68 protein-coding genes (1 of these 68 running past the window's edge) are annotated in these 57671 nt (G+C 34.4%); 57 read left to right on the top strand and 11 right to left on the bottom strand.

Features of this window, described 5'->3' with window-relative positions; translation table 11 throughout:
- The 8 genes in view from ACXJIE_RS01565 to ACXJIE_RS01530 are tightly spaced (at most 13 nt apart) and all read right to left on the bottom strand, a layout consistent with a single transcriptional unit that may run on beyond the window.
- Positions 1–1640 carry the 5' portion of a hypothetical protein gene (locus ACXJIE_RS01565; RefSeq protein WP_456479222.1) on the bottom strand. The gene continues 31 nt to the left of window position 1, outside the view, so 1640 of the gene's 1671 nt are visible here — the first part of the coding sequence; it begins with the start codon at positions 1638–1640; the stop codon falls past the left edge of the window.
- Entirely contained in the window at positions 1637–2560 is a 924-nt protein-coding gene (locus tag ACXJIE_RS01560) for an McrB family protein (RefSeq protein ID WP_456479221.1), read from the bottom strand. The genes ACXJIE_RS01565 and ACXJIE_RS01560 overlap by 4 nt, the downstream gene beginning before the upstream one ends.
- Before the next feature lie 13 nt (positions 2561–2573).
- Positions 2574–3209: a hypothetical protein gene (locus ACXJIE_RS01555; RefSeq protein ID WP_456479220.1), complete on the bottom strand. Its 636-nt coding sequence runs from the start codon at positions 3207–3209 to the stop codon at positions 2574–2576.
- Complete coding sequence (locus tag ACXJIE_RS01550) at positions 3210–4316, bottom strand: DNA methyltransferase (protein ID WP_456479219.1); 1107 nt, start codon at positions 4314–4316, stop codon at positions 3210–3212.
- A gap of 10 nt (positions 4317–4326) precedes the next feature.
- Positions 4327–5550, bottom strand: a complete 1224-nt coding sequence (locus ACXJIE_RS01545; protein WP_456479218.1) for a TniQ family protein — start codon at positions 5548–5550, stop codon at positions 4327–4329.
- A complete protein-coding gene (locus tag ACXJIE_RS01540) occupies positions 5540–6451 on the bottom strand; it encodes a TniB family NTP-binding protein (RefSeq protein ID WP_456479217.1) in 912 nt (303 codons plus the stop codon). Before ACXJIE_RS01540 ends, ACXJIE_RS01545 begins: the two co-directional genes overlap by 11 nt.
- Positions 6452–6461: 10 nt before the next feature.
- Positions 6462–8291 carry a TnsB C-terminal domain-containing protein gene (locus tag ACXJIE_RS01535; RefSeq protein WP_456479216.1) on the bottom strand — a complete coding sequence of 610 codons (1830 nt, stop codon included), beginning with the start codon at positions 8289–8291 and terminating at the stop codon, positions 6462–6464.
- Positions 8284–8883 (bottom strand): TnsA endonuclease N-terminal domain-containing protein, encoded by a 600-nt coding sequence (locus ACXJIE_RS01530; RefSeq protein WP_456479215.1) that lies wholly within the window; start codon positions 8881–8883, stop codon positions 8284–8286. The genes ACXJIE_RS01535 and ACXJIE_RS01530 overlap by 8 nt, the downstream gene beginning before the upstream one ends.
- 169 nt (positions 8884–9052) lie before the next feature.
- On the opposite strand from ACXJIE_RS01530, the gene ACXJIE_RS01525 reads away from it, so the two are divergent.
- Together ACXJIE_RS01525 and ACXJIE_RS01520 are read left to right on the top strand one after the other, a co-directional pair.
- Positions 9053–9709 (top strand): ATP-binding protein, encoded by a 657-nt coding sequence (locus tag ACXJIE_RS01525; protein WP_456479225.1) that lies wholly within the window; start codon positions 9053–9055, stop codon positions 9707–9709.
- Positions 9710–9748: 39 nt separating this feature from the next.
- The gene (locus tag ACXJIE_RS01520) at positions 9749–11128 is read left to right on the top strand and encodes an NAD(P)H-hydrate dehydratase (RefSeq protein WP_456479214.1); all 1380 of its coding nucleotides are present in this window, start codon (positions 9749–9751) and stop codon (positions 11126–11128) included.
- A 16-nt stretch (positions 11129–11144) separates the two neighbouring features.
- Here ACXJIE_RS01520 and ACXJIE_RS01515 read toward each other — a convergent pair whose 3' ends face one another.
- The gene (locus tag ACXJIE_RS01515; RefSeq protein ID WP_456479213.1) at positions 11145–12842 is read right to left on the bottom strand and encodes an ABC transporter ATP-binding protein; all 1698 of its coding nucleotides are present in this window, start codon (positions 12840–12842) and stop codon (positions 11145–11147) included.
- A 54-nt stretch (positions 12843–12896) separates the two neighbouring features.
- Between ACXJIE_RS01515 and ACXJIE_RS01510 the strand changes: the two genes are divergently transcribed.
- Genes ACXJIE_RS01510 through gmhA form a run of 11 tightly spaced genes read left to right on the top strand, consistent with a single transcriptional unit; the run spans position 12897 to position 22734 of the window.
- Positions 12897–13751 (top strand): lysophospholipid acyltransferase family protein, encoded by an 855-nt coding sequence (locus tag ACXJIE_RS01510; RefSeq protein WP_456479212.1) that lies wholly within the window; start codon positions 12897–12899, stop codon positions 13749–13751.
- Positions 13748–14737 carry a lipopolysaccharide heptosyltransferase I gene (gene waaC / locus ACXJIE_RS01505; protein ID WP_456479211.1) on the top strand — a complete coding sequence of 330 codons (990 nt, stop codon included), beginning with the start codon at positions 13748–13750 and terminating at the stop codon, positions 14735–14737. Before ACXJIE_RS01510 ends, waaC (ACXJIE_RS01505) begins: the two co-directional genes overlap by 4 nt.
- A complete protein-coding gene (gene waaC, locus ACXJIE_RS01500) occupies positions 14734–15681 on the top strand; it encodes a lipopolysaccharide heptosyltransferase I (RefSeq protein ID WP_456479210.1) in 948 nt (315 codons plus the stop codon). The genes waaC (ACXJIE_RS01505) and waaC (ACXJIE_RS01500) overlap by 4 nt, the downstream gene beginning before the upstream one ends.
- On the top strand, positions 15656–16876 hold the full coding sequence (locus tag ACXJIE_RS01495) for an O-antigen ligase family protein (RefSeq protein ID WP_456479209.1): 1221 nt from the start codon (positions 15656–15658) through the stop codon (positions 16874–16876). Before waaC (ACXJIE_RS01500) ends, ACXJIE_RS01495 begins: the two co-directional genes overlap by 26 nt.
- Positions 16839–17546, top strand: coding sequence for a glycosyltransferase family 2 protein (locus ACXJIE_RS01490; RefSeq protein WP_456479208.1), 708 nt, complete (start codon positions 16839–16841; stop codon positions 17544–17546). The genes ACXJIE_RS01495 and ACXJIE_RS01490 overlap by 38 nt, the downstream gene beginning before the upstream one ends.
- Positions 17536–18396, top strand: coding sequence for a glycosyltransferase (locus ACXJIE_RS01485; RefSeq protein WP_456479207.1), 861 nt, complete (start codon positions 17536–17538; stop codon positions 18394–18396). Before ACXJIE_RS01490 ends, ACXJIE_RS01485 begins: the two co-directional genes overlap by 11 nt.
- Complete coding sequence (waaF, locus tag ACXJIE_RS01480; RefSeq protein ID WP_456479206.1) at positions 18393–19298, top strand: lipopolysaccharide heptosyltransferase II; 906 nt, start codon at positions 18393–18395, stop codon at positions 19296–19298. The genes ACXJIE_RS01485 and waaF overlap by 4 nt, the downstream gene beginning before the upstream one ends.
- On the top strand, positions 19295–19783 hold the full coding sequence (gmhB, locus tag ACXJIE_RS01475; RefSeq protein WP_456479205.1) for a D-glycero-beta-D-manno-heptose 1,7-bisphosphate 7-phosphatase: 489 nt from the start codon (positions 19295–19297) through the stop codon (positions 19781–19783). The genes waaF and gmhB overlap by 4 nt, the downstream gene beginning before the upstream one ends.
- Positions 19780–20775, top strand: a complete 996-nt coding sequence (gene rfaD, locus ACXJIE_RS01470) for an ADP-glyceromanno-heptose 6-epimerase (protein WP_456479204.1) — start codon at positions 19780–19782, stop codon at positions 20773–20775. The genes gmhB and rfaD overlap by 4 nt, the downstream gene beginning before the upstream one ends.
- On the top strand, positions 20772–22160 hold the full coding sequence (gene rfaE1 / locus ACXJIE_RS01465) for a D-glycero-beta-D-manno-heptose-7-phosphate kinase (protein ID WP_456479203.1): 1389 nt from the start codon (positions 20772–20774) through the stop codon (positions 22158–22160). The genes rfaD and rfaE1 overlap by 4 nt, the downstream gene beginning before the upstream one ends.
- 16 nt (positions 22161–22176) lie before the next feature.
- The gene (gene gmhA / locus ACXJIE_RS01460; RefSeq protein ID WP_456479202.1) at positions 22177–22734 is read left to right on the top strand and encodes a D-sedoheptulose 7-phosphate isomerase; all 558 of its coding nucleotides are present in this window, start codon (positions 22177–22179) and stop codon (positions 22732–22734) included.
- On the opposite strand, the gene murG is transcribed toward gmhA, so the two are convergent.
- Together murG and ACXJIE_RS01450 are read right to left on the bottom strand one after the other, a co-directional pair.
- Positions 22714–23745: an undecaprenyldiphospho-muramoylpentapeptide beta-N-acetylglucosaminyltransferase gene (gene murG, locus ACXJIE_RS01455; RefSeq protein ID WP_456479201.1), complete on the bottom strand. Its 1032-nt coding sequence runs from the start codon at positions 23743–23745 to the stop codon at positions 22714–22716. The genes gmhA and murG overlap by 21 nt on opposite strands.
- A gap of 24 nt (positions 23746–23769) precedes the next feature.
- On the bottom strand, positions 23770–24909 hold the full coding sequence (locus ACXJIE_RS01450; protein ID WP_456479200.1) for an FtsW/RodA/SpoVE family cell cycle protein: 1140 nt from the start codon (positions 24907–24909) through the stop codon (positions 23770–23772).
- A gap of 119 nt (positions 24910–25028) precedes the next feature.
- Between ACXJIE_RS01450 and flgB the strand changes: the two genes are divergently transcribed.
- The 44 genes from flgB to ACXJIE_RS01230 all read left to right on the top strand — a co-directional run bounded on the left by flgB (position 25029) and on the right by ACXJIE_RS01230 (position 57645).
- A complete protein-coding gene (flgB, locus tag ACXJIE_RS01445; protein WP_456479199.1) occupies positions 25029–25463 on the top strand; it encodes a flagellar basal body rod protein FlgB in 435 nt (144 codons plus the stop codon).
- A 9-nt stretch (positions 25464–25472) separates the two neighbouring features.
- Positions 25473–25970, top strand: coding sequence for a flagellar basal body rod protein FlgC (gene flgC / locus ACXJIE_RS01440; protein WP_456479198.1), 498 nt, complete (start codon positions 25473–25475; stop codon positions 25968–25970).
- Positions 25971–25979: 9 nt separating this feature from the next.
- Positions 25980–26270, top strand: coding sequence for a flagellar hook-basal body complex protein FliE (gene fliE, locus ACXJIE_RS01435; RefSeq protein WP_456479197.1), 291 nt, complete (start codon positions 25980–25982; stop codon positions 26268–26270).
- Positions 26270–27976: a peptidoglycan D,D-transpeptidase FtsI family protein gene (locus tag ACXJIE_RS01430; protein ID WP_456479196.1), complete on the top strand. Its 1707-nt coding sequence runs from the start codon at positions 26270–26272 to the stop codon at positions 27974–27976. Before fliE ends, ACXJIE_RS01430 begins: the two co-directional genes overlap by 1 nt.
- A 1-nt stretch (position 27977) precedes the next feature.
- Entirely contained in the window at positions 27978–29069 is a 1092-nt protein-coding gene (locus tag ACXJIE_RS01425) for a mechanosensitive ion channel family protein (RefSeq protein ID WP_456479195.1), read from the top strand.
- On the top strand, positions 29062–30399 hold the full coding sequence (locus ACXJIE_RS01420; protein ID WP_456479194.1) for a hypothetical protein: 1338 nt from the start codon (positions 29062–29064) through the stop codon (positions 30397–30399). The genes ACXJIE_RS01425 and ACXJIE_RS01420 overlap by 8 nt, the downstream gene beginning before the upstream one ends.
- Before the next feature lie 77 nt (positions 30400–30476).
- Positions 30477–30902 (top strand): Hsp20/alpha crystallin family protein, encoded by a 426-nt coding sequence (locus tag ACXJIE_RS01415; protein WP_456479193.1) that lies wholly within the window; start codon positions 30477–30479, stop codon positions 30900–30902.
- A gap of 117 nt (positions 30903–31019) precedes the next feature.
- Complete coding sequence (locus ACXJIE_RS01410; protein WP_456479192.1) at positions 31020–32306, top strand: NCS2 family permease; 1287 nt, start codon at positions 31020–31022, stop codon at positions 32304–32306.
- A gap of 288 nt (positions 32307–32594) precedes the next feature.
- Positions 32595–32708 carry a 50S ribosomal protein L36 gene (gene rpmJ / locus ACXJIE_RS01405; RefSeq protein ID WP_041361679.1) on the top strand — a complete coding sequence of 38 codons (114 nt, stop codon included), beginning with the start codon at positions 32595–32597 and terminating at the stop codon, positions 32706–32708.
- A gap of 3 nt (positions 32709–32711) precedes the next feature.
- Positions 32712–33080 carry a 30S ribosomal protein S13 gene (gene rpsM, locus ACXJIE_RS01400; RefSeq protein WP_456479191.1) on the top strand — a complete coding sequence of 123 codons (369 nt, stop codon included), beginning with the start codon at positions 32712–32714 and terminating at the stop codon, positions 33078–33080.
- Positions 33081–33090: 10 nt separating this feature from the next.
- Positions 33091–33483 carry a 30S ribosomal protein S11 gene (gene rpsK / locus ACXJIE_RS01395; protein ID WP_012663886.1) on the top strand — a complete coding sequence of 131 codons (393 nt, stop codon included), beginning with the start codon at positions 33091–33093 and terminating at the stop codon, positions 33481–33483.
- A 2-nt stretch (positions 33484–33485) separates the two neighbouring features.
- Entirely contained in the window at positions 33486–34112 is a 627-nt protein-coding gene (rpsD, locus tag ACXJIE_RS01390) for a 30S ribosomal protein S4 (protein ID WP_456479190.1), read from the top strand.
- 13 nt (positions 34113–34125) lie between these two features.
- Positions 34126–35118, top strand: coding sequence for a DNA-directed RNA polymerase subunit alpha (locus ACXJIE_RS01385; RefSeq protein WP_456479189.1), 993 nt, complete (start codon positions 34126–34128; stop codon positions 35116–35118).
- A complete protein-coding gene (gene rplQ / locus ACXJIE_RS01380; RefSeq protein ID WP_456479188.1) occupies positions 35118–35486 on the top strand; it encodes a 50S ribosomal protein L17 in 369 nt (122 codons plus the stop codon). Before ACXJIE_RS01385 ends, rplQ begins: the two co-directional genes overlap by 1 nt.
- Before the next feature lies 1 nt (position 35487).
- Entirely contained in the window at positions 35488–35784 is a 297-nt protein-coding gene (locus tag ACXJIE_RS01375; protein WP_456479187.1) for a NifU family protein, read from the top strand.
- Between the two features lie 52 nt (positions 35785–35836).
- Positions 35837–36124, top strand: a complete 288-nt coding sequence (locus tag ACXJIE_RS01370) for a hypothetical protein (protein WP_456479186.1) — start codon at positions 35837–35839, stop codon at positions 36122–36124.
- A 16-nt stretch (positions 36125–36140) separates the two neighbouring features.
- Complete coding sequence (locus tag ACXJIE_RS01365; RefSeq protein WP_456479185.1) at positions 36141–37367, top strand: UDP-N-acetylmuramoyl-L-alanyl-D-glutamate--2,6-diaminopimelate ligase; 1227 nt, start codon at positions 36141–36143, stop codon at positions 37365–37367.
- A gap of 47 nt (positions 37368–37414) precedes the next feature.
- The gene (locus tag ACXJIE_RS01360; RefSeq protein ID WP_456479184.1) at positions 37415–37750 is read left to right on the top strand and encodes a (2Fe-2S) ferredoxin domain-containing protein; all 336 of its coding nucleotides are present in this window, start codon (positions 37415–37417) and stop codon (positions 37748–37750) included.
- A 9-nt stretch (positions 37751–37759) separates the two neighbouring features.
- Positions 37760–38134: an aspartate 1-decarboxylase gene (gene panD, locus ACXJIE_RS01355; RefSeq protein WP_456479183.1), complete on the top strand. Its 375-nt coding sequence runs from the start codon at positions 37760–37762 to the stop codon at positions 38132–38134.
- A complete protein-coding gene (locus tag ACXJIE_RS01350) occupies positions 38134–38421 on the top strand; it encodes a YbaB/EbfC family nucleoid-associated protein (RefSeq protein WP_456479182.1) in 288 nt (95 codons plus the stop codon). The genes panD and ACXJIE_RS01350 overlap by 1 nt, the downstream gene beginning before the upstream one ends.
- Positions 38418–39314, top strand: a complete 897-nt coding sequence (locus ACXJIE_RS01345; protein WP_456479181.1) for a DUF7488 domain-containing protein — start codon at positions 38418–38420, stop codon at positions 39312–39314. Before ACXJIE_RS01350 ends, ACXJIE_RS01345 begins: the two co-directional genes overlap by 4 nt.
- Before the next feature lie 3 nt (positions 39315–39317).
- A complete protein-coding gene (locus tag ACXJIE_RS01340) occupies positions 39318–40163 on the top strand; it encodes a polyprenyl synthetase family protein (protein ID WP_456479180.1) in 846 nt (281 codons plus the stop codon).
- Positions 40163–42019, top strand: a complete 1857-nt coding sequence (tkt, locus tag ACXJIE_RS01335) for a transketolase (protein ID WP_456479179.1) — start codon at positions 40163–40165, stop codon at positions 42017–42019. Before ACXJIE_RS01340 ends, tkt begins: the two co-directional genes overlap by 1 nt.
- Positions 42016–43119 carry a pyridoxal-phosphate-dependent aminotransferase family protein gene (locus tag ACXJIE_RS01330; RefSeq protein WP_456479178.1) on the top strand — a complete coding sequence of 368 codons (1104 nt, stop codon included), beginning with the start codon at positions 42016–42018 and terminating at the stop codon, positions 43117–43119. The genes tkt and ACXJIE_RS01330 overlap by 4 nt, the downstream gene beginning before the upstream one ends.
- Before the next feature lies 1 nt (position 43120).
- Entirely contained in the window at positions 43121–43360 is a 240-nt protein-coding gene (locus ACXJIE_RS01325; RefSeq protein ID WP_456479177.1) for a hypothetical protein, read from the top strand.
- A 92-nt stretch (positions 43361–43452) separates the two neighbouring features.
- Entirely contained in the window at positions 43453–44268 is an 816-nt protein-coding gene (locus tag ACXJIE_RS01320) for an ATP phosphoribosyltransferase regulatory subunit (RefSeq protein ID WP_456479176.1), read from the top strand.
- A complete protein-coding gene (locus ACXJIE_RS01315) occupies positions 44261–45505 on the top strand; it encodes an adenylosuccinate synthase (protein ID WP_456479175.1) in 1245 nt (414 codons plus the stop codon). The genes ACXJIE_RS01320 and ACXJIE_RS01315 overlap by 8 nt, the downstream gene beginning before the upstream one ends.
- A gap of 18 nt (positions 45506–45523) precedes the next feature.
- Entirely contained in the window at positions 45524–45883 is a 360-nt protein-coding gene (locus ACXJIE_RS01310; protein WP_456479174.1) for a hypothetical protein, read from the top strand.
- 73 nt (positions 45884–45956) lie between these two features.
- On the top strand, positions 45957–46250 hold the full coding sequence (locus ACXJIE_RS01305) for a nucleotidyltransferase domain-containing protein (RefSeq protein ID WP_456479173.1): 294 nt from the start codon (positions 45957–45959) through the stop codon (positions 46248–46250).
- A complete protein-coding gene (locus ACXJIE_RS01300) occupies positions 46234–46653 on the top strand; it encodes a flagellar FliJ family protein (RefSeq protein WP_456479172.1) in 420 nt (139 codons plus the stop codon). The genes ACXJIE_RS01305 and ACXJIE_RS01300 overlap by 17 nt, the downstream gene beginning before the upstream one ends.
- A gap of 11 nt (positions 46654–46664) precedes the next feature.
- Positions 46665–46952, top strand: a complete 288-nt coding sequence (locus tag ACXJIE_RS01295; RefSeq protein WP_456479171.1) for a nucleotidyltransferase family protein — start codon at positions 46665–46667, stop codon at positions 46950–46952.
- Complete coding sequence (locus ACXJIE_RS01290) at positions 46945–47388, top strand: HepT-like ribonuclease domain-containing protein (protein WP_456479170.1); 444 nt, start codon at positions 46945–46947, stop codon at positions 47386–47388. Before ACXJIE_RS01295 ends, ACXJIE_RS01290 begins: the two co-directional genes overlap by 8 nt.
- Positions 47375–47815 (top strand): Sua5/YciO/YrdC/YwlC family protein, encoded by a 441-nt coding sequence (locus tag ACXJIE_RS01285; RefSeq protein ID WP_456479169.1) that lies wholly within the window; start codon positions 47375–47377, stop codon positions 47813–47815. Before ACXJIE_RS01290 ends, ACXJIE_RS01285 begins: the two co-directional genes overlap by 14 nt.
- Positions 47816–47831: 16 nt before the next feature.
- Positions 47832–48260 (top strand): hypothetical protein, encoded by a 429-nt coding sequence (locus ACXJIE_RS01280; RefSeq protein WP_456479168.1) that lies wholly within the window; start codon positions 47832–47834, stop codon positions 48258–48260.
- A 111-nt stretch (positions 48261–48371) separates the two neighbouring features.
- Positions 48372–48617, top strand: coding sequence for a ComEA family DNA-binding protein (locus ACXJIE_RS01275; RefSeq protein WP_456479167.1), 246 nt, complete (start codon positions 48372–48374; stop codon positions 48615–48617).
- On the top strand, positions 48614–49783 hold the full coding sequence (locus ACXJIE_RS01270; protein ID WP_456479166.1) for a nucleotide sugar dehydrogenase: 1170 nt from the start codon (positions 48614–48616) through the stop codon (positions 49781–49783). The genes ACXJIE_RS01275 and ACXJIE_RS01270 overlap by 4 nt, the downstream gene beginning before the upstream one ends.
- Positions 49784–49814: 31 nt before the next feature.
- Entirely contained in the window at positions 49815–50864 is a 1050-nt protein-coding gene (locus ACXJIE_RS01265; protein ID WP_456479165.1) for an NAD-dependent epimerase, read from the top strand.
- Between the two features lie 110 nt (positions 50865–50974).
- Positions 50975–51589, top strand: coding sequence for a DNA ligase (locus ACXJIE_RS01260; protein ID WP_456479164.1), 615 nt, complete (start codon positions 50975–50977; stop codon positions 51587–51589).
- Entirely contained in the window at positions 51555–51668 is a 114-nt protein-coding gene (locus ACXJIE_RS01255) for a hypothetical protein (protein WP_456479224.1), read from the top strand. Before ACXJIE_RS01260 ends, ACXJIE_RS01255 begins: the two co-directional genes overlap by 35 nt.
- Positions 51665–52972: a nucleotide sugar dehydrogenase gene (locus ACXJIE_RS01250; protein ID WP_456479163.1), complete on the top strand. Its 1308-nt coding sequence runs from the start codon at positions 51665–51667 to the stop codon at positions 52970–52972. The genes ACXJIE_RS01255 and ACXJIE_RS01250 overlap by 4 nt, the downstream gene beginning before the upstream one ends.
- Positions 52969–54666, top strand: a complete 1698-nt coding sequence (locus ACXJIE_RS01245) for an ABC transporter ATP-binding protein/permease (RefSeq protein WP_456479162.1) — start codon at positions 52969–52971, stop codon at positions 54664–54666. The genes ACXJIE_RS01250 and ACXJIE_RS01245 overlap by 4 nt, the downstream gene beginning before the upstream one ends.
- Complete coding sequence (locus tag ACXJIE_RS01240; RefSeq protein WP_456479161.1) at positions 54663–55850, top strand: UDP-N-acetylglucosamine 4,6-dehydratase; 1188 nt, start codon at positions 54663–54665, stop codon at positions 55848–55850. Before ACXJIE_RS01245 ends, ACXJIE_RS01240 begins: the two co-directional genes overlap by 4 nt.
- A gap of 53 nt (positions 55851–55903) precedes the next feature.
- Positions 55904–57070, top strand: coding sequence for a LegC family aminotransferase (locus ACXJIE_RS01235; RefSeq protein WP_456479160.1), 1167 nt, complete (start codon positions 55904–55906; stop codon positions 57068–57070).
- Complete coding sequence (locus tag ACXJIE_RS01230; RefSeq protein WP_456479159.1) at positions 57067–57645, top strand: acetyltransferase; 579 nt, start codon at positions 57067–57069, stop codon at positions 57643–57645. The genes ACXJIE_RS01235 and ACXJIE_RS01230 overlap by 4 nt, the downstream gene beginning before the upstream one ends.
- Positions 57646–57671 lie beyond the last annotated feature (26 nt).

Below are 57671 nucleotides of genomic sequence, written 5' to 3'. Positions count from 1 at the left end.
ACAAAAATATCAAAATTAGTATCTTTTAATATATTCAAAATTTTTATATTATTGGTATTTTTTTCCAAGGCAACAAAGAGTGTATTATTAATACTTATCATTTTTCCTATTAGTAACTTAAAGTATTTATTTACAAATACTTCAAGTTCTTTTTTATTTGAAAAAGTTTTTTTATAAAAAGCATATTTTTTATTTAAAAATTTAATTATTTCGTCTCTAAACATTTTTTTATAATATTTTTTAAATTTATCTAAAGAATGTTTATTATAAGTTATATAAGAATAGATTACAAATAAAAAATTAATGGAATAAAAAAATACAAATAGAGTATCTCTATCAAATAATCTATTTTCAAAATGGTAAATACAAAAAGGTTTTTCTGATTTTTTTATTAAGTAAATTTCTTTATAAGAAAAAGTTTCAAAATTAATGTGCCCTTCTATAAAAAAGTTAGGGGTTATATTATAACCTTCTGTTAAAGAGTCACGATAAAAAACATTATCATCTATGTTCTTATTATTATTGTTTAAAAGATTAATATTGTATTGAATTACATTTTTTGCGTAAGTAACTTGTTTGTATAGATTATATGTGCTATATTTAGTAGTTTCTTTATAATATTTTGAATCTCCAATGTAATATATTTGTTCATTTTTATTTTTAATAATTGAATGATATTTAAATATATGGTCTATTATTTTTCCATCTTGTTGATATTTTAATACTTCTAAATCTTCAGGTAATTCATCCGAAAATAATTTGTCTATCATATCTTCAAAAACTATATTATAATTTTTTATTATTATGAATTCTTTATGTTTTTTGTTTATATTATTAAATTCTATATGTGAATAATAAGAATATAATAAATTATATAATTTTTTAAAAATATCTGAAAAATAATTATTTTTAATTTTTTTTAGATTTTTTACAGGATTTTTTTTAAAAGATTGGAAAAAATTTTTATTTTGATTTAGAATTTGCTCTAACGATGAACTAAATAATATTTTAAAATTGTAAAGCTTACTAATTTCGCTTAAAGTAAATAAGTATATAATTATTAATTCTGAATTTAAAGTTTTAGAAAAATTTTTTTTATAATGTATTGTATAAATAGGAGTATCATCCACAATGATTGGTTGTGTTTTTTTTATAGTTTTATTCCAATTAATTTTGCCTTTTTTACTTTCTTTTAATTCTAATATAAAAATATTTTTATTTTTTTTGTAAAAATCAAATAAGCTTAAAATGATATCAAAAAAAGATATATTATTTTTATTACCAATAATTGAAGATTCTAATAATGGATAATTATAAAAATTAAATTTTTTCTTTGTTCTTTGTTTAAATTCAATTAAACTTTTGTAAAAAATAAAAATAAATTCAGTTAATAATTTTTTAGTGTTTAAATCTAAATTAAAATTAATTAAATTACCAATTTCATATTTACCTAAAAATTTATTTTCTTTAATAAAAACTTTTGGTAGTATGAATATAGGCTTTTTAATTTCAAAATTATAATAATAGCCACAATAGTCAATTATTACAAATTCTTCATTAATAAGAGTATAAAATTTAGATGGTAAAAATTTTTCAATTGCTTTAAGTTTATATTTAAAATTTTCTATTAATATTATCATATGAATTGATTTGCTTTTAAAAATTCTATTAAAAAATCTTGTGAATGAAAAATTTTTTCAAAAGTTATTAATTCGCCACTTGTGGTTATAAAAATATTATTATCTTCATCTTCATCTTTAAATATTTCTTCCCATAAGTAAAATAAAACTTTGTTTATAAATATATCTTTTTCTATAAAATTGTTTTTTGGCATTATAAACCATACTCCTATTTGTTTATCGACGGTTCCTGTTATTTCTAAAATTTTTTTATTTACTTTTTGGATAAAATTTTTCCAATCAATTTGTATATTATCATCAATTCTTATTTTAATATTATTTGCTTGTGAATAATCTATTGGGATATATTCCCATTCCCATCTTCTTTTAAAAGCACTATCCATAGGAAATAAGGATTGGTCAGATGTGTTCATAGTTGCTAATAAAAATAAATTATTTGGTAATAATATTTTTGAATATATTTCATCGTTTTTTAAATAAATACCATTTTTTAGATAAAATAAATCTCTTATTCTTATTGAATAATCATTATTTTTTAATTTTTCTTTTAAAAAAGTTTGTATTTCATCTGAAACATCAATAAAATATTTAGAAAATCCTAATTCATCTCTATCAAGAAGTTGAAAAATATCTCCAAAAATTTGGGCACAGTTTCCTCTATTTATTTCTTCTATTATCAAAAATACGTTTTTATTTAAATTTTTCCAGGCTTCTATATATGCTTTTAAAAAAACCTGAGGAATGAATTTATATATAGTTTTGTTATCATCGTTCGTAATAGGTTTGTAAGTTCCTATAAAGTCAAAATAACTATATTCAGGATGAAAAGTAGTTATATATTTTTTGTTTCCATATGTTAAATTATTAATTTTATAAGATTTTCCTACTCCTGGAGAGCCATAGAAAATTTTATTATACATTTCTAATCCTTAATTAAATTGATTTATATATCTCAACAATATACTCACTAATAGGTTTATAGTCTGAAATTTTACTTAACTGATAATCAATAAAAAATTTTCTTCCTTTTAAAATACTAGTAATATTATCAATGTTATCAGAATTAATAATTACATTAATAATTAATTTTTTTAATTCTTCAATATTATAATAATCAAAAAATTGTTCATATATATTTTTTTTATTAAAATTGTCTTTTAAAAAAAATAAACAGATTGTTATAAATAGATAACCTCCATATAGATTTTCTTTAAAATCAAAAAAATTATTAGATTTATCTATGATAAAAATCTTCTTTAATACAATTCTTCTAAAAGATTTACATTTTTTGAATAAAATTAAATTATTAGCTGCAATTTTAATAATTTTTTCATTAGGAAAATTTTTAATATAGCAATCTTTATTAAAATATTTTTCAATAAATTCTTTAATTTTATTGGGTAAATTTGGTGTATCTATAAACATACTTGAACCGGCATTAATTGGGTTTTGTGCTTTTTGCCCAAATAATTTATTGTTGTCTATTTCTTTAAAAATCCAAAATTCTTTTGATTCTCTACTTCTTGATAATTGATGTAACCTTTCTTTAGGTATTAAGTTTTTTATCATTTATATTTCCTTGTAAATATAATCAAAATTATACACTTTTTTATCAATATCTTTTCCTTGTTTTAAATTCTCTAATCTTTTTAATGTTATGTCAATAGCATTTTCATTTATATCTGATGTTATACATCTTCTATTAGTTTTTACACATGTAGCAATTGTAGTACCACTTCCTGCGAAAAAATCACCCACTAAATCATTTTCTTTAGTAGTAATTTCAATTAAATATTTTAATAAATCTTCTGGTTTTTTTGAGTCTTTAAAATCACAACCTTCTCCTCCTTCTTTATATATATTTGGGACTATTTCTGTAAAGTCTAAATCATTAGAAGGTAAGATATGTCTTCCAGCAGTTAAAGTTGATTGAAAATATACTCCACTTTTTCTTTTTTCATTTTGTGTTTCAAACCATCTAAAACCTAATCCATTTTTATCTAATCCATATACTTTTATAAGTTTGTTGTTGCCATATTTTCTTAAGTGATTTTCAAAAAACTCTCCAGACCAATTAGCAGTTGCTATTTTCCCAGCTATAATATATCTTCTTAAGTTATCTTTTGATGGTTTATCCTTGTATATTCTATAATTAGAATAAATTTCTATTTTTTTATCTTTAATATATTCAATTTTAGGTTTATCAAATGTTTCTATTTTATAAATAAATTTATCTAGATTAGGTTCTTTATATTCCATATAAAATCTATTACTTTTATCTTTTCTATAAATTAATATATATTCGTATACATCATGAAATGTTGCATTAATCATTAATTGTCTTTTGTTATGTCTTATTTTTACAGGAAATAGTCCTATAAATAATTCTGGAGAAAACACATTATCTATTATATTTTTAAGATTAAATAATTCCATTTGATTTATTGATACACATAAAAATCCATTTTTGTTTAATAATTCATAACTATTATTTATGATATTTTTTATAAAAAAACTCCAATTAGTTAATGCATCTCCATATAGTTTTCTAGCTCCTCTTAATCTTTTCGTATTGTAAGGAGGGTCTAAATAAATAAGATTAAATTTTCCTTTATAATTATTTTTTAGTAAATATGATGTCATTTTGTATGCTTCTGCTTTATATACTTCAAACATTTAAATCCTTTTATGTATTTTTTGAAATCAATTCAACTAACTCAGGTCTTTTTCTTTTATCCATATAAACGCCAAAAACTTCTCTTAAACTGCTCCAATTTACAGGAATATTGTTTTTCTTCATCCACTTAATAGCACTCTTTACCTCATTATAAGGCGGAGAGTAAGGCTGTTTGTAAAACTGCCAAATAATTTCTTCATAAAAGAATGGAGTATTGTATCCTATATCTCTTCTTAGTTCGTAAATAGGAATATTGTTTAATTTAATAAAGGAAATTAAATTTTTTGAGTTTTGCAAAATATCAAATATGGCAGTAAATAATGTTAATGCTTCTTTAATCTCTATAAATTCTTCCATAAATTTACTGCTTGTAAGTTCAATTTTAGCTAAATCAATATTAAGATATTCTAATTCTTTTAGGAGAGTATAATTTTCTCTAAATCCTCTATTATAAATAAGTTTTGCTAACTGTTTTACAATTTTAAAATAAACTATTGAATAATAAACTCTTCCATCAAACTCAAACCAGCCTTTATTTAAAATATCCATCGCTTTTTTAAGCATTTCAACCGATTTGGATTTTTCATTAATTAGTTCAATTTTCGCTTCTTCAAAAACAAATCCACAGTTATAGCAATTAAATTTTTCAATATCATATTTTCTTTTTGTAATAGTCAAAGGCTCTCCGCAGTTAGGACATCTATCAAGCATTATAACACTATGTTCAGGGCAAATATTGTAAAATGCCAATCTCCACTCTTTTTTAAAATAGTTATGTTCTTTTAAACACAAGGGGCAATATTTTAAGCCGTTTAATTTATTATAAGTTCCTCTGATTTTTACAGGAGAGATTAAATTGTTTCTTGTATTATCATAAATAATTTCGGCTAAATATCCCGTATAGCTTTGTAAAGAAGTCTGTTTTAAAATATTTACATCAATACCGCTCCTTGAAGCAAAATCAGTAAAAAATCTATCGTTGTTTAAAACGTCTAAATCCCTGTTTACAAACCAGTTTTTGTATTTTTTAAAGTATTTGTTTATAAAAGTAGAAGTCTGTAAAAAATTAATCGTTGCGTTTCTTGCCAACCAAGAAGTAAATAATTCATTTTTTTCAGGCAATATAAAGTTTCTAATTCTTGTTTTATAAAGCGTTTCTCTAAAATCTTTATTTTTTATTGCTATATTATGCAAGTATCTCACTCTTTCAGGATTGAACTTTCTATATTTCATCGGCATAAGTTCCCTCTCTTTCCCAAGCGGGGATATAGTTTATTTTTTTAATCATACCTCTTTTAATTCTTTCGTCTCCACTTTCTATTGCATATTTTGCTAATAGATATACTATTGTAATTATGTCTCCTATAAGCCCGTCGCTTAATTCCAATATATCTTTTGCTAATTTTTCATCTTCATAAATTAAAGAAGGCTTTTTTAAAGGCAAGACTAATTCTATTGCATATAGTAAAGAAAAATAATCGTCATCATATTCCCAGTTTTTTATTTTAGTCGGCACAAACCTGCTTTTTAACTGATGATCATTATAAACCAGACTTACTCCTTTTGGTGTCCCAACTAATACAATAGGTCTTTTTAGAATATTTGATAAATTTTTGACTCCCGACATAAATTCTTTTTGTTTAGTTATGCTTCCTATAAGTGCATTTTGAATTTCGTCAATTACCAGCATATCAATCTCAAATTTTTCAAAATAGTATTTAATTTTTTCCTCTCTTTCAACTAAAGATTCGCTTTTGCTATAAGGAACGTTTAGATTCATAAATATTGAGTCGTAAAGCTCGTGTATTACGGCTCTGTTTGGTGCTTGAACATACATTACGGGATTTATGTAATATTCAAAATTTTTATCTAATTTCTTTTTGGATTCAATATATTTTAATATCATTTCCGTTTTGCCGTTGTTTGAATTTCCAACTAAAAGCATTGAGCGTATTCTGTTTGTTCTTGGAGCATATAAAAGTTCATCAAGTTTTTTTGTTAATTTTTGATATTTGGTATGTTTAATAAAAGCGGGTCTGTCATTTAGAAATTTTAATCTTTCCTTGTCTTCGGCTTCTAATACCATTTTTCTTATTTTTTCAGGCAGCCTTTCTAAATGTTCTTTTTGTGTCATTTTTTTCTCCTTAATCGTCTTTTAAATCAATGTCAAATTTTTTAATTTTTGGTTTAAGCTTGGTTTCTTTTGTATTTGTTTCGTTTTTTTTCGTTTCGCTTAAAGGTTTAGAAACTTTTTTATTTTCTTTTCTTCTTCTGTGCAGTTTAGTTTTCTCGGCAGCTTCTTCTTCCATTTTTCTTAATTCAAGTATTGTTTCAAACAATATCGTTTCATCGTAATTTTTATTTTTTGATTTTAAATATTCTTTTGCATTTTTTAATTCCCATAAAGAAATTTTAGGATGATTAAAGTTTTTATAAGGAATTTCAACATATTCATTTAATGTAGGATGATAAAAGAATATCCTATTTAAATCTTTTGGGTCGTATCTGAAAATATATTTTTCTCTTTGTTTGTTTTGAGGAGTTGGTTTCATAAAAGGAATTAAGCATTCATCGTAATAAGTAATACCAAACAAAGATACTCCCATTCTTTGTATAGTTCTTTCTTCATAAGGCAGTAACGCTATTCTTGCAATTTCTAATTCTTGTGTAGTCAAAATCTTTAAAGGTGCGGGAGGAGTAGTGTCATTTCCCATAATACCTTCAAAAAATTTTTCTTTTGGCGTTTTTCCTATACCCGAATGGATTTTATTATGATAATATTTAGTTATCCAAGTAACAATGTATTTTTCTAACTCTTTTAAAGTAAATACCGCTTTTTTAGATGAATCATATTCTCTTTTCTCTTTTGGATTTGAAAAAGTCGTTCCTAGTAGAGAGTGGATTTCCATATTGATATTGCCTATAAGTCTTTCAATATGTCCCCCGTAATTAGGAGTAGCTCTTGGTCTAAAATCAATGTTAATTCCAAAAATTTCGCATACTTTTCTTAACTGTTCTCCTCTAAATTCAGCTGCATTGTCTAAATGAATAGTATTTGGAACTCCGTATATTTCCCAAGTTGCGTCTATTTCTATTTTTTTTAAGTAATTATCTTTTGGAGAAAATCCTAAATATAAAGTTTGTCCTACTGAATAAAAACTTGGTGCGTCTAAACTTAAATAAAATCCATATATCATTCTACTAAATACATCTATTGCCACTGTAATATAAGGTCTTCCAATGGGCTTTCTATAAGTTTCATCTACTACTTCTATATCTAATTGTGTATGGTCTATTTGGATAATATGCAAAGGATATTGTGCTTCAAAATTTTTTGCCGATGGTCTTAATTTGTTATTAAATGCACTTTTTCCCTCTCTCGTTTTGAATATTTTTCTTTCGTCTAATAAATTAATTCTGTTTCGTAAAGTATTGTAAGAAATTTTATTATATCCTTTAGAATACAAAATTGCATTAATTTCTCTATGTAATTTAGATATTGAAATTCTTTGATGAGATAAATATCTTTCTTTTATTAAAGTATCTATAATGATTTGCACTTCTTTTGGCAATTTGCTTTTACCTTTTCCTCCTCTTTGAGAGTAATTTGGTATAAGAGATAAAAGTGTATTAGTAGCTTTATATTTCTTTAACCAGTCATATAAAGTAGTTACATTTATATTGTGTTTTTTTGCTAATTCCTCTTTTTCTTTTTTTGTAGTTATTTTGCCTTCTAATATAGGTTTTATTATTTCATATCTTTTTTTAGCTGTTTCATATAATTTCTCTTCAATTTGTAGAATATCTTTTGGGGTATTGTTTATTTGAGAATTGTCATCAATTTCAACCGCTTTTATTGTTTTTATATTTCCTTGTTCATCTTTAATTACAATATTATCAGGAGGTAGAATATAATCTATTATATATTGTTTTCCTTTATAAAAAATGGATTTTCCGACTTTTAAATCAATCACTATTAATCCTTAAAATGCTGTTTTGAGATAATTTTTTATTAAAATTTGTTTCTAATTTTTTTTGAAATATTAGATGATATATATGAGATAAGTAATTCATTTCATTATTGACTTTTGTTAATAACTGAGCAATCGAAATGCCTTCTTTTGGTATCAATTTTAAAATATTTGAAATAATTTCATCATTTATTGAAATTTTTGCATAATTGTATATTAAGTTGATATTTGAAAAGTAGGGTTCTTTTATATCTTGTTCGGTAAATATTTTAAACTCTAAATTATTTTCTTTTGCATATTTGTTTAAAGCATCAAATTTTCTTTTTAATTTTTCATCAGGATTAAAAGCTTCATCTGAATATTTTACTTCAATTAGCAAAGGAATATCATTTGCTCTATAGGCTAAAATATCTGGTATGTAATTTTCTATCTTTAAAGGCTGTGGTTCATAGGAAACTATATTAGTATCAAATTCTAATATTAAATAGCATTTCTTTTCTAATTGTGATTCAAAGTCAATAAGTTTATTGTTTTTATGACTAAAAAATCTTCCAGCAACTGATTTGGATTGAATTGGAATTTTTCTTACCGGCAATTTCCATCCTTATATATCTTTTATAATTTAGTTGGAATAATTATAGCATAATTTTAATTATGTTGGACTATTTTATGAAAAAGTTGGGATAATTTTTGAAAATTTTATATAATGTCAATTAGTTATTATATGCGATAAAATTTCCGATAAAATCGAATTTTTAAAATAAATCAAAGGATTTAAAATAGTTGGATTATTTCTTGAGAATTACAGAGGTAGCAGAGGAGCGAAAATAGGGGAGATAGCCTTTGCAAACAAGGGAATGCTTTTTTTTGACGAACTTCCGCATTTTCAAAAAGACGTACTTGAAAATTTAAGGCTGCCGCTTCAGGATCGGAAAGTGTTTATAAGCCGTGTCAATTCCAAAGTGGAATACGAAACGGATATACTTTTTGCAGCGGCTATGAATCCGTGCCCTTGCGGCAATCTTTTAAGCAGGGATAAAGAGTGCAGATGTACGGATGTGGAAATAAGAAGATATAAAAACAAAATCAGCGAGCCTTTGTATGACAGGATAGAGCTTTATCTTCAGATGACCGAAGACGATTCGGAAGATACGGTATCGAGCAAAGAAATCTTTGAAAAAGTACTTACGGCTTTTGAGATGCAAAAGGGTGAATTTAATGCCAATCTGCCTGAAAATTATAAATTTGATATTGAAAATGGCGCCTACGAACTTCTTCAAAGAGCGGTTAAAAATTTAGGATTAGGCAAAAGAAGCGAGTTTAATTTATTAAAAGTCGCCAAAACCGTTGCAAATATTAATAAACGTGATAAAATAACCAAAGAAGACTTCTTAAAAGCCTTTCAGTTTAGACGCCGGTAAAATCTTTACGGTGTAAAACCGACTTAAAAAGGAGAAAAAATGAAACCCGCATTTAAAGATGTTTACGCGTTTGATAAAAGATGTTATGAAAACTACGGGCTTAATGAAGACATTTTAATGGAACACGCCGCATATTCTATGGCTCTTGAAATTTATAAAAGAGTGCCTAAAAACTCCGTTGTAAATATTGTTGCGGGACCGGGGAACAACGGTGCCGACGGTGTTACGCTTGGAAGAATACTTTTAGGGGATTATCATATAAACCTATATATGCCATTAGGTGCCAAGTCGAAAATGTGCAGGCTGCAGCTTCAACGATACAAATCGTTAGGGGGTGTTGTAGAAAAAGAATATAAAAAGTGCGACTGCCTCGTAGACGCTATTTTCGGAAGCGGTCTTAAAAGGGATTTGAGCGACGAAATAGTTTTTATAATAAACAAAATGAACCATCTCAACGCTTTTAAAATAGCGTGCGACATTCCGACGGGGATTGACGAGGCCGGAAATTTAAGACCGGTTGCGTTCAAAGCGGATTTGACCGTCACTATGGGGGCTGAAAAAATAGCGCTTTACAGTGACGAGGCAAAAGATTACACGGGAGAGATTATAAAGGCCGATTTAGGTGTCAGTTTTAGCAAATATATTGACAAATGCTGCTATTATATTTTACAAAAAGACGATATCGTAACGCCTCTTAGAAAAAAACAAAACTCTCACAAACGTACGTACGGGCATCTCGGGGTTCTTGTAGGGGAAAAACCCGGTGCGGGGGTTATGGCGGCTGTTGCGGCCTTTAATTACGGATGCGGGCTTGTAAGCGTTGTAAGCCGTGAAAAAGTGAATCTGCCTTATGAAATTATGCAGACGGGAAAAATAGAAAATTTCAGCGCTTTGGCGTTCGGAATGGGGATGAGCGGATATTTTGACGATATACTTGAGGATTTGACGGTTCTTAACATTCCTATGGTAATAGACGCGGATATGTTTTATAAAGAGAAAATTACGGAGTTTTTGAATAAAAAAGTCGTTTTTACCCCTCATCCGAAAGAATTCGCAAGTCTTCTTAAAATAGTCGGAATTGGAGAGTACAGCGTAAAAGAGGTGCAGAAAAAGCGTTTCGAGCTTGCCGAAAAATTCAGTGAGAAATACCCCGGCGTCGTACTTCTGCTTAAAGGGGCGAATAAAATAATAGCATATAACAAAAAACTGTTTATAGACCCTAACGGAAGCGTCGCACTGGCAAAAGGGGGAAGCGGCGATATTCTTTCGGGTCTTATCGGTTCGCTTCTCGCACAGGGATGGCATCCTTTAAAAGCCGCGATACACGGGAGTCTTGCACATTCCCTTGCAGGAAATTACGAGCCGAACTATGCGCTGACGCCTGCCAAAATTATTGAAAACCTGGAAAAATTAGGATAAGAAGGTTTAAAAACCTTTATTCTTTTTTGTAAAGTTTTTTAAACTCTCCGCAGTTTTGCAAAAGTTTGTCTTTTTTGTCTTTGCATACTATTTTTCCGTTTTTAAATACCAGAATTTCATCCGCACTGTCTATGGTGTGAAGTCTGTGTGCTATTATGAATACAATCATGTCTTTCAGATTGTTGATTGCCTCCATTATGACGGATTCGCTTTTGTTGTCAAGCGCGCTTGTCGCTTCGTCCAATATGAGAACGTCGGGATTTTTGTAAAGGGCCCTTGCTATGGCTATTCTCTGTTTCTGTCCTCCGCTCAGGTTGCTTCCGTTTTCCTGTAAAACGGTATAAATCCCTTCCGGCAGGGAGTTTACATAATCTAAAAGATTTGCCTTTTTAAGAGCCGTTTTTACTTTTTCTTCGTCTATTTCTTTCCCGTAAGCCACATTTGCGGCTATAGTGTCGTTAAAAATATGTACGTTTTGGGGTATATAGGCTATTTTTTCCCTTAATGTGTGGAGATCTATTTTTTTAATGTCCGTTCCGTTTATCAGTATTTTCCCCTCGCTTGCATCGTAAAATCTCATTATAAGACTGACGAAAGAGCTTTTCCCCCCTCCGCTGTCTCCTACCAAGCCTATTTTTAAAGGTTTTTTTGCCGTGTAGTTTATGTTTTGGAGGGCGGTTTTGTCTCCGTATTTAAGGGAAACTTTTTTAAATTCTATTTTTTCTATATGTTCCGGTTTTGTGTCTCCGGCGGTTATTTCGGGTTTTAGGGAAAAAATTTCTTTTAGCCTTTCGTTTGCCGCAATGGCGTCCTGTAGGAAAGAGTAGTTGTTCGAAAGTCTTTTAATAGGCTCCGTCATCATAAAAAGAGCGGTCATAAAAGAAAAAAAAGCCCCTACGCTCATATATCCGTCGATAACCTCCTTACCTCCCACTATGATAACGACCGCCGCTATTGTAGCGTTTAACGTTTCAAGAAGAGGGTTTAACATGGCCCTGGTCTTAATGGCTTTTACATTTATTTTCATATACTGTAGGTTCTGTTGTGTGAATTTGGCGAATTCGAAATTTTTGGCGTTGTATGATTTTATGGTTTCTATGTTTTTGAACACCTCGCTTAAGTGTTTGTTCAAGTCGGCCGTTTTTGTCTGGGAATCTTTTGAGAGGTTTTTCAGTTTTTTTGCTATTTTTTTTATGGGAAAAATCATAACCGGCAGAATCACAAGTGCGAAAAAAGCAAGTTTCGGGCTCTGGTAAATGACCACCGCAAGCAGAAAAGCCGCCATAAGCGAATCTCTTATAAAATTTGCCATGCTGTGGCTTATGGCTATCTGAATCCTGTTGATATCGTTTATAATACGGCTTATAAGTTCTCCGGAATGGGTTGTTTTAAAAAAGTGCATATCGAATGTGAGTATGTGGTTTAAAAACCTATCCCTTATCTGCCTTACTATATCCTCGCCTATATAGCTTACATAATATTCCTGTAAAAACCTGCCGAGCCCTTTGAAAAAGTATGTTATTATAATGGCGACGGGAAGTATGTAAAGCATATGCTCGTTTTTTTCTATGAATATTTTGTCAAGTACCGGTTTGATAAGATAGGCGACCGCCGCCGTTGCCGCCGAGACGAATACCATTCCGAGGACGGATAGGAATATTTCTTTTTTAAACTGTCTGTAATACGGTATGTATTCTTTAATAAAACTCCACATAAAACCCCTTTTTAAATATTAAATTTTAGTATAATTTTGATAAAAAAGGAAATTATGAACATAAAAAACGAAATAAGTTATTACCTGTTTGTATTTCTCGAAAAGCTTTATAAGGTTGTGCCTGGGAAACTGCGCCCTTTTATAAAAAAATTTTTGGCAAGTGTTTTTTATCTTGCGGCGGGAAAAAGAAGAAAAATAGTTCTCAAAAATATAGAAATAATGACCGGTAAAAGAGATAAAAAAATTGCCAAAAAAGCTTTCTTGCATTTTATGGATAACCTTTTCGAATTTTTTGAAAACATTAATCTTTCCAAAGAACGGCTCAGGGAAAAAGTGGTTTTTGAAAACGAGGAGCTTGTAAAAAAGTTTACATCGGAATCCCCCGTTATTTTTGTAACCGCACATTACGGAAACTGGGAAATAATGCCCGTGGCGGTCGGAGCTTTTTTAACCGAAGTCGACGTTGTAGTAAGAAAGCTCGATTCGGAAAAACTGAACGAAAAAATAGAAAAAAGCAGAAAACGCTTCGGTGTAAACGTATATGACAAAAGGGGAGGTCTTAAAAATCTTATCAACTCTTTAAAAAAAGGCAGAAACGTTGGAATTTTAATAGATCAGTACCCCGGGGACGACAAAGGGGTGGTTACGACTTTTTTCGGACGTCCCGTAAGGCATACGGAAGTTGCCGCCGTTTTGTCGAGAAGATTTAATTATCCTATAATAGTAAGTTATGTTTACAAAAACGGAGAAGGAAAGTATGTGATAAAGTTTACGGAGGCTTTTTATACGGAGGACATTCAAAAAAGCGTGGACAGACAGGCGAGGGCCACGGAGGATTTTATTAAAAAAGACATATCCAGATGGTACCTGTTTCACAGACGTTTCAGACCCTGGGAAAAATACGAATGAAAATAGCGATAGTAAGGCTTTCTTCGCTCGGGGATATAATAAAAAACGCTTCTGTTGTTCAGATGATAAAAAAGCACTATCCGGATTCGGAAATAACATGGGTTGCGGATTCGGTTTTTGCGGATATTCTCGATAACACCGAGGGACTTGAAAATATAATAAAGCTCGATTTGAAAAAGCTTAAAAAAAATTTTTCATTTGGAAAATTAAAAGAAGAATTAAACAAACTTCCGAAAAAAGAGTTCGATGTTGTAATAGATTCCCACGGAATGTTAAAGGCGGCTCTGGTTTCAAAAAGAATTTCCAAAGGCAGGGTGTGCGGGTTTGACGGTATTATAAAAGAAAAACTTTCAAAACTGTTTTACAGTGAAAATTACGGATTCGGTTGCTGGGAAAACGAAATTTACAGATATAACAAACTTGCCGCCATGTGTCTGGGGTACGGGTTTGAACCGGAAGAGATACAAACAATCAAACCTTTTTTAGGGGTGGAGGATAAGGATTATTCGGAATATGAGCGGTTTTTTGAAGAAAAGAACATTGTTCTGGCATTCGGCGCCAGCAGAGGGTGGGAATGTAAAAAATATCCGGTTGAAAAATGGATAAACGTGATAAAAAGCGTTGAGGCGTGCTTTCTGCTGATATGGGGAAATGAGGATGAAAAAAAGGAAGCCGAGTACATATCCTCAAAAACGGGAGCTAAAATTTTGCCTAAACTCTCTTTTAACGATTTGAAATATGTAATTAAAAGAAGCGACCTAATTGTGGGAAACGACACCGGCCCTTCTCATATAGGATGGGCTGTGGGTACGAAATCACTTATACTTTTCGGGTGTACGGACACAAACCTCGCTGTTGAAAATGAAAAACACAGACTGATAAAATCCGCTTCGCGGGTGAACCGCTGTAAATTTATAAAGAGTGATTTGAGTATTGGCGGTATTGATGAAAACACTGTAATAAAAACAATAAAAGAGATGATATGAAAATAGCCATTTTAAGACTTTCCGCAATGGGCGACATTATCCACAGCGCCGTAGTGTTGGAATATCTTTATCGAAACGGTATAAAAGTGGACTGGATTGCGGATAAACGGTTCGCGTCCGTTTTGGACAATTCCCCCTACATAGAAAATATAATAAAAGTTGACTTTAAAAACTCTCCCGTTAACACACTGTTAACGGCAAGAAGATATAAATACGATATGGTAATTGATTTTCAGGGGCTTATAAAAAGCGCCCTTCTGGCAAGAATTATGGGAAAAGAAACAGTCGGATGCGACGGATACCATACAAAGGAAAAACCGGCATTGCTGTTTTATTCCCGGAAACTTAAAATAAGAAACCATTCGATGGGCAGGTACAAAGATATGATAAATGAAATTTTTTCCCTCGGCATTACCGATGAAATGCTTAAAAACCACAGTCCGTATCTGTTTTACAAAAGCGATCCTCCCGAAGGTTTTTTTTCCGAGAATAAAAAAAACATAATGTTTGTAGTGGGAGCGAGTGCGGAATTTAAAATGCTCCCTTCAAAAACATGGATTCAACTTGCAAAAGAACTCGGTGAAAACATAATAATCCCTTACGGAAACGAAAGGGAAAAAAACACGGCCGAACATATAGCTTCCGAAACCGGTGCGAAGGTTTTGCCGAAAATGAGCCTTGATACTCTCAAAGCCGCCGTGTCCCGCTGTGATCTGGTGATAGGAAACGATACGGGACCTACATATATAGCATGGGCGAACAATGTTCCGAGCGTAATCATATACGGTCCCGTCGAGGCTAACAAAGTATATGAAAACAGTATTACGAAATTTGTAAAATCAACGCGGAATACAAATCCGGTAAAAATTAACAGAAACGATTTTTCAATTCGAAAAGTTAAACTCAAGGATATTTTGGATGCGGTTGAAAAACTTAAATACTGATATCCTCAGAAAAATTTTATTGACGGGTTTTGTTTTTACGATTCCCAATTCCGTGGCTTTAAACAATATTATTCTCGTTTTGCTGCTGATTTACTGGATTATATGCGGCGACAAAACAGAAACCCTGCGCCTTGTAAAAACGAATCCGGTTGTAATGTTGAGTCTTGCTTATTTTTTTATTAACGTGGCGGGGCTTTTGTGGACGGAAAATCTGAAATGGGGTTTTGCCGTGATTATGAAGGAAAAATACTTTTTACTGCTGCCCGTTTTTATGAGTCTGATAAAAAAAGAGGAAAAAGAACTTGTTATAAAAACGTTTATACTTACAATGACGTTTTCCGAACTAATCTCTTACGGTGTGAAACTTGGCATTCTGCCCGAGATGTTTCATGCCACGAGGTACGAGCCCGTTCCTTTTATCGGACATATACATTATTCCCCCTTTGTGGCTTTTTGCGTGTATATTCTTATGTATCTTTTTTTATATACGAAACTGGAAAAAATTTATAAAGCCGTTGCACTTTTTTTTATAATAACAATGACGGCGAACCTTTTTTTAACGGGAGGCAGGGCCGGACAGGTGGTTTATTTCGTACTGTTTGCGGTGCTTATTCTCCAGTATTTCAAAGTGGGGTTAAAAAGTGTTCTTATTATAACATTGGGGATTCCTCTTATTTTTTTGACGGCCTACAAAGGAAGCGGAATTTTTCACGACAGGGTGAATCTTGCGGTTCACAGCATAAAAACATATAAGCAAAACAGAAATACCAATATAGGCAAAAGGTTCACCTTCTGGGAAAACACCGCCGAGCTTATTAAAAAACACCCTGTGTTAGGGGTCGGTACCGGAGATTTTATAGACGAATACAGGAAAATAAACGAAAAAAACTCTCCTCAGATAAGAGTACCCGGGCAGCCGCACAATATGTATCTTCTCATATATGCACAGACCGGAATAGCGGGGCTCTTTCTTTTTTTAGCTCTTTTTTACGCAATGTTTTACTACGCATTGAAAACGAATGACAAATACAGACCTCTGCGGATAGGGCTTGTCGTCTATTTTTTGGTTATAATGTTCAGTGACAGTTATCTTTTCAGCCATTACGGAGAGGTGCTGTTTGTCATATTTACATCTATTTTATATAAAGAGATCGGTTATGAAAATAAGCGTGGTAATAATAGCTTCGGACAGTGAAAAAACGATAAAAAAATGTTTGGAAAGCGTTAAAGAATTTGACGAGGTGGTTTTATATTTAAGCGGCAGCACGGATGCCACCGAACAGATTGCCGAAAAGTTTGACAATGTCAGGATTGTAAAAGGATATTTCGACGGTTTCGGCAATACTAAAAACAGGGCGGTTTCATACGCTTCAAACGACTGGGTTTTTATATTGGACAGTGACGAAGTGGTGACTGACGGTTTGAAAAAGGAGATTGCAGAGTTAAAATTTGAATGCGGATGTTATTATGTGGGAAGAATGAATAATTTTTTCGGCCGCTGGATTAAACACGGAGGTCTTTATCCCGATTATACCGTAAGGCTTTATGACAGAAACAAAGCGCGGTTTAATGAAAACATGGTACATGAGAGTGTGGTTTGCAGTGGGAAAAAATGTTATTTGAAAAACCATATGCTTCATTATGCGTATGAAAATATTGAAGAGTTTATCACCAAACAAAACAGATACTCCTCTTTAAATGCCAAACCAAACAGGTTAAAGGCGCTGATATCCCCTGTTTGGACGTTTTTTAGAATGTATGTTTTAAAAAGGGGGTTTTTGGACGGATGGGAAGGGTTTGTAATTGCAAAACTTTATTCTCAGTATACTTTTTGGAAATATGTAAAGGAAAAGAATGAGGGTTAGCGGTTTTACGTTTTTAAGGAACGGTTCAATACTCGGATATCCTTTCAGGGAATCCATTATATCGGTTTTGCCGATAGTGGATGAGTTTATTGTCGCTTTGGGGCCGTGTGAAGACGATACCGAGGAAATTTTAAAAAGTATAAAAAGCGATAAAATAAAAATAATAAAAACACAGTGGAATGAAAATATGAAAGAAAAGGGTTTTGTTTACGGACAGCAGAAAATGATAGCCCAGTTTAACTGTACCGGGGACTGGGCGTTTTATCTTGAAGCTGACGAGGTTGTGCATGAAGATGATCTTGACAATATCTTAAAATCCATGGAAAAATATAAAAACGACGATGAGGTTGAAGCCCTTTATTTTGATTATATACATTTTTACGGCAATAAAAACACGTACCTTGATTCTCCCGGATGGTACAGAAGGGAAGTTAGAATAATAAAAAACAGTATCAGAACAATCGCCCCCGACGGGCTTTTCTGGTGGGTTTTGGACGGAGGAAAATGTGCGAGATATCCGAAGGCGGCTTTTGCAAATGCCAGAATTTACCATTACGGGTGGGTCAGAAACGAAGAACAGATGAATCTGAAACTCAGAAAAGTAACCAAATATTGGAAGCATAAATTCGAGCCTGTCGATTATTCTGAAATAGACGCTTCCATTCTAAGGGAATTTAAGGGTACACATCCCAAAGCGGTGTTAAGCTGGCTGCCTGAAGCCGAAGGGACATTCGAGCCTAATGCCGGACACATACTTACAAAAAGGGAAAAAAGACACAGAGTCAAAGCTTTTATCGAAAAAATTTTAGGTCTTGACTTGAGTAAAAAACATTTTAAGAGGGTGAAATGAGACTGCTTATAGAAGCCCCCACTTGGCTGGGGGATGCCGTAATGGCAAGCGGTGCGGTGGACAAACTTATAGATGGTTTCGAACCTGACGAGGTGATTCTGTTCGGAAGTCGTGCGGCCGTTGAGGTGTTGGGTGAAAACCCTAAAATTTCTGAAACTGTTGTGGACGAAACAAGGAAGGGAAACAGGCTTTTTAATGTTTTGAAAATTTCGGGAGAGCTTAAGTCCGATATCGGTGTCAGTTTCAGAACCCATTTTTTTTCAAAGCTTTTGATGTTTTTAAGTGCAAAAAAACATTACATAAACAGACCATTCAAAGGTCATCAGGTGGAAAAATACAATAAATTTGCCGATTTTGTTCTTAAAAAGAATTTGCCTGTCTATTCCCCGAGGCTGTATTTTAAACCCAAACGTTTCGAAAGGCCGACTCTCGGGATAAATCCCGGAGCCACATACGGAAGTGCGAAAAGATGGTATCCCGAAGAATTTGCAAAAGTTGCGAACGCCCTTGCGTGTGAGTATGATATTGTAATTTTCGGAGGCCCGGGAGAAGAGGATATAGCGGCCGATATTGAAAAAAAACTGACAATAACGAATTATAAAAACCTATGCGGAAAACTTTCGCTTAAAGAATTGTGCGAACATATAGGCGGTCTTAGTCTGTTTATTACGAACGACAGCGGGCCTATGCATATAGCGGCGGCTTTTAAAGTTCCGGTGGTTGCCGTTTTCGGTCCCACGAGGTATGATGAGACCAGTCCGTACGGCACTAAATATAAAATAGTCACCAAAAATGTCGAATGTGCGCCTTGTATGAAAAGGGAATGCCCTCTTAAACATCACGAATGTATGAGGCTGATAAAAGCGGAGGATGTTGTAAATGCTGCGAAGGATCTTATGTGAAAGCCGCGTTTTTGGACAGGGACGGCGTGATAAACGTCGATACGGGATATGTGGGTAAGATAGAGGACTTTAAGTTCAAAGAAGGGATATTCGAACTTTTAAAACTCCTTCAGGATTTGGATTTTGCTCTTTTTGTTGTAACGAACCAAAGCGGAATAGCGAGAGGCTATTACACTGAAAAAGATTTTTACAAACTGACCGAATGGATGATTGACGAATTCAGAAAAAAGGGAATTGAAATAAAAGACGTTAGATTCTGCCCCCATCATCCGGATATTACGGGAATGTGCGAATGCAGAAAGCCCAAGCCCGGAATGATACTCGATTTGGCGGAAAAATACGGTGTTGATCTTAAAAATTCGATAATGATAGGCGACAGCGACAGGGATTTGGAAGCGGCAAAGCGTGCCGGGATAAAAAAAACGTTTAAAGTCCAAGACGGCTTATATGATATAATTAAAAAAATAAAAAAGGAGTTTTTGTGAAATACTCTAATATAGATTTTAATGGTAAAACCGTGGTAATAACGGGCGGAGCCGGTTTTATAGGGAGCAATATAGCGTTTTATTTTCAGGAGAATTACCCAGAGTGCAGAGTAATAGTATTTGATAAATTCAGAAACGAGGAGACGTTTAGCAACGGAAATTTAAAAAGTTTCGGGCATTTTAAAAACCTGCTCGGGTTTAACGGAATTGTTATAAGCGGGGATATAAATAACAAAGACGATTTGAAAAGACTTGAAGAATACGATATCGATTATATATTCCATGAAGCGGCTGTTTCGGATACGACTGTCGCGGATCAGAAAATTATGGTTGATACGAATGTAAATGCGTTTAAAGATCTGTGTGATTTGGCTGTTAGGAAAAACGCGTCTATGATTTACGCCTCCTCCGCGGCGACGTACGGTAACAGCAACATTTTTAAAGTAGGATATGAAAAGCCGAATAATGTATACGGTTTTTCAAAACTTATGATGGATAATCTGGCAAAAGAATACTACGGCAAAATAAGAATTGTAGGGCTTAGGTATTTCAATGTGTACGGTCCGAGAGAATATTTTAAAAACAAAACCGCTTCAATGGTGCTTCAGTTCGGGCTTCAGCTGCTTAAAGGAGAAAGCGCGAAACTTTTTGAGGGAAGCGATAAAATACTGAGGGATTTTATCTTCGTAGAGGATGTTATTCAGGCCAATATTAAAGCATGCGAAACTGAGAAGTGCGGTGTGTACAACGTCGGAACGGGCAAGGCCAGAAGTTTCCAGGATATCGTAGACATTCTTAAAAAAGAGCTTAATATCAAAAGAGAAGACACGTATATTCCCAATCCTTATGTAGGTCAATATCAGTTTTTTACCGAAGCGGACATTGAAGATACGAAAAAATATCTGGGATATAAGCCTGAATTTTCTTTAGAGGAAGGGATAAAAGCGTATCTTCCCGAAATTATCAGGATATATGAAGAAGAAGTAAAATGATAGCGGTAATAGGCGACTTTATGATAGACCACTATCTGTGGGGCAGGAGCGAAAGAATTTCCCCTGAGGCCCCCGTACCGGTTGTCGAGGTTTTAAAAGAGGAGGACAGGCTCGGAGGTGCGGGAAATGTCGTAAACAACCTGTTGGCCCTCGGCAGCGGTGTTCTTGTTTCTACGGTGGCAGGCAGAAATTCAAAAAGGCTTTTTGATTTATTAAGGGAGAAAAATATCGATACAAGCGGTGTTTTTGTTGACGAAAGCCGTGAAACGGTTATAAAAAGCCGTGTAATAGCCGGAAACCATCAGGTGATAAGATATGACAAAGAAACAAAAACACCTATAAAAGAGGAATATGAGGATAAAATATTAAATTACCTTGTTGCAAATCTGGAAAAAGTGGAACTTATACTTTTAAGTGATTATGAAAAAGGGATCCTGACAAAATCCCTTACCCAGAAGATTATTAAACTGGCAAACAGAAACAATAAAAAAATCATAATAGATCCGAAAAAAGATTTCTCCAAATATCAAAACGCGTGGATGATTAAACCCAATAAAAAAGAACTTTCGGTAGCTGCGGGCATGGAAATCGATTCAGAAGAGGATTTGGTTAAAGCCGGATGGAAAATAAAAAAGGAGCTTAATCTCGATTTCCTGCTTGTCACGCTCAGCGAGGAGGGTATGGCTCTTTTCGGGGAAGAATATGTGAAAATTCCGACGGTTGCAAAAGAGGTTTACGACGTAACCGGTGCGGGGGATACCGTTTTGGCCAGTCTCGGATATTATCTTAGCAAAAGCGGCGATTTAAAAGAGGCTATGCATTTTGCAAACGCCGCCGCCGCCGTGGTTGTGAGTAAAATAGGCAGTGCCACGGTGACTCTTGAGGAGATAGAAGAAACCGAAAGAAGAATAGACAACAGTGTGGATTACAAAATAGTCGATTTTGCAAAAATAGAACATATTGCCGACGATTTGAGAAAACAGAATAAAAAAATAGTATTTACCAACGGTTGTTTTGATATTCTGCATCTGGGGCATGTCAAATATCTTCAAAAGGCAAAGGCGCTCGGGGACAGGCTGATAGTGGGTGTTAATTCAAACGATTCTGTAAGCAGGCTTAAAGGTCCCGAAAGACCGGTTAATGATGAATACGACAGGGCTTATTTACTGGCCAGCCTGGAGGTGGTTGATTTTGTGGTTGTTTTTGATGAAGATACGCCTTATGATCTCATAAAAAAAATAAAACCGGATATTTTGGTAAAAGGCGCCGATTATAAAGACAGGGAAGTGGTCGGCAGCGATATCGCAAAAGAAGTGAAACTTATCGAATTTGTCGAGGGGAAAAGCACTACGGGAATTATTAAAAAAGTGAAAAGCGGAAATTGAAAACGGAGAGTTAAGAATGGAAAAATTAATAAATTGTTTGAATGAACATATAAACACTGCCAAAAAAATGGAAGATCTGCTTCCTTTGATAAAAGAGGCGGGTGATTTGTGTCTGAATGCGCTTAAAAACGGAAAAAAGATAATGTTTTGCGGCAACGGCGGAAGCGCTGCGGACGCCCAGCATATAGCGGCTGAACTCAGCGGCAGGTTTAAAAAAGAGAGAATACCCCTTGCGGGTCTGGCTTTGACAACCGACACATCCGCACTTACCGCAATAGGAAACGATTACGGGTTCGAATGTCTGTTTTCCAGACAGGTAGAGGCTCTCGGAAAAGAAAGCGACGTGCTGGTGGCAATATCTACAAGCGGCAACTCCGCAAATGTTATTCAAGCAATTGAGAGCGCTAAAAAAATCGGAATTAAAACAATTACACTTAGCGGTAAAGACGGTGGGAAAATGAAAGGAATGGGAGATGTGAATATCGTAGTTCCTTCAAACGACACACCGAGAATTCAGGAAATGCATATTATGATAGGGCATATGATATGCGCTTTAATCGACGAGGCTTTTTAATATTTCGTCAATTATGGCTGCGGCACCGTTTTTTTTGTTAATTTCGGATAAACGTTTGGAAATTTTCTGTAAATCGGCCGTTAATATGAGGCTTTTGACTTTTTCGGTATTGATATTTTCCTCTCTTATAACAAATCCCGCGTTTTTGTTTTCTAAAAATTTTGCGTTGTAATACTGATGATCCCCGGCGGCGTAGGGATATGGGATAAACAGTGCGGGAATACGGTTTGCAGCGAGTTCGAAAAGAGTGGATGCCCCCGCCCTGCTTACGGCAAAATCGGCTTTTTGTATTTTTTCGTATAAATTCGGATTAAAATCGAAAACATCGGCGTCGATTTCCTTTTTATTATAAAAATCTTTAATTCTTTTAAAATCTTTTTTTCCGGTTTGATGGATGATGTTAACCCCTTTTTTTGCTAAATCGGGGGTGATTTTCATAGCGAGAGTGTTTATGGCCACAGCTCCCTGGCTTCCGCCTAAGAAAATAATCGTTTTTAGATTTTTTCTGATTCTTGCGGTGTCGAAAAAGATATTTTCCACCGGATACGGATCACCGTATAAAAACGTATTGAAAAAACGTTTTGCAAAAGGTTTTAAAATTCTGTTTAGAGAGCCTATATGGGCGTTTTGTTCGTGAATAAAGAGTGGAACGCCTGAAAAAACGGAAGCGAACGCCGCCGGTGCCGCTGAGTATCCGCCGACGCTGAATACCGCCCGGACGTTATGAGATGTTAAAATTTTTTTGGCTTTGATCGAGAGTTTTAAAATGTGGAATAACGAACTTATTTTGCCGATTCCCCTTTTATTTACCACACCGCTTGAAGGAAGAAAGTATTTGAATTCAAACCCTTCATCGTTTTCAAACCACGCCTTGTCGGCTCCTGAGGTTGAGCCGATATATACCGGTTTGATTCCTCTTTTATTCAATTCTTCTTTTATGACTTTTGCGATTTTTAAATGTCCTCCGGTGCCGCCGCCTGTTATTGCAATATTTAATTTTCTGTTTTCCATTGCTTAATTTTCCATTCTCCATTTTCAATTAATTTTCGCTTTTTTGCTTATCATTAAGACCATTCCTATAGCCGTACAAAGAGCCACGAGAGAACTTCCCCCGTAGCTTAAAAAAGGAACGGTAAGCCCTTTTATGGGTATAAGGGAAGTTACCCCCAGACCGTTGAACAAAAACTGTATCATAATAAGGGTTCCCACTCCGAAAGCGAAAAGCTGATACTCTTTTTTTTCGCTTCTGTTTGCTATTTTGTATAATCTGTAAACAAGAGAAAGCATTAAAACAACAATTATACTTATGCCTATTATACCTGTTTCTTCCGCGATTCCGGCAAGTACGAAATCGGTATGAACGTCCGATAGGAATCCGAGTTTGAATATGCCGTTTCCTATACCGCAACCGAGAATTCCCCCGTGGTAAATGGCGTTTAGGGACTGTGCCACCTGCCCGTAACTCATAGAGCTTGTTACGGAAATATCCGGGAAAAAATTATTCGTCATAAGATGAAGCCATGCTTTGAACCTTGCATACCGGTACCCAGAGGATATTATTGCAGCAATGAAAACAAATATACCCGTTGCAAGAATCAGTGTGAAAGACTGAAATCTTCCACCGGCTATAAGAAGCATAAACGCAAAAAAAACACCCATTACGATAACCTGCCCCAGATCCGACTGGTAGGCCAATATAAGATACCAGAAAACCCCTAAAATCAGAAAATATCTCAAAATAAGTCTAAATTCTTCTTTTAAAGGTTTGTTCTCTTTGACCTGTCTTGTAAACGACCACGAAAGAAAAAATATCACTCCTATTTTGAAAAACTCTACCGGTGCGAATTTTACAGGTCCTATTTTAATCCACCTTTTAGCTCCGTTTATCACGGGGGCTATATATTCTGGCAAAAAAGGCATAGCCAGTACCAGCACCGCGGAAAAAACGAGTATGCCCCATCCTATTTTTTCAAACCATTTATCCGGATTTAATCTGGCTAAAAAAATCATTATAAACATCCCCCCGCTTCCGAACATCAGATATCTTCCGACGAAATGGTATTCGCTCAGACTTTTGGCGTGTTCAAGATATATAGGAAGCGAATAGGAAAACAGAGCGCCTATCAACATAAGAATACCGACAATTACAAATATAAGGGAGTCCGCTTTTTGCAAAATTAACCTTTATGAAGTATAATATTGATAGAATTTTAACAAAATTGCGGCTTATGTGGTTGGATTTTTTAAAAAGTAAGTACGGAATAAAAATTGCTTCCGTAAAAAAAGGAGTGGGTGTGGGGTTCGAAATCAGTAAAAGTTTCAATATTTTAGAAGAGTCTTTGCATTACAGAAAAATAAGACAGGATATGATTGCAAGCAATATTGCAAATGCCGATACACCTTATTACAGACCTAAGGACATCAGATTCGAAGATGCTCTGAGGGAAGAGGCGGACAGGATATTTAACAATAAAAACGAAACCCCCAAACTGAAACTTGCAAAAACCGCACCGGGGCATTTATCCGGGTTTGATGAAAAAAGGGATGAAAAACCGGTTGTTTTTTACAGGGACGGACATCTTGCAAGAAACGACGGCAACAGTGTGGACATAGATGTCGAAACGACCGAAATGGCAAAAAACACGCTTGCTTATAATGCGGCGATACAGGCTTTAAGAAAAGATATAGACATATTCAAAGCCGTAATTGATTCGAGCAAAAACATATAAAGGTGAATAATGGGGTTTTTTAACGGTTTCGATATTTCGGGTTACGGGCTTTCGGCTCAAAGATTCAGAATAAATATAATTTCCGAAAACATCGCCAATGCAAATACTACAAGAACGGACGAAGGCGGACCGTACAGGAGAAAAGAAGTTATTTTTAAGGCGGTTCCGTTTGAAGAACAGCTTAATAAAGAAATGGAAAAAAACGCCGATTTTCATAAATATGAAAATCCGTTGGACGAGGAGGGCGAAGATTATACCACCGCAAAGCCTCCCATAGAAACGGTGATAGTGGATAAAGTGGTCAGGGACGATTCCAAACCGATTTTGAAATACGACCCTTCAAATCCCGATGCCGATGCAAACGGATATGTTGCGTATCCTAATATCAATCCGGTTGTCGAAATGGCGGATTTGCTGGAGGCTACAAGGGCTTATCAGGCTAACGTTGCGGCATTTCAGAGTGCGAAAACAATGGCGAACAGCGCCATTAACATATTACAAAGCTAAGGATAGATTATGGCTTTTATAAATAAAATTGAAAATCCGAACAGTCTCGGAAACGTTGTAAATAACAAAAACAGTGCCGACGGCAGCTTTGAAGACTTATTGAAAAAAGAACTCGATACGACAAACGACATGATGCAAAACGCCGAAAAAGCCGAAGCGGATATCGCTACGGGAAAAGTTGAGGATTTGGCTAAAGCCTCGATTACCATACAAAAAGCGGAAATGCAGATGAAAATGGTTTTGGAAGTGAGAAATAAAGCCATTAACGCCTATAAAGAGCTTCTAAAAACCCAAATTTAATGAAAAACAGCAAAATCCCTATTATTTACGTAATATTTTTTATTCTTGTAATGGCGCTTTTCGGCGCTTTTTTGTTTTTTAGCGTTTCAAAACCCAAAAATTATTTTAATCCTAAAATTACGAAAATAGAAAGTGCCGTCAGGGGAAGCATCCGAACAGCCAATTTCACTCTGGCCAAAAGTGAAAAAATATACAGTGTTTACATCAACCCCGTTTATATAAAAAATGACAAAAAAAAGATGTTTGTCGATTTGTTCGGCATATATACCGGTATAAGCAAAAAAGAACTTTATAACAAACTTAAAAAACATAAAAAACGCGTTTTACTTGCAAAAGTCGATTTAAAAACCAAACAGCAGCTGGTGTATTTAAGAAGGATGCTGGATTTTTACAGGGTGTTTAATTCCGTAAACGGTGTAAGAAGGGCGTATGATATAGAAAGTGTTATGTATGTTTCCAAAAACAGATACGAATCCCTTTTTAAAAGACTCTATCCGTATAAAGATGTCTTCGAGCCGTTTTTGGGACGTTATTTAAAAGACAAAGGAAGGGGAGACAACGGAATCGAGGAATATTACGATGCCGTTTTAAAGCCTAAAAGAAACGGTGTGATAACCGGATACAGAGATGTGGGCGGAAATATAATTTACGATAAAAATGCGGTGGTGAAATATCCTATAAACGGTAAAAATATAAAACTGAATATTAACCTTGTGTTACAAAAAAGAATAGAAAACCTCTTGGACGCCGCAAAAGAAAAGTATAAGGCGAAAGAGGTTATAGCGGCGGTTATGGAAAGCGAATCCGGGAAAATCGTTGCTATTGCCTCCTCGAACAGGTTTAATCCGTCGCATATTACCGAAAAGGATATTCCGAATATGCAGATAAACGCCGTTAGGTATCTGTACGAACCGGGTTCGGTTATGAAACCGATAACGTTTGCGATACTGCTTGAGCACAACAAAGTCAACCCTTATGAAATATTAAACGGTTATAACGGCAAATGGAAACCTAAATGGAGAAAAACCTATATAACAGACGACGAACCTTTTAAGTGGTTAAGTGCCGAAAACGCGCTTGTTTATTCAAGCAACATAGTCATATCCCAGCTTGCTTTGAGACTTACGAATATAGAATTTTACGAAGGGCTTAAAAAATTCGGTTTTTCAAAATACAGCGGAATAGATCTGCCTTATGAGCTTAAAGGCGTCATAAGGAGTATGAAAGAGCTGAGCTATCCCGTTTACAAATCCACAACCGCTTACGGATACGGTATTCTTGTAAATTTCGTTCAGCTTTTAAAGGCCTATAACGTATTTAACAACAACGGAATTATGGTTACGCCTAAAATTGCAGATGTAAAAACGGATTCGAAAAGGATAATCTCTTCGAAAACCGCGAACGAGATTTTAAGAATTCTGAGGAAAATAGTTTTAAAAGGAACGGCCCGGAACGCTTTTGTAAAAGGGATCTTTACGGCGGGTAAAACGGGTACCGCGCATGTGAGCGTCGATAACAAATATGAAAAAATTTATAATTCCTCTTTTTTCGGTTTTGCAAACGGCAAAAACCGTAAATATACGGTAGGGGTCGCCTTTTTGAATATAAAAGCGCCTTTTCCCTATTATTTTGCATCCCAAAGTGCAGTACCATTATTTAAAAAAATTGTTATAATATTGAAGGATGAAAAAATGATAGGATATTAAAATGGGAAACAGTCTGCCTCAGGCTTTAATGGATATATTGGATTATAAATTTTTGTCACTTCCGATATATAAAGTGCTAATCGCTTTTTTTGTGTTTTTTCTGTTCCTATTTGCGAGGAAGTTTTTTACTCTCATTATACTTTCCTTTTTAAAAAAGGCGGTTTCAAAAACAAAAACAAAAATCGACGATAAATTTTTAAACGCTATAAAAAACCCTTTAAGGTTTTTATTTATCATAGCGGGCGTTTATTTTCTTTTTTATTTTCTGGAAACCCAAAACGGAATACTCCGGCACCTTTTAAAAGGGCTTTTGATTTTTGACGTTTTCTGGATAATTTATAACATAATTACCGAATTTGAGGAATATGTCTATCATATACTCGGCAAATTCGGAAAAAGTTCGAAGGAACTCGCTTCTTTTTTAATAAAAATCACAAAGGTTTTCGTAGTTACGATAGGCGTTGTGTCATTACTCCAGGACTGGGGTATTAATGTAACCGGCTTTCTGGCTTCGTTAGGCTTGGGAGGTTTGGCTTTCGCACTCGCGGCTAAGGACACTGCTGCCAATATTTTCGGAGGCATTGCGATTTTAACGGATAATATTTTTAAGATAGGGGAATGGGTAAAAATAGGCGATGCCGAAGGAATAGTGGAAGATATAGGAATGAGAACCACAAAAATCAGGGCTTTTGACAAAAGACTTATAGTGGTGCCTAATTCGGTGATAGCCAATTCCAATATTGAAAATTTCAGCAGACGCGACAGAAGAAGAATTATGATGAGACTGGGGCTGACATACGATACGACATTGGAGGTTATGGAAAAAATATTGAACGAAATAAGGGATATGCTTTTGAACCATCCCGGAATCCATAACGAACCTATTCTTATATATTTTGACGAATATAAAGACAGCAGTCTAAGTGTTTTTTGTTATTTTTTTACTAAAACGGCGGTATGGGACGAATATTTGAAAATAAGGGAGGATGTCAATTTAAAAATAAAAGAGATAGTTGAGAAAAACGGCGCTTCTTTTGCATTTCCGTCAAACAGTCTTTATATAGAAACGCCCGTGAGGATACAAAATGGTTAGATTCAGAAGAAAAAAAATGAAATATAAGATTTTCTGGGGCATTTTTATACTGTTACTGACGGTTATACTGTCTGTTCTGTTAATGCTTACGCCTGTGGGAAGTTTCGTTTTTAAAAACGTAATAGAGTCGAAAATAGATAAATACATTCCCGGCGCCGAAATAACGTATCTTGATTACGGTGTCAACAATTTTTCGTTGGGAATTAAAAAGGGTGAGAATTTTATCAAGGTTTTCGGTGCGATGGTTCCGCTGAATGCAATGTATGAGGGCGATATAAACAATCTTTCCGACTTTTCGAAGTATTTCAGGGGAAAAATGAATATAAGCGGTAAGCTTTTCAGTGAAAAAGGGGAATATGTCCTTGACGGGCTGGCTTTTTTTGCAGACGGATATATGAACTACCGTTTGGGAATAAACGAGCATATATTTTTAAAAGCGGCCGGGAAAGATTTCGACATTCAGAAAATTTTTTATATGTTGAAAATAAAATATCCGTGGATTGCGGGTAAAAGCGATTTTTATGTGAATAAAAAGAAACAGGGGCCTTATTATATAAAAATTGATTCGAAAGGGGAATATTCTAAACGTATATATTCAGATTTTGCCGCAAAAAGCGAAATAGTTTTGAAATCCCCTGAGGAGTTTATGTTCAAAAGCGGTATCAAATCGGATGTCGGAAACATATTTTTGCACGGCAGGTTTAACAGCGGAAGGGCGGAATGTTCTTTTAACGTCAAATCGCTGGATTTATCTAAGCTGAAACCGGTTTTGCTGTATCCTTTTCATAAAAAAATCGATGTAAAAGGAACATACGATTTTTCAAACGGAGTGTTTAAATTTAAAGGAAACGATTTCGAGGGTTTTTGCGATACGAGGTTTGAAATCACATTTAAAACGGATGCCGACAAGTTTTTCGATTATTTAGGAATTTTAAAACTGTTAAAAGGTAATATTTCCGGAACATTGAAAATTTATGATAATTTCGGTACCTTTGATATTGTAAGCGACAATACCGTATTTTTAAAAAACGCTTTTACAAAACGTCTTTACCGTATAACAGGAGTAGATTTGTCAAAGGAAAAAACGGGAAAAGTGTTTTTCAAAGGAAGGTTCGATTCTAAAAAAGCTGTTTTTGATATGCTGAGTACCAATCAGAATGTTTCTATAAGCGTTAAAAAAGGAAAATTTTATTATCCCGGCGGATATGATTTTATTCTGTATCTGAGAAAAAACAACGACATATATAAAATTAAAATAAACAAAAAAGAAATGCGTGTTTTGGAAAAACGAAACTTTAGGGAAAAAGATAATAAAGTGTTAGTCTTTTGATGTCAACTTTCTTGACTTTTTTGTTTAAATATATTATAATTTCAATGTAAAATAAAATAATTCTTCAAAAGGAGGGGATGATGTGGCCAACAGTGTTTGATCCTTTTAAAGAATTGCAAGACATCGAAAGAAGAATCGGTGCGGTTTTAAGTTCAAACAGACCCGTTCAAAAAGTTGAAACGTTTACTCCGGCCGTTAATGAAAAAGTCGATGAAAAAGGTTATTATCTCGAAATTGATTTACCGGGTGTCGAAAAAGAAAACATTGAAATTTCCGTAAACGAGGGTGTGCTTACGATAGCGGGCGAAAGAAAACTCGAAAGAAAAGAGGAAAAAGAAAACTATACGAGAATCGAAAGCTTTTTCGGCAGATTTGAAAGAAGTTTCAAGCTGCCTTCGGATGCCGACAGCGAAAACATAGAAGCTAAATATGAAAACGGCGTATTGAAGCTTTTTATTCCGAAACGTCCTAAACCGGAAGGTAAAAAAATCGAAATCAAATAATCCCCTTTTATCCTTCCGTTTAAGCTTTTACTCCTTAAATGAGACTCTTTTTGTAGCCATTTAACATCGTTTTAATATTTGTTATAATATTCCTTGAATTAATTCAAGGAGTGTTTAATGTTCGAAAAACTCTTTAAACTTTCACAGCATAATACCACGGTTTCTACAGAGGTAAGAGCCGGATTTACGACTTTTCTTGCAATGATGTACATCGTTCCCGTGAACGCTTCGATTATGAGTCTTACGGGTATGCCGTTCGGGGCATTGATTACGGCTACTGCGGTTGTGACAATCATTTCAACCGTTTTAAACGGTTTTTGGTCGAATACTCCGGTCGCAATGAGTGTGGGTATGGGGCTTAACGCTTATTTTACGTTCGGGCTGGTTAAAGGAATGGGAATTCCATGGGAGACGGCTTTAGGAATAGTAATGATAAGCGGTCTTTTGTTTTTGGCGCTTTCCGCCACCAGATTCAGGGCGTGGATATTCGAATCCGTGCCGGTTGATTTAAGAAGGGCAATCAGTGCCGGTATAGGTGCGTTTATAGCTTTCATAGGACTTAAGGGGATGGGTGTTATTGTCGATAATCCCGCTACACTGGTCAGTCTTGGCAAAATACACGATCCGAATGTTCTTTTAGGTGTGTTCGGGTTTATTCTTGCCGCTATTTTTTATTCTTACAGAATTAAAGGCGCTTTTATTCTTTCTATTGCCGTTACGTCCGTTGTAGCCTGGATTTTCGGACTTGCAAAAATGCCTGAAGGTGTTGTTTCAATGCCTGAGAGCATGGCTTCGATAGCGTTTCATTTTGATTTGATGAGCGCATTAAAACTTTCTCTTTTGCCTGTAATAGTGACGTTTTTGGTAACGGATTTGTTCGACACGATAGGCACACTTGCAGGTATAGGAATGAGGGCCGGTCTTTTTAAAGATCCGAAAGAGCTTGAGAAAACCCTTCAGGCCGATGCCGCGGCGACCGTTATAGGAGCGGGGTTAGGAACGTCCACCACCACTTCTTTTATAGAAAGCGCAGCAGGCGTGGAAGAAGGGGGAAGAACGGGTCTTACCGCGGTTGTCACAGGGCTTCTTTTTATTACCACACTGTTTTTCCTCCCTTTATATAAAGCCATACCGGATAATGCCATTTATCCTATTTTAGTAATGGTCGGTGTGTTGATGTTCGGAGAACTTAAAGAAGTCGATTTTAAAGACACAACGACTGCCGTGAGTGTATTTATGACGGTGCTTTTAATGCCGCTTACATATTCGATTACAATCGGTCTTAGTGCAGGTTTTGTAATATATTTCCTGCTTGCGATTCTTAAAGGGGAAAAAGAAAAAATTACGATGGGTACCGCTTCGATAGCCGTGATAGGGCTTTTGATGTTTATTGTTCATCAATAATTCCTTATAAAAAGGAAATAACAAACTTCTTTTTTCTTTTTTTCTCAATTCTCAATTCTCAATTCCCAATTCCCAATTTATTATTTATGATATAATTCCATCCCCCTGAACGTAGAAGAGGCTTTGCAATAAAAGTGAAAGGTTAAAAAAAGTGAAAAGTTGATTTTATACTTTTCACTTTGCACTTTCTATTGCAAGGGCTGGTCTTTGTACCTAAGGGGCAAGAGAATGGAAAATTATCCAATGTAAAATGGAAAATTTTAGTTTCCTAAAATTTAAGGAGAAGTTATGAAAGTTAGAGCATCAGTTAAGAAAATTTGCCCTAAATGTAAAGTGGTAAAAAGAAAAGGGATTGTAAGAGTTATTTGTGAAAATCCTAGACATAAACAAAGACAAGGATAAAACATGGCGAGAATTGCAGGGATAGACTTACCTAAAAAGAAAAAAATAGAATACGCACTTCCGTATATTTACGGAATAGGTCTTACTACAAGCAGAAAAATTCTTAAAGACACGGGGATTGATCCTGAAAAAAGAGTTTATGAATTAACTGAAGACGAAATTTCAACATTAAATAAAGAAATTCAGTCAAATTATATTGTTGAAGGTGAACTCAGAAAAATCGTTCAGCTTAACATTAAAGAGCTTATGGACCTTGGATGCTATAGAGGTTTAAGACACAGAAGAGGATTACCTGTTAGAGGTCAGAGAACCAAAACGAACGCGCGTACCAGAAAAGGTAAAAGAAAAACTGTCGGCGCAAAAGCTAAATAAAGGGTGAGAAATGGCTAAAAGAAAAGTAACAAAAAAGAAAAAAATCAAAAAACAAGTCGGTCGCGGGGTTGTATATATTTCAGCGACATTTAACAATACTATGATTACCGTAACTGATGAAATGGGTAACGCACTTTGCTGGAGCTCTGCAGGGGCGCTCGGATTTAAAGGAAGCAAAAAATCAACACCGTTCGCCGCACAGCAGGCTGTGGAAGACGTAATGGCAAAAGCAAAAGAATACGGAATCAAAGAAGTGGGTATTAAAGTTCAGGGGCCCGGCGGAGGTAGAGAAACTGCCGTTAAAACCGTAGGTGCGATTGAAGGTATTAAAGTATTATGGATGAAAGACGTAACTCCGTTGCCTCATAACGGATGCAGACCAAGAAAAAGAAGAAGGGTGTAACTATGGCAAGATATACAGGACCTGTTGAAAAAATCGAAAGAAGACTTGGAGTTAGCTTAGAGCTAAAAGGTGAAAGAAGATTAGCTGGAAAGTCGGCACTTGATAAAAGACCTTACGCACCGGGTCAGCACGGACAAAGAAGAAGTAAAATTTCCGAGTACGGACTTCAGCTTAGAGAAAAACAGAAAATCAAATTTTATTACGGCGTGCTTGAAAAACAGTTTAGAAAATTCTTTAAAGAAGCCAACAGACAAGAAGGCAGCACGGGGGAAAACCTAATTAAACTGCTTGAAAGAAGACTTGATAACGTCGTTTACAGAATGGGGTTTGCAACAACAAGAAGATTCGCAAGACAGCTTGTAACTCACGGACACGTTCTTGTAAACGGTAAAAAAGTGAACATCCCTTCTTATTTGGTTAAAGAGGGCGACAGAATTGAAATTAAAGAAAAATCAAAAAACAACGTACAGATTCAAAGAGCACTTGAACTTTCAAAACAAACCGGTATCGCTCCTTGGGTGGATGTGGACAGAGAAAAAATGGTAGGCGTATTCCAGAGAATTCCTGAAAGAGAAGAAGTAAACATTCCGGTAGAAGAGAGATTAGTAGTTGAGTTGTACTCTAAATAATAGGGGCTAAAAAATGAATAAAATAAAAACAGAAGTTTTGATTCCGAGCGATGTTTCTTTCAAAGAGGAAGGAAACAAAGCCATAATCGAAGTATACCCTTTTGAAGCGGGTTTCGGTGTTAGTGTCGCTCATCCGATTAGGAGGACGCTGATAGCCTCAACTCCCGGTTTTGCGCCTATCGCGCTTAAAATAGAAGGTGTAAAGCACGAATTCGACTCGCTTAAAGGTATGCTTGAGGATGTTGCAAGTTTTATAATCAATTTGAAAAACATAAGATTTAAAATAAAAAAAGGTGACGAGGCAGTAGTGGAATATGTTTTTGTAGGTCCTAAGGAAATAAGGGGCAGCGACCTTGTTAACGATTCTGTGGACGTCGTTACGCCTAACGAATATATTGCAACATTAAATGAAGAAGGCGAATTGAAATTAACATTGATAATAAGAAAAGGTATGGGATTTGTCGCCGTGGAAAATTTCAGGGATGAAATTCCTGAAGGTTTTATAGGTCTTGACGCATATTTCAGCCCGGTAAAAAAAGTCGTTTATAATATAGAAAACATCTTGGTTGAAGACGACCCGAATTTTGAAAAAGTTATTTTCGAAGTTGAAACTGACGGACAGATAAGCCCTATAGACGCTTTTAAAAATGCGGTGAACAATTATTTGAACCAGTTTAGCGTTTTCTCAAAAGAATTTAAACTTGAGCAAAAAACCGCTCAAAGTGTTGAACTTGACGAAGTGTACAATGTGCTTTTCGAACCTATTGAAAATCTGAATCTAAGAAGCAGAAGCTTCAATGCATTGGACAGAGCCGGTATAAAATTCGTCGGCGAGCTTGTTTTGATGGGTAAAGAAAAAATTTCGAATATTAAAAACCTCGGAACAAAGTCTTTGGAAGAAATTTTTGACAAACTTGAAGAAATCGGATTCCCGCTTAATAAAACACTGCCGCTTGACATTAAGAAGGCTATTGAAGAGAAATTATCACAACTTAAGGAGAATTAATGAGACATAAACACGGATATAGAAAGCTTGGCCGTGTCAGTGAACACAGACTGGCACTTCTTAAAAATTTAGCTTGTGATCTTATTGAAAATGAAAAGATCGAAACCACTGTTGCTAAAGCCAAAGAACTTAGAAAATATATCGAAAAACTGATTACAAAATCTAAAAACGCCGATTTTAACACCCACAGGCTTGTATATTCCAAATTAGGTTCAAACGCCAGAGCAAAAGCGGCTACGAGAAAATTAATCGAAGAGATAGCGCCTAAATTCGAAAACAGAAAAGGCGGATATACAAGAATTGTTAAAACAAGATTCAGAAGAGGCGACGCTGCTGAAATGTGTATAATCGAATTTGTCGGGGAATAATATGGCTGAAATTCCTTTTTCAAATGAAGAATTAAAAGACGCCGTAGCCGCCGTTTTGAATGAAGTGAGACCTATGCTTCAGATGGACGGCGGGGACGTTACTTTAATTGACGTAAGAAAACCCGTTGTTTTCGTTCAATTACAGGGAGGTTGCGTAGGTTGCGCGAGTGCCGGGGCCACTCTTAAATACGGCATTGAAAAAGCTTTAAAAGAAAAAATCCATCCCGAACTTGTGGTAATGAACGTACCTCACGGGTATGAGGACAAACTTGATGAGCTTATCAAATATTCATTCTGATTTAAAAGAACTCCTGAAAAACGCAATTGAAAAAAAGGAGTACGGAAAAGTTATGAAATTAATCGAGAAATTTTTAGACTCTTCCTCTCCTTTTAACCGTGAAGAAATTAACGGAATTTCATTCACCGATGTCAAACTTTTAGTAAAACAAAGACAAGATTTGGAAAACATTCTGCTCTCAACCAAAGTGGTTTTTGAAAATAAAAAAGAACTGCTCGAATTTTTTGAAATGCTGCTTAGTTACGGTTATAAAGAAAGTGCAATCAGTTATTTTGAAGATCTGATGGCGGATTTTAACGATTACGAATTAATAGACGGTTTTAACACACTTTTACAGTAATTTGTTATAATCTCTTATGAACTATAAAGAGCTTCTGTTAAACGGACTAATTACGGACAACACGAAAGAAGTGAATAAAGACGTTTTGTTTTTGAAAACGAAACAGAATGAAAAATACGCTAAAGGTATTGTCGAATTTATTACTCCTGCGGAATTATTGAAAAAACTTAATCTTAAAACGAAATTCATAGGTATCACTGGCACTAACGGCAAAACGACAACGGCATTCGTGCTCGGTTATCTTTTACTGAGCGCCGGTTTTAACGTGGGTGTGCAGGGTACCGAAGGTTTTTATTTTAACGGTGAAAAAAAAGAGTCTAAAACACTAACGACCCCACCTGTATTAACCACCATTAAAAGAGCGGCAAAATACGAACCCGATTTTTACATTATGGAAGTAAGCTCCCATGCGATAGTGCAGCAAAGAATAGAAGGTGTTGAATTTACGGCTAAAATACTGACTTCATTTTCACAGGATCATCTTGATTTTCATAAGACTATGGATGAATACAGAAGAGTAAAAGAAAGTTTTTTTCGAGATGAAACGGTGAAAGTCGTTAATGGAGAATTGAGAATTGAGAATGAAGAATTTTCAGTTGTAAATATATACGGGTATGACTTTACAATGAATTCAAAAAATTTATATGTTTTGGAAGAACCTATTGTTGATGATATTCCTATGGCGGGCGAGTTTAACAAAATGAACTTTTCTTTAGCTCTTAAAACCGCTTCTATTTTAATAAATAAGCCATTTTCCATTTTCCATTTTTCATTGCAACATTTTAAAGGAGTCCCCGGAAGAATGGAAATAGTTTCGTCTAATCCTTTTGTTATTGTCGATTTTGCACATACGCCAGACGGAATGGAAAAGGTTTTGAGTTCCGTTAAAGGGAAGAAAATAGCAGTTTTCGGAGCCGGCGGGGATAGGGATAAGGAAAAACGCCATGTTATGGGTGAAGTCGCCGATAAATATGCGGAATATATAATTATAACCGAAGACAATCCGAGATGTGAGAACGTAAGGGAAATATGTAAGGAAATTGCAAAGGGTATTAAACATAAAAAATATGAAATTGTCACCGACAGAAAAAGTGCTATCAAAAAAGCTTTGGAAATTGCAAAAAAAAACGGTTTGAAAGTTATGATACTCGGAAAAGGCGATGAAAACTATATTCAGTACTGTAATAAAAAAATTGAATATTCCGACAGAAAAACAGTAAAAAGCATATTAAAAAATTTGTAAAATGAAAAAAAATATGTTATAAGTCGCAAAAAATTTAAGGAGCCGATATGCAGATGCCAAAACCTAAAAACGTAATATACATGTGTCAGGTTAAAAGACCGCCGAGTTTTCCGAAACCGAGCTGTGTGAGAGAAGGAAAAGAAGATCTTTTTCAGTTCACTCAGCAAAAAATGATGGAAATGGAAATTGACCCTGTGGTTAACTGGATAGTACCTACCGGCTGTCTTAACAGATGCAGTTTCGGACCGGTTATGATGGTGGAACCGGGTCAGTATATGTATGTGGATCTTGACAAAGAAAAAATACAAAGAATCTTAAAAGAACACATCATCGACGGAAATCCGGTAAAAGAGTATTTAATTCCGGAGGAATTCTGGGCGTAAGGGTTTAAAATGACAGTAAAAATGCTTTATTCTAAAATTCACAGGGCGACCGTTACGGATGCGAATCTGAATTATGTCGGTTCAATTACCATCGACGAAGAGCTGATGGAGGAAGCCAATCTTTTAGTGGGTCAGAAAGTCGATATTGTCAATATAAACAATGGGGAGAGGTTTTCTACTTATGTTATAAAAGGTAAAAGAGGAAACCGTGACATATGTCTAAACGGCGCTGCGGCGAGAAAAGTCCATCCCGGGGATAAGATTATAATAATCGCTTATGCCTCTATGACACCCGAAGAAGCCAAAAATTTCAAACCTGCGGTGTTGATTGTTGACGATAATAACGATATAATAGAAAAAACAACTTATTTGCAGGAGGGGTAATGTTCGGTAATGTAGATTTAAACGAGATGCTTCAAAAGATCCAAGAGCAGATGCAAGAGGCCGATAATAAAATTTACAGCGCGACAAGCGGCGGAGGTATGGTTGAAGCAAGCGTAAACGGAAAATTTGAAGTTATAGATATCAAAATAGACGATTCACTTTTGGAAGATAAGGAATCTTTACAGATTCTTTTAATGAGTGCTGTAAACGATGCTATAAAAATGGCCGTTGACGATAAAAAATCACAGGCTCTTAATATGTTCGGAGGCATGAATTTAGGACAATGAAAAAATTAATTCTTTTTCTTCCGTTTTTTTTGGCTGCGGCCGGTTATCCGGATTTCAGACCCTGTTATTTAAAATATTCTTTTGTTAATGACTCCGTTCCCGTTACTAAAAACAAAAGTGTTGTTTTCGGGGGGAAAAAATGTATAGATTACGATCCTTTTACGGATATGTGTATTGTTCTTCACAAAAACAGAAAAACGGTAAAGTTTGAGAGCGGTTATAAACTCGGATGGTGGGGAGCAGCCGTTAAGAAAAACGAAATATATGTCGGTAATTTTGCAAAAGAGGGTATTTTTTTCGCTCCTGCCCTTTTGAGCGTTAAAACGCCCAAAAACAGCGTTGTAAGCGATATGTTCTGCAGGGCCGTGGGTGTGGGTCGCGGAGACGGTTTCATACCCGGATATATGGTTAAACATTTTATAAGATACGGTTACTGGGGTGATATAGGTATAGAAGTCGATGAAAATATGAAAATAAAAAGTTTCGATCCTTGGTATGTAAAAAACCTGCATATCGGAGATAAGATCTTAAAAATAAATTACAAACCGGCGACACCGGTCACATTTAATAAATCCGTGCTTGCGGGGATAGAGGGAAAAAGGGTCGTTGTCAACGTTAACGGCAGAAATATCAAAATCAAAATAAGAAAGAAAAAATATCTTTACACTCCGCTTGAGCGTTTCGGAATATATCTTAATGACAGGTTAAAAATCATAAAACTGCCTGAAAAACTGGAAAAGGTTTATTTAATAAAGCCGGGGGCGGTGATAACGGGTGTAAACGGCATGAAAATCAAATCTTTCGAAGAACTTAAAAAAGCGCTTTCAACATACAAAAATGTTACAATTTCAGTGTCGTATAAAAATATAAAAGCCACTATACCATTAAGGTAGGATATGGAAAAGTTTATAAAAAAAAATTTAATAAAAGCACCGAGTTTTCATCCGTATTATGAAAAGGCTTTAAATGAAATGCTGTTGGCGGGGGGTAAAAGATTCAGACCCAAACTTCTGCTCTCGGTTGTGAATGCTTATGAACCTCTTTTAACAGAAAATGCGAAATATGCCGCTTATGCAGTCGAACTTATTCATACGTATTCACTGATACATGACGATTTGCCTACGATGGACAATGCCGAGCTTAGACGCGGACATCCCACACTCCATATTACTTATGATGAAATAACGGCGTTATTGGCAGGAGACGCTCTTAATACGTATGCGTTTGAAGTCCTTTCAAAGGCTCCGTTTAGCAGCGACGTCAAAGTCGAACTTATTAAAATCCTCAGCGAAAACGCCGGTGCCGGAGGTATGGTTTTAGGTCAGGCTATAGACTGTTATTTTGAAAATAAAAAATTGAACTTAAACGAACTTAAATTCTTGCATCTTAACAAAACGGCGAAACTTATTGCGGCAAGTTTGAAAATGGGTGCCGTTATTGTTAATTTGGATGTAAAACTTCAGGAAAGATTATATAATTTCGGAATCGATTTGGGAATTCTTTTTCAGGTGCAGGATGATATACTCGATGTGACAATGAGCAGCGAGGAAGCCGGTAAAACCACCGGTGTTGATAAAAACAAAAATACGTTTGTTACCCTTTTAGGCTTAAACGGCGCCTTAAAAGAAGCGGATGTTCTTGCCGAAAAATTAAACGGTGAAATAAACAGGTTTGACGAAGAATTAAAAAACGAATTAAAACCGCTGCTTGAAAAATATTTATACAGACATAAGGAGAAATAATGAATTTAAGAAAAAAAATGGCTGATACGGTTAGATTTTTAGCTGCCGATATGGTGCAAAAAGCCAATTCGGGACATCCGGGCGCGGCTTTGGGGCTTGCCGATATTATGACGGTATTCAGTGAAGTGGTAAACATTACGCCTCACAACCCTTCTTTTGTCAACAGAGACAGGGTGGTGTTCTCAGGCGGACATGCGACGCCCCTTATTTATTCAATGCTTTATCTTTGGGGATACGATATTACGCTTGATGATTTGAAAAACTTCAGACAGTTAGGCAGTAAAACCCCGGGACATCCGGAATACGGACACACACCGGGCATAGAAGTGACCACGGGACCTCTCGGACAGGGTGTGGCTAATGCGGTCGGGTTTGCTATGGCAAAAAAATTCATATCGAAAAAATTTCCGGAAATTGATCATAAAATATGGTGTTTTTGCGGTGACGGTGATTTGGAGGAGGGAATTTCTTACGAAGCGTGCTCTTTAGCTGGGAAACACAGACTTGAAGATTTAATAATTATATACGACAGCAACAATATTTCGATTGAAGGAGAAGTTAGCATTGCTTTTGAAGAGGACGTAAGGGAAAGGTTCGAATCTCAGGGATTCAGGGTTCTTGAAATGAACGGGCACGATTATGAAGACATCGAAAAGAAACTGAGCGTTGCCAAAAACAGCGACGGAAGACCTACATTGATTATTGCTAAAACGGTGATTGCAAGAGGAGCGGTAGGGCTTGAGGGAAGTGAAAAAACCCACGGCGCTCCTTTAGGTGATGATGTAGTTAAAAAATCGAAAGAGGCTGCCGGATTTGATCCTAACGAAACGTTTATAGTCCCTGAAGACGTGCTTGTGAGATTCAGATGCGTAAAAGAAAGAGGGGAAGTTTTAGAGGCTGAATTTAACAAAAAGGCGAATCTTGGAGAAATTGAGGCGTTTTTTGAAAGAGATTTCGGCAAAATCGAATGGCCTGAATTCGAAGAGGGTGCGAGTATCGCCACAAGAAAAAGCAACGGAGAAATTCTTAATGCCATAGCTAAAGAGATTCCGAGTTTTCTTGGGGGAAGCGCGGATTTAGCCCCGTCAAACAATACATATTTAAAAGGCGAAGACGATTTTCCTCACGGAAGAAACCTGCATTACGGAATCAGGGAACATGCAATGGCGGCAGTTAACAACGCTCTGAGCGCTTACGGTTTCTTACCATATGCCGCTACGTTTTTGGTATTCAGCGATTATTTAAGGGGTGCTCTCAGAATTGCGGCGCTTAGTAGCCATAAAAACTACTGGATTTTTACCCATGACAGTATCGTAGTAGGTGAAGACGGTCCTACTCATCAGCCGGTGGAACATCTTACCTCTTTAAGAGCAATTCCGAATCTGTACGTATTCAGACCCGCCGATGCGAATGAAAACGTAAACGCATGGAAAGCGGCGCTTGATATCGATGCCCCTGTTGTGTTCGCGTTAAGCAGACAGGGACTCAGAAACATTACTCCGAAAAATGCGGATTTAAGCAAAGGCGCATATATTTTAAGAGAAGGAAACGGCGATATTACCCTTATGGCAAGCGGAAGCGAGGTTAACCTGGCCGTAGAAGTCGCTAAAAGACTTGATGCAAGGGTTGTAAGTGTTCCTTGTTTTGAGCTGTTTGACGAGCAGGATGAAGAGTTTAAATCGTCTCTTTTCAAAGGCAGAGTAATAGCAATAGAGGCGAATATAGGATTTGAATGGTATAAATACGCCGATGAGGTAATAGGAATGAATACGTTTGGGGCAAGCGGTAAAGGCGCTGATGTATATAAACATTTCGGATTTGACGTAAACGCTATTATTGAAAGGATTGAAAAATGATATTGGCGACTCCCGGACCTGTCGAAATTCCTTATTTTGTAAGGGAAACATATCTAAAAGATACGATTCATCACAGAACTCCCGAATTTAAGGAGATTCTGCTTGATACCCTAAAAAGATTCAGAAAGATTACGAAACTTCCTTACAATGTGTTTTTAAGCTCTTCCGGAACCGGTGCGATGGAAGCGGCTGTAATCAATACCGTAAAAAATAAAGCATTAACCATAAACGCCGGAAAGTTCGGTGAAAGATGGGGTAAAATATGCAAAGCCCATGGTATAGAATTCAGCGAAATCAAATACGACTGGGATACACCTGCTCTTGTTGATGATGTGATTGCTGCAATTAAAGAAGATGATTCAATCGATACGTTTTTTATTCAGATTAGTGAAAGCGCGGGGGGACTCAGACACCCTGTGGAAGAAATTGCGGCGGAGATAAAACTAATCAATCCCGACATAATCGTGGTGGCTGACGGAATTACGGCTCTTGGTGTGGAAGATTTGGATACAAGTAATATCGATATCGTAGTGGGAGGAAGCCAAAAAGCGTTTATGCTCCCTCCGGGACTTTCTATGCTTGGAATCAGCGAATCGGCGATGGAGAGAATCGGAAGCGGGAAAGGGTTTTATTTCAATCTTGCAAGCGAAATTAAAAAACAAAGCGAAGGAACTACCGCGTTTACCCCTGCGACCGGGCTTATTATCGCATTGAACGAAGTGCTTAAAAAGTTAGAGGAAATAGGGCTTGAAAAACACTATAAAAATACGATAAAAAGACACGGGGCGGTACTAAGTGCCATTGAGGCTATAGGGCTTAATATATTCCCTCAAAATCCGGCTCTTTCAATGGCGGCTGTTTACAGCGACAAAGCTGAGGAAATCAGAAAAACACTCAAAAACAAATACGAAATCAACGTAGCCGGCGGTCAGGACCATATGAAAGGCAAACTTTTCAGAATCAACAATATGGGGATTATAGAAGACAACAAAATGGAGTATATTTTGAATGCCCTTGAGCTTGCTTTGGACGAACTCGGAATCAGAAAGTATGATGCAACGGCTGTTAAAGTGTACGGCAGTGAAAAATTAAAAGTGTAAAATGAAAAGTGAAAAGATAAGGATAGAAGTCGATTTACTTAGGGACAGTTTGAGAAATATATTTGTAGTAATGTTTGCTATAATGAGTGGTGAGGTTACTTTAATATATAAAATTTTACATAATCTTTATAACATTTGGGATGTGATTTTGTTTTTGAGTGGGGTTGTGATTGTGAGTTTTTTAGTTAAAATTCAAAACAATAAAAAAGAAAAGATTAAAGAACTGCTTGAAAGGCTTTAAATGAATTATGTTATAGGATTGATCGGACTTGCTTTTATTGGTTGGGCTATATTCAAAATGATAGATGTAGATGTAAAAGTTAAAGAGGAAAAATGATATTAAAACACGACATACCCCAGGGTGCGAAATTGTATTTCGGCAAAGAAGCGAAAATAAAAAGAGAAATAGAAAACATCGCCGCGGAAGTTTTTGAAACGCTTGAATTTGAAGAAATTGTAAGTCCGTTTTTCTCTTACCATCAGCTTGAGGCATTGGATGAAAAGGAACTTATAAGATTTACGGATGAAAAAAACAGATCTTTGGCACTGAGAGGTGACAGTTCTATCGACGTTATCAGACTTGTTATTAAAAGACTTAAAAGCGAAGCCAAAAAATGGTTTTACATCCAGCCCGTATTCAGAGCGCCGAGCAGTGAAATGTATCAAATAGGGGCTGAGAGTTTAGGCGGTGATTTGGTTGAGATATTAAAAGTGAACAAACTTATTTTCGAAAGAATAGGAAAAGATTACACACTTCAGCTCTCACACATAAAAATACCCCAAAAAGCAGCGGAACTTACGGGGCTTGATATAGAAGATATTAAAAAAATGAGACTTTATAAATTTAAAGAAGAATGGCTAAACAGGCTAGTTTCGATTCATAAACTCGAAGATCTGAATAATTTAGAAGTGTTTCCCGAGGAAATAGCCGCTTATTTAAAAGAGCTTAAAAGTGTGGCCGAAAAGCATGAAAATGCTATAATTGCACCGTTGTATGTAGCGAATTTAAGATATTACACGGGTGTTTTTTACAGGTTTTTGAAAGATAACACCGTTTATGCAAAGGGCGGGGAGTATATTGTTGAGGGTGAGAGAAGCGTCGGTTTTTCAATATATACGGATAATTTGTTAAAGGATATAAATGGTTGATTTGATAGTCGGACTTCAATGGGGAGACGAAGGAAAAGGGAAAATTGTTGATTTGGTGGCAAAAAACTATGATATAGTAATCAGAAGCCAGGGCGGACACAACGCCGGCCATACCGTGGTGGTTGACGGTAAAAAATATGCACTTCACCTTCTTCCGAGCGGTGTGCTCAATCCGAACGCCACAAACGTAATCGGAAACGGGGTTGTTGTATATCCTAAACAGCTTATTAAAGAAATCAGAAGTTTTGAACACAATATAAAAGAAAAACTTTTAATTTCCGACAAAGCTCATATGATACTCGACCATCACATTGCAATAGATCAGGCAAGAGAAAAACTCAGAGGCAAAAACGCAATAGGAACTACGGGAAGAGGTATCGGTCCTGCGTATGCCGATAAGATTGCAAGAGTCGGCGTGAGAATGGGAGAGCTTAGAAACATTCCGAAACTTATTGAAAAACTTGTGCACTATTATGAAATGAATAAAGGGTATTTTGATTATCTGGGAATAGAAATTCCAAGTATTTCCAAACTTGAAGAAGAGCTTAAAGAATATAAGGAAGAATTAGGGAGTTTAATTACAAACACCACCCAGTATCTTTGGGACAATATGGATAAAAACATGCTTCTTGAAGGTGCTCAGGCCACGCTTCTTGATATAGACCACGGGACTTACCCGTATGTTACAAGTTCGAATACAATTGCAAGCGGGGCTCTTACAGGCAGCGGAATAGCACCCAAAAACCTGAATAAAGTAATAGGAATAGCAAAAGCATACGCCACAAGGGTAGGAAACGGTCCTTTCCCTACGGAAGATGGTGGCGAAGCGGGTGATAAAATAAGAAAGCAGGGCGGAGAATACGGAACGACTACAGGAAGACCAAGGAGATGCGGATGGTTTGACGTGGTGGCTGCAAGATATGCGGTAACTCTTAACGGATGCGACGAGGTTGCGGTTATGAAACTTGACGTGTTAGACGGGTTTGACAAAGTGAAAGTGTGCGTAGGGTATGAAATTGACGGAGAAAAAATAGACTATTTCCCAAGTGAGCTTGACGATGTAAAACCTGTATACGTTGAACTTGACGGATGGGACGGCAGCGCATTAGTGAGAAAATGGGAAGATTTACCGAAAAATGCGCAAAAATATATTGAATTTATAGAAGAAAAAATAAGAACCAAAATCAAATACGTCTCAACCGGAGCGGAAAGAAACGCAACGGTAATTAGAAATTAAAAGTAAATAAAGTAAAAAATGAAAAATGTGAAAGAAATATTAAATAAAAGACTTGAAAAAGTAAAATCACATTATAATACATTAAAAGAATATATTGATAAATTAGGAAATCTTTACAATCCTGTGGAATTTGAAAAACTAAGTGTGGAGGAAAAGGCGGTTTTAGAAGCTTACCTTAAAAGATTTTCTTCCATACAGGATTATTTGGGTGCAAAAGTGTTTCCGTTGCTTCTTGAAAATAAAGGAATTATCGCAAATAAAATGAGTGAGGTTATCTCAATTATTGAAAAAGAGGAAATAATCGATTTGGAAATATGGCTTAAATTTAGAGAAGTAAGAAACGAGCTTGAGCATGATTATCCTGATAATTTACAATAAGCGCTTTTGGATTTAAAATTTTGTGTAGAAAATTTTGATAAAATGGAAGAAATAGTATTTAAGGTTTTTGAATATGCTAAGGCTTGATAAATATTCCAAAGCGAAACTTTTTAACGCTTTAAAAATTTTTGAAAATGCGGAAGTGGTGTTTTTCGGAAGCAGAACGGATACAAATAAAAAAGGCGGGGATATTGATATAGCAATTAAAGGTTTAAACAAAGAAGAATTTGAAAAAAAGAAAATCAAGTTTTTAAAAAATCTGTTATTAAATGATTTTGCTTTGCCTGTAGATATTGTCAGATACGAAGGTGTAAATAAACTTTTAAAACTTGAAATTGACAGTACTAATTATGAAAACAAAGTTTGACAGTGTCGTAAAAGTAAAAAAACAAAAAGTCGATGCAGTTGAGAGAAACCTTCAAAAAATAAACGTTTCTATTCAGAATTTAAACACCAAAATCGAAGAGCTTACAAGAACTCTTCTTTCCTTTACTTTTCCAAAAGAAGGAAACTTCGCGCTTCTTAATCAAATCAAACACCAGCAGCATATTATAAGAGATGAAATTCAAAACCTTAAAAATCAGATTATGGTTTTGGAAAGCCGCAAAAAAGAGCTCCTTGAAGAACTTAAAAAAGCGAATATAGACTATGAAAAAATGAAATACCTCCAGGCAGAAGAGATTAAAAAAACGATTAAAGAAAAAAAACTCAAAGAAGCCAGGGATATGGATGAGATTGCGATTTTGCTAAAAAATGGTAAAATTAAATAAAAAGGCTTGTAATGAATAAAGAAATAATACAAAAACTTAAATCTTTAAAGCCTGTATTGAAAGAAAAGTTTGGAATAGAAGAATTTGCAGTATTTGGAAGCGTCGCAAGGGGGGATGATACTGAAAACAGCGATATAGATATTGTAATTATAAAGGCAAAAAAGAAAAATTATTTTGATTTATTGGAAGTAAAATATTTTTTAAGAGATTGTTTACATAAGGAAATCGATATAGGCTATTATGACGCTATAAGACCGATTTTTAAAAAACATATCAATAAGGATTTAATAAATGTGTGAGAGGGAAAAAGAGCTTTTTTTATTAGATATAATAATCGCCATTGAAAAAATAAGAGATATTGCAAAAGATTATGAATATGGTGATGATATACAATATAACTACAGAGACTGGGATGCTATTATCAGGGAATTTGAAATTGTAGGCGAGGCAATGAGATATTGTATTCAGTTTGGTTTGTTTAATGATGAAAGAGATAAAAGGAAAGTAATAGACTTTAGAAATATACTCACTCATAAATATTTCGGTATTGACCCTGAGGCAGTTTTAAATATTGCTAAAGAGAATTTAGATTGGCTTGAAAATTTAATTGTCAATAGATTTATGTCTGTTGACCAAAGGAAAAGAGAGGAGGTGTTAAATTATATGTTAGATGAGAATCGTTATCTGCCATTTGTGTTTAACAAACTTAATCAACTGAAAAATGAATCCGAATAAAGTATACTTAACTCAAACCGATACTACAGTAGGGTTTTTGTCACAAGACAAAACGAAGCTCAATAAAATAAAAAACAGACCCTTAAAGCAGCCGGTATTAAGAGAGATTGACAGTTTGGAAACACTTAAAACTTTTGTAAGAGTACCTACAAGGTATAAAAAAATGATAAGAAGAGCAAAAAAAACCACGTTTATTTTTCCGAACGGTGAAAGTTACAGGGTGGTGAGAGATGAAAAACATTTGGAATTTTTAAAAAGATTCAAATGGATGTATTCGACTTCCGCAAATCTCCATAAAAAACGTTTTGATGAAATATGGGCAAGAGAACAGGCGGATATTATTGTGGAAGATAAAATAGGACTGTTTGAGGGAGAACCTTCATCTATTTTTAAATTATCAAAAAATAAAATTAAGAGAATAAGATAAAATGGAAAATTATTCAATGAAAAATGGAAAATTTAATATAAAAACGATCTCATTTTACATTTTACATTTTACATTTTACATTCTTGTAGTCGGTTGCAGTACAAAAACAATCCCGGTATATGCGGTGATAAAAACACCGAAATTTAAAGTTGCGGATCAGGGATTTTTGGAAAAGGGTTTAGGGTATAAAAAACTGATAATTTACAAAGCGGCAAACGCACCGGTTGAAATAACCCTAAAAAATTCGTATATCTGTATGAACGGCAAGTGTATGGATAAAGAAAAATTTATCAAAAAATACCTTCCTAAAGGCTATCCTTGCGATTTTTTCGACAAGATATTTGAAAATAAGTGTCCGGAGGGTTTTTTTTGTAAATCGGACAGTAAGAGAATTGTTTTTAAAGATAAAAAAAACGGGATTTTGATTTTAATAAAAAAACTGTAAAATTTTTCAAACTTGGATTAAGCGAACGGATTTAAAATTTTTATTTGAAAAGTTTTTACAACCGTTTTGTTATAATATTAAATAAATTAAAGAAATAGGGAAGGATAAAAAGTGAAAAATTTTTTAGTTTTAATTTTATTTGTAATAAGTCTGTTAGCAAAAATTAATATTAATACGGCCACAATGGAAGAATTACATTCATTAAAAGGTATCGGTCATACTAAAGCGGTTGCAATTATGGAATACCGTAAAAAACATCCGTTTAAAAAAATAGAAGATATTATGAAAGTTAAAGGCATAGGCGTTAAAACGTTTGAAAAAATTAAAAATGATATAGAAGTAAAGGGTAACAATTGAAAATAGCAATAGCGGGGACAGGATACGTAGGATTAAGTAATGCCGTATTGCTTGCACAAAATAATGAGGTGGTGGCTTTTGACATTGTTTCTGATAAAGTAGATCTTATTAATAAAAGAATAAGTCCTATTGAAGACAGGGAAATAACAGAGTTTTTTCAAACAAAAAATTTAAATCTTAAAGCAACAACAAATAAAAAGGAAACTTATACAAATGCAGAATATGTAGTAGTGGCTACTCCTGCGGATTATGATCCGTTAACTAATTATTTTAATACTAAATCAATTGAAGGTGTAATTAAAGATGTAATAGAAATCAATCCTAAAGCCACAATCGTAATACGTTCAACTATTCCTATAGGTTATACAGAAAAAATTAAAAAAGAATTTAATTATCCTAATATTTTTTTTGTACCGGAATTTTTAAGAGAAGGAAAGGCGCTATTTGACAGTTTATATCCGAACAGAATTATTGTAGGAGAAAAATCAACTAAAGCGGAAATATTCGCTAATCTTTTAAGAGACGGAGCGTTTAAAGAAACGATACCTATCCTTTTTACAAATAATACCGAAGCAGAGGCTATTAAATTGTTTGCCAATACGTACCTTGCTATGAGGGTTACTTTTTTTAACGAGCTGGACACCTATGCCGAGATGAAAAATTTAAATACGAAAGAAATAATAAAAGGAATATGTCTGGATCCGAGAATAGGGGATTATTACAATAATCCGAGTTTCGGATACGGAGGATACTGTCTTCCTAAAGATGCAAAACAATTAGTTGCCAATTATACATTTGAAAATATTCCTCAAAGACTTATGGGAGCAATAGTAGAAGGTAATACGGTAAGAAAAGAGTTTATTGCAAAAAGAGTGCTTGATAAGAATCCGAAAGTAGTCGGAGTGTATAGATTAATAATGAAAGCAGGCAGTGATAATTTTAGAAGCAGTGCTATATTTGAGGTAATGGAGATGTTGAAGCCTTTTGTGAAACTTGTAATTTATGAACCGATGGCAGAAGGTAATGAAATTGAAGGTGTAAAGTTTATTAATAATTTTGATGAATTTATAGAAGAAGCGGATATAATATTAGCGAATAGAGTAGACAAAAAAATAGAGAAAATAAAAAATAAAATTTATACGAGAGATATTTATTTAAGAGATTAACGAAAAAATATGATATCAAAAGGTTCAAAATATGAAAATACTAATAACGGGAACAGCTGGATTTATAGGGTTTCATTTAGCAAATAAACTTATCAAAAGGGGAGATGAGGTAATAGGAGTTGACAATATTAATGATTATTACGATGTAAATCTTAAATACGGAAGATTAAAAGAAGCGGGAATAGATAAAAATAAAATAGAATATAATAAAATAATTTGTAGCGACAAATACGCTAACTATAAATTTATCAAACTTAATCTTGAGGATAAAGAAAATATTGACATATTGTTTAGAAAAGAAAAATTCGATAAAGTTTGCCATTTGGCGGCTCAGGCGGGAGTGAGATATTCTCTTACGAATCCTGACATTTATATTCAAAGTAATATAATAGGGTTTATGAATATATTGGAAGCTGTAAGACATAATAGTGTTCAATCTCTTAGTTTTGCAAGTAGCAGCAGTGTTTACGGACTTAATAGACAACAGCCTTTTTCAACTGATGATAATGTTGAACATCCTATTAGTTTATATGCGGCTACGAAAAAAGCAACTGAGCTTATGAGTCATTCTTATGCGTATCTTTATAATATTCCGACAACCGGGCTTAGGTTTTTTACGGTGTACGGGCCGTGGGGGAGACCTGATATGGCACTTTTTAAATTTGTGAAAAATATACTTGATGATAAGCCTATAGATGTTTACAATTATGGAGAAATGTATAGAGATTTTACATATATTGATGATATAGTCGAAGGTATTGTAAGAGTTATTGATAATCCTCCAAAACCTAACTCGAATTGGGATGGAAAAACCAGCGAAAGTGAGGCTCCGTATAAAATTTATAATATAGGCAATGGAAATCCAGTTAAATTGATGGATTTTATAGAAGCTATTGAAGAAACTCTTGGGAGAAAAGCTAAAAAAAATCTGCTTCCTATGCAGTTAGGAGATGTGCCAAAAACTTATGCCGATACTACGGATTTAGAAAGAGATTTGGGGTATAAGCCTTATACTAATGTAAAAGATGGAATTAAAAAATTTGTAGAGTGGTATAAGCGGTTTTATAAAATTGAAAGTTAAAATAAAAAGTAATAAAATGAAATTTTTATTAATATTGATTACTTTTCTTTTCGCTGCTCCTGATATTATGCTTATAAAAGTTTATAAAGATCAAAATGTTAGGGTGGGTAATGAGTGAAAAACTCGACGGAGTTAGAGCTTATTGGGACGGAAAATATTTATGGAGTAAAAAGGGTAAAATTATAAATGCTCCTAAGTGGTTTTTGGCAAAATATCCTCCTTTCACTGTTGATGGAGAATTATGGATTAAAAGGGGAGATTTTGAAAATATTTCTTCGATTGTATTAGATAAAGTTCCAAGTGAGGGATGGAAAAAAATCAAGCATTACATATTTGATGTGCCGAATGCAAAAGGTAATCTGTTTGAGAGATTAGCAACGCTTAAATCTTTTGAAAATGACGTTATAAAAACAATCCCTCATATCAAAATAAAATCAAAAGAGCATTTAAAAAAATTTTTTGATGAGGTGATTAAAAACGGAGGAGAAGGAGTTGTGATTAGAGATCCGGATACTGCGTATGAACGAAAAAGAAGCAATAAAATACTTAAATTAAAACTTTTTTTAGACGATGAATGTGAAATAGTAGGGTATACTGAGGGAAAAGGAAAATTTCAAGGATTAGTGGGGGCAATTAAGTGTAAGTTAAAAAATGGTAAAATTATAAAAATAGGAAGCGAAAGAGAGAAAAATTCCGCCAAAAATAGGAGATATTATAACTTTTAAATATTGTTCTTTGACAAAAAACAAGTTACCGAGATTTCCTGTGTTTTTAAGAGTGAGATATAAAAAGGTAAAACAATGAAAAAAATTTGTTTAATTGGTCTTGGGTATGTCGGATTACCACTAGCAGTAGCATTCGCAAAAAAATATAAAGTAATAGGGTTTGATATAAACCGAAAAAGAATAGATGAGCTAAATGAAGGAATAGACAGTACTTTAGAAGTAAGTGAGGAGGAATTAAAATCGGTTTTACCAAAATATAACAGGTCACTTATTACTAATCATTTACTGCTAACAACTAATCTCGAAGATATAAAAGAGGCGAATATATATATAATAACGGTTCCGACACCTATAGACAAATATAAAAATCCTAATTTGACACCATTGAAAAAAGCTAGTGAAACAGTGGGAAAAGTACTTAAAAAAGGTGATATAGTAATATACGAAAGCACGGTTTATCCAGGGTGTACCGAAGAAATATGCGTTCCTATTCTTGAAAAGATTTCCGGACTTAAATTTAACGAGGAATTTTTTGTCGGTTATTCTCCGGAAAGAATAAATCCCGGAGATAAGGAACATACGGTAACTAAGATATTAAAAGTTACTTCGGGTTCTACACCTGAAACGGCAAGGGAGATAAATGAACTTTATGCAAGTATTATAGAGGCCGGAACGCATCTTGCGCCGAGTATAAAAGTGGCTGAAGCGGCTAAGGTGATAGAAAACTCACAAAGGGATATAAATATAGCGTTTGTAAACGAACTTGCGCTAATATTTGATAAATTAAACATCGATACGAAAGATGTACTTGAAGCGGCGGGGACTAAATGGAATTTTTTAAAATTTACCCCCGGACTTGTAGGAGGGCATTGTATAGGTGTGGATCCTTATTATCTTACATATAAGGCGAAAGAAATAGGATATCATCCCGAAATAATACTTGCCGGAAGAAGACTTAATGATAATATGGGAATATTTGTAGCGAATAAAGTAGTTAAATTAATGATACAAAAAGGGCATACAATAAAAGGGAGCAAAGTATTAATACTTGGAATAACATTCAAAGAAAACTGTCCGGATATAAGAAATAGTAGAGTAATAGATGTAATAAGGGAACTCCAAGAATTTGGTGTTGAAGTGGATGTATATGATCCTTGGGCTGATAAAGAGGAAGTAAAAAAAGAATATAATATAAAATTAGTTGATAATGAAAAATTGAGAATGGAAAGTTATGATGGAATAGTTTTGGCAGTTGCTCATAAAGAATTTGAAAAATTAGAAATAAGTATAAAAAATTATAAACTAAATATTAAAAACAGACAAGTAATAGTTTATGATATTAAAGGTTTCTTTGATAAATCTATTGTGGATGGGAGATTGTGAAAACAATAATTAAAAAGCTGAATTTTTTACTTACGAAAAGAGACAAACAATATTTAATAGGGCTTTTCTTTTTTTCAATTATAATTTCCATAATAGAAACGTTCGGAGTGGGTATTATTATGCCGTTTATATCCGTAGCAAGTGATTTTAGTCAAATTGAAAATAATAAATATTTCAATTATATCTATCATTTGTTGGAGTTTAATTCTCATTTGAATTTCGTATTGTATTTCGGAGTGTTTTTAATAATTTTTTATATAGCAAGAGCGGTAATTAATCTTTTTTATTTTTATATGTTATATAGATTTTCTCAAAGCCGCTATCATGTGATAGCTTACAGGCTATTTGAAAATTATATAGGAATGGAATATAAGAAGTTTATTAATAAAAACAGCGCTCATATGAGCAAAAACATAATAAATGAAGCTAATAATTTAGTGGAACTTATAACTCAGGTTTTGTTTATGTTAAGTGAGATTTTCGTATTTGTATTGATATATTCTATGCTCATATATGTCAATTGGAAAATGACATTGCTTCTAACATTATTCTTAGGTGTTAATATTATATTGCTTAAAATTTTCGTTTCTACAAAAATAAAAAAAGCAGGTATTGTTAGAGAAAAATTTCAACAAGCATTTTATGAAATAATCAATTCCACTTTCGGAAATTTTAAAATAATTAAGCTAAAATCAAAAGACGAAATAATACTTTCAAAATTTGCAAAAGCAAGTATAGGATATGCGAATGCTAATATAAAAAATCAGACATTATCGCAATTTCCTCGTCTTTTTTTAGAAATGATAGGATTTTCCTTAATAGCCGTTATCGTAATATATTTAATCGTAAAATATCAAACGGATATAAAAGCCGCTTTGCCTATTTTGATGGTGTTTGTTGTAGGGTTATACAGACTTTTACCTAGCGTAAATAGAATGTTTAGCGCTTATAATGCCATACTTTTTAGATTACAAGCACTAAACATTATTCATAACGAATTAATATACGAGTGCGAAAACTTAGGAGATGAGGAAATAGAGTTTAATAAAGAAATTGTATTAAAAGACATATATTTTTCATATATTCCCGAAAAACCGATTCTGAAAAATATAAATTTAAACATTAAAAAGGGTGAAAAAATAGGAATCGTAGGAGAGAGCGGAAGCGGAAAATCAACCTTAGCCGATTTGATAATAGGGCTTTACAAACCGGAAAAAGGCTCGATATTTATTGATGATAAAGAATTAAACGATAAAAACGTAAAATCATGGCGGCAAAAAATAGGCTATATTCCTCAAAATATTTATTTAATCGACGGAGATGTTGCGCAAAACGTGGCGTTTTTAGAAGAGATTGACGAAGATAGAGTCAAAGAAGTTTTGAAACAAGCTAATATTTTGGATTTTTTAGAAAAACATCATGAAGGAATTCATACGAAAGTAGGCGAAAACGGAGTGAAACTCAGCGGAGGACAAAAACAAAGAATAGCAATAGCAAGGGCGTTATATCATAATCCTGAAATATTGATACTTGACGAAGCCACAAGCGCACTCGATAACGAAACGGAAAAGAAAATTATGGAAGAAATTTATAAAATAGGTAAAAACAAAACAATGATAATAATAGCTCACAGAATATCGACTCTTGATAGATGTGATAGGGTGATTAGACTTGAAAAAGGAGAGATAGCTTGAATATACTTAAATTGATAGGAAGAGAAGAGGAGCTTTTTGAAAAAGATATTAAAAAATATGAAAAAGAACTAAACGATATAATTAATAAATCGACTTTTCTCGTAATCGGAGGAGCGGGAAGTATCGGTAGCGCTACGGTAAAAGAGATCTTTAAAAGAAATCCGAAAAAACTTCATGTCGTAGATATAAGCGAGAATAATTTAGCCGAGTTAGTTAGAGATATTAGAAGTTCGGTAGGGTATATTGATGGAGAATTTAAAACGTTTGCGCTTGATGCAGGTAGCGATATATATGAAAGTTTTATAAAAAATGACGGTAAGTATGATTTTGTGTTGAATTTTTCCGCACTTAAACATGTCCGAAGCGAAAAAGATGCTTTTACGTTAATGAGAATGATTGACGTTAATATTTTAAATACGGAAAAAACTTTAATTCAAAGTATTCAAAACAATACGAAAAAATATTTTTGCGTTTCTACCGATAAGGCTACAAATCCCGTCAATATGATGGGAGCGAGTAAAAGAATAATGGAAATGTTTTTGATGAGAAGAAGCTTAGAAATTCCCGTTTCGACGGCAAGATTTGCAAATGTGGCTTTTAGTGACGGAAGTTTGTTGTATTCATTTAATCAAAGATTTGAAAAAAATCAGCCGATAGTTGCCCCGAAAGATATAAAAAGATACTTCGTAACTCCTAAGGAATCGGGAGAGTTGTGTCTGATGAGTGCGATTTTCGGAGAAAACAGAGATATATTTTTCCCGAAACTTAGCGAAAAGCTTCATTTAATTACTTTTGCAGATATAGCGGTTAAGTATTTTAAAATGAAAGGTTATGAACCTTATTTATGCGAGAGTGAAGAAGAGGCAAGAGAACTTATAAAAACTATGCCTCAAAAAGGAAAATGGCCGTGTTTATTTACCATAAGCGATACGACGGGTGAAAAGGATTTTGAGGAATTTTATACCGATGAAAATATTATTGATTGGAATAGATTTGAGGGTATTGGGGTTATTAAAAACGAGCCTGTTTTTGAAGAGGATAAATTGAATTATTTTACGGATAAAATTAAAGAATTTAGAAATAGAGGATATTGGAACAAAAAGGAAATAGTCGAGCTTTTTGAATATATGCTTCCGGAATTTAAACATCTTGAGAGAGGAAAATATCTTGATGAAAAAATGTAAGAAATTAGGATTTAGGGATGAGGATTTAGGATTTAGGGATAAAAGGGAGCATAATGCAAAAATATAAAAAAATTATAGAGTTTATCCGTTCAATTTATCTAAACCCTAAATCCCAACTCCAAAATCCTAAATTTATTGCTTTGCATGAGCCTGTTTTTGTCGGTAATGAGAAAAAATATCTAAACGAATGTATCGATTCGACGTTTGTTTCAAGTGTAGGAAAATATGTTGAAAAGATAGAAGAGTGGATTGCCGATTATGTAGGTGCAAAATATGCAATTGCTGTAGTAAACGGCACAAGTGGTATTCATGCGGCGTTAGTCGCTTTGGGTGTAGGTAGAGATGATGAGGTGATTACTCAACCTTTGACGTTTATTGCTACCGCTAATGCGATAAGCTATACGGGAGCAAAGCCTGTATTTGTGGATGTGGATTTGGAAACTCTTGGTATGAGTCCTAAAAGTTTAAATAATTTTTTAAAAAACAACTGTGAAATTATAGATAACAAATGTATAAATAAAATAACGAAAAAAATTATTAAAGCATGTGTGCCGATGCATACTTTCGGACATCCGTGTAGAATTGATGAAATTAAAGAAATATGTGATAAGTGGAATTTAGAACTTGTAGAAGATAGTGCCGAGAGTCTCGGAAGCTTTTATAAAAACAGACATACCGGAACGTTTGGAAAAGCGGGAATTTTTAGTTTTAACGGTAATAAAATTGTGACAAGCGGCGGTGGTGGCATGATTGTTACAGATGATGAAAACTTGGCAAAAAAATTAAAACACCTCTCAACTACCGCAAAAATGCCTCACAGATGGGAATATTTTCATGATGAAATAGGCTATAACTACAGAATGCCAAATCTTAACGCGGCACTTCTTTTGGCACAGCTTGAAAAGTTAGATAAATTTTTGGAAAATAAAAGGGAACTTGCTAAAAAATATGAAGAGTTTTTCAAATCAATTGGAATTAAATTTATAAAAGAACCTAAAAATTCAAAAAGCAACTATTGGCTTAATGCAATAGAGTTGGAAAATAAAGCTCAAAGAGATGAATTTTTAGAATATACCAATAATAATGGAGTAATAACAAGACCAATCTGGACTTTAATGAATAAACTACCAATGTATAAAATTTGTCAAAATGACGGACTTGAAAATTCTAAATATTTGGAAGAGAGAATAGTAAATATTCCAAGCGGAGTGGTGCTTTGAGAGAAATATTAATTCTTGGGGCAGGAGGGCATTGCCGTTCAATTATTGATGTGATTGAACTTGAAGATAAGTTTAAGATTGCTGGCATTATTGATAATGAGTTGCCTGTTGGCAGTAGGGTTTTGGGTTATGAAGTTATAGGTAATGATAATGATTTGGAAAACTTAAGAAGTAAATATGAATATGCAATTATTGGAGTAGGGCAGATTAAAACTCCAAAAGTTAGAATAAAATTATTTAATTTACTTAAAGGCTTGAATTTTAAATTGCCTGTGATTGTTTCACCAAGGGCTTATGTCTCTAAATATGCTAAAATTGGAGAAGGGACGGTTATTATGCATGATGCTTTGGTAAATACAAATGCAAAAATTGGTAAAAATTGTATAATAAATACAAAAGCTTTAATCGAGCATGATGTAGTGATTGAAGATAACTGTCATATATCAACTGATGCTGTTATAAATGGTGGAGTTGTTATAGGGCAGGGGAGTTTTATTGGCTCTAACGCAATTACAAAAGAAAATATTAAGATTCCTGAAAATAGTTTTATAAAAGCTGGGAGTGTAGTAAAATGAACATAGCATTTTTAACTACAATTTTT

Source organism: Nautilia sp., assembly GCF_053994455.1.
Note: the sequence above shows the minus strand (reverse complement) of the source record. Positions and strands in the feature narration are given on the sequence as shown.

Coding starts and splice junctions, on each gene's coding strand:
- ACXJIE_RS01560 (WP_456479221.1), bottom strand. CDS start 2,560: ATGTATAATAAAATTTTCTATGGCTCTCCAGGAGTAGGAAAATCTTAT.
- ACXJIE_RS01555 (WP_456479220.1), bottom strand. CDS start 3,209: ATGATAAAAAACTTAATACCTAAAGAAAGGTTACATCAATTATCAAGA.
- ACXJIE_RS01550 (WP_456479219.1), bottom strand. CDS start 4,316: ATGTTTGAAGTATATAAAGCAGAAGCATACAAAATGACATCATATTTA.
- ACXJIE_RS01545 (WP_456479218.1), bottom strand. CDS start 5,550: ATGAAATATAGAAAGTTCAATCCTGAAAGAGTGAGATACTTGCATAAT.
- ACXJIE_RS01540 (WP_456479217.1), bottom strand. CDS start 6,451: ATGACACAAAAAGAACATTTAGAAAGGCTGCCTGAAAAAATAAGAAAA.
- ACXJIE_RS01520 (WP_456479214.1), top strand. CDS start 9,749: ATGAAACCCGCATTTAAAGATGTTTACGCGTTTGATAAAAGATGTTAT.
- ACXJIE_RS01515 (WP_456479213.1), bottom strand. CDS start 12,842: ATGTGGAGTTTTATTAAAGAATACATACCGTATTACAGACAGTTTAAA.
- ACXJIE_RS01510 (WP_456479212.1), top strand. CDS start 12,897: ATGAACATAAAAAACGAAATAAGTTATTACCTGTTTGTATTTCTCGAA.
- waaC (WP_456479211.1), top strand. CDS start 13,748: ATGAAAATAGCGATAGTAAGGCTTTCTTCGCTCGGGGATATAATAAAA.
- waaC (WP_456479210.1), top strand. CDS start 14,734: ATGAAAATAGCCATTTTAAGACTTTCCGCAATGGGCGACATTATCCAC.
- ACXJIE_RS01495 (WP_456479209.1), top strand. CDS start 15,656: ATGCGGTTGAAAAACTTAAATACTGATATCCTCAGAAAAATTTTATTG.
- ACXJIE_RS01490 (WP_456479208.1), top strand. CDS start 16,839: ATGAAAATAAGCGTGGTAATAATAGCTTCGGACAGTGAAAAAACGATA.
- ACXJIE_RS01485 (WP_456479207.1), top strand. CDS start 17,536: ATGAGGGTTAGCGGTTTTACGTTTTTAAGGAACGGTTCAATACTCGGA.
- waaF (WP_456479206.1), top strand. CDS start 18,393: ATGAGACTGCTTATAGAAGCCCCCACTTGGCTGGGGGATGCCGTAATG.
- rfaE1 (WP_456479203.1), top strand. CDS start 20,772: ATGATAGCGGTAATAGGCGACTTTATGATAGACCACTATCTGTGGGGC.
- gmhA (WP_456479202.1), top strand. CDS start 22,177: ATGGAAAAATTAATAAATTGTTTGAATGAACATATAAACACTGCCAAA.
- murG (WP_456479201.1), bottom strand. CDS start 23,745: ATGGAAAACAGAAAATTAAATATTGCAATAACAGGCGGCGGCACCGGA.
- flgC (WP_456479198.1), top strand. CDS start 25,473: ATGGGGTTTTTTAACGGTTTCGATATTTCGGGTTACGGGCTTTCGGCT.
- fliE (WP_456479197.1), top strand. CDS start 25,980: ATGGCTTTTATAAATAAAATTGAAAATCCGAACAGTCTCGGAAACGTT.
- ACXJIE_RS01430 (WP_456479196.1), top strand. CDS start 26,270: ATGAAAAACAGCAAAATCCCTATTATTTACGTAATATTTTTTATTCTT.
- ACXJIE_RS01425 (WP_456479195.1), top strand. CDS start 27,978: ATGGGAAACAGTCTGCCTCAGGCTTTAATGGATATATTGGATTATAAA.
- ACXJIE_RS01420 (WP_456479194.1), top strand. CDS start 29,062: ATGGTTAGATTCAGAAGAAAAAAAATGAAATATAAGATTTTCTGGGGC.
- ACXJIE_RS01415 (WP_456479193.1), top strand. CDS start 30,477: ATGATGTGGCCAACAGTGTTTGATCCTTTTAAAGAATTGCAAGACATC.
- ACXJIE_RS01410 (WP_456479192.1), top strand. CDS start 31,020: ATGTTCGAAAAACTCTTTAAACTTTCACAGCATAATACCACGGTTTCT.
- rpmJ (WP_041361679.1), top strand. CDS start 32,595: ATGAAAGTTAGAGCATCAGTTAAGAAAATTTGCCCTAAATGTAAAGTG.
- rpsM (WP_456479191.1), top strand. CDS start 32,712: ATGGCGAGAATTGCAGGGATAGACTTACCTAAAAAGAAAAAAATAGAA.
- rpsK (WP_012663886.1), top strand. CDS start 33,091: ATGGCTAAAAGAAAAGTAACAAAAAAGAAAAAAATCAAAAAACAAGTC.
- rpsD (WP_456479190.1), top strand. CDS start 33,486: ATGGCAAGATATACAGGACCTGTTGAAAAAATCGAAAGAAGACTTGGA.
- ACXJIE_RS01385 (WP_456479189.1), top strand. CDS start 34,126: ATGAATAAAATAAAAACAGAAGTTTTGATTCCGAGCGATGTTTCTTTC.
- rplQ (WP_456479188.1), top strand. CDS start 35,118: ATGAGACATAAACACGGATATAGAAAGCTTGGCCGTGTCAGTGAACAC.
- ACXJIE_RS01375 (WP_456479187.1), top strand. CDS start 35,488: ATGGCTGAAATTCCTTTTTCAAATGAAGAATTAAAAGACGCCGTAGCC.
- ACXJIE_RS01370 (WP_456479186.1), top strand. CDS start 35,837: ATGAAATTAATCGAGAAATTTTTAGACTCTTCCTCTCCTTTTAACCGT.
- ACXJIE_RS01365 (WP_456479185.1), top strand. CDS start 36,141: ATGAACTATAAAGAGCTTCTGTTAAACGGACTAATTACGGACAACACG.
- ACXJIE_RS01360 (WP_456479184.1), top strand. CDS start 37,415: ATGCAGATGCCAAAACCTAAAAACGTAATATACATGTGTCAGGTTAAA.
- panD (WP_456479183.1), top strand. CDS start 37,760: ATGACAGTAAAAATGCTTTATTCTAAAATTCACAGGGCGACCGTTACG.
- ACXJIE_RS01350 (WP_456479182.1), top strand. CDS start 38,134: ATGTTCGGTAATGTAGATTTAAACGAGATGCTTCAAAAGATCCAAGAG.
- ACXJIE_RS01345 (WP_456479181.1), top strand. CDS start 38,418: ATGAAAAAATTAATTCTTTTTCTTCCGTTTTTTTTGGCTGCGGCCGGT.
- ACXJIE_RS01340 (WP_456479180.1), top strand. CDS start 39,318: ATGGAAAAGTTTATAAAAAAAAATTTAATAAAAGCACCGAGTTTTCAT.
- tkt (WP_456479179.1), top strand. CDS start 40,163: ATGAATTTAAGAAAAAAAATGGCTGATACGGTTAGATTTTTAGCTGCC.
- ACXJIE_RS01330 (WP_456479178.1), top strand. CDS start 42,016: ATGATATTGGCGACTCCCGGACCTGTCGAAATTCCTTATTTTGTAAGG.
- ACXJIE_RS01325 (WP_456479177.1), top strand. CDS start 43,121: ATGAAAAGTGAAAAGATAAGGATAGAAGTCGATTTACTTAGGGACAGT.
- ACXJIE_RS01320 (WP_456479176.1), top strand. CDS start 43,453: ATGATATTAAAACACGACATACCCCAGGGTGCGAAATTGTATTTCGGC.
- ACXJIE_RS01315 (WP_456479175.1), top strand. CDS start 44,261: ATGGTTGATTTGATAGTCGGACTTCAATGGGGAGACGAAGGAAAAGGG.
- ACXJIE_RS01310 (WP_456479174.1), top strand. CDS start 45,524: ATGAAAAATGTGAAAGAAATATTAAATAAAAGACTTGAAAAAGTAAAA.
- ACXJIE_RS01305 (WP_456479173.1), top strand. CDS start 45,957: ATGCTAAGGCTTGATAAATATTCCAAAGCGAAACTTTTTAACGCTTTA.
- ACXJIE_RS01300 (WP_456479172.1), top strand. CDS start 46,234: ATGAAAACAAAGTTTGACAGTGTCGTAAAAGTAAAAAAACAAAAAGTC.
- ACXJIE_RS01295 (WP_456479171.1), top strand. CDS start 46,665: ATGAATAAAGAAATAATACAAAAACTTAAATCTTTAAAGCCTGTATTG.
- ACXJIE_RS01290 (WP_456479170.1), top strand. CDS start 46,945: ATGTGTGAGAGGGAAAAAGAGCTTTTTTTATTAGATATAATAATCGCC.
- ACXJIE_RS01285 (WP_456479169.1), top strand. CDS start 47,375: ATGAATCCGAATAAAGTATACTTAACTCAAACCGATACTACAGTAGGG.
- ACXJIE_RS01280 (WP_456479168.1), top strand. CDS start 47,832: ATGAAAAATGGAAAATTTAATATAAAAACGATCTCATTTTACATTTTA.
- ACXJIE_RS01265 (WP_456479165.1), top strand. CDS start 49,815: ATGAAAATACTAATAACGGGAACAGCTGGATTTATAGGGTTTCATTTA.
- ACXJIE_RS01260 (WP_456479164.1), top strand. CDS start 50,975: ATGAGTGAAAAACTCGACGGAGTTAGAGCTTATTGGGACGGAAAATAT.
- ACXJIE_RS01250 (WP_456479163.1), top strand. CDS start 51,665: ATGAAAAAAATTTGTTTAATTGGTCTTGGGTATGTCGGATTACCACTA.
- ACXJIE_RS01235 (WP_456479160.1), top strand. CDS start 55,904: ATGCAAAAATATAAAAAAATTATAGAGTTTATCCGTTCAATTTATCTA.